49 protein-coding genes and 1 tRNA gene (1 of these 50 running past the window's edge) are annotated in these 57,671 nt (G+C 60.8%); 15 read left to right on the top strand and 35 right to left on the bottom strand.

Translation table 11 applies throughout. The features are described 5' to 3' along the window. The 4 genes from PHS32_RS15310 to PHS32_RS15295 form a co-directional block, all read right to left on the bottom strand. Positions 1–341 carry part of the coding region annotated (locus PHS32_RS15310) for a branched-chain amino acid ABC transporter permease (RefSeq protein WP_301079899.1) on the bottom strand (this coding region is incomplete at its 3' end). The annotated region extends 712 nt beyond the left edge of the window, so 341 of the 1,053 annotated nt are shown. A 3-nt stretch (positions 342–344) separates the two neighbouring features. Next, positions 345–1,379 (bottom strand): branched-chain amino acid ABC transporter permease, encoded by a 1,035-nt coding sequence (locus PHS32_RS15305; RefSeq protein ID WP_301079897.1) that lies wholly within the window; start codon positions 1,377–1,379, stop codon positions 345–347. Positions 1,380–1,466: 87 nt separating this feature from the next. Then, positions 1,467–2,699, bottom strand: a complete 1,233-nt coding sequence (locus tag PHS32_RS15300; RefSeq protein WP_301079896.1) for a branched-chain amino acid ABC transporter substrate-binding protein — start codon at positions 2,697–2,699, stop codon at positions 1,467–1,469. Between the two features lie 125 nt (positions 2,700–2,824). Further along, positions 2,825–4,453, bottom strand: a complete 1,629-nt coding sequence (locus tag PHS32_RS15295) for a 3-(methylthio)propionyl-CoA ligase (RefSeq protein ID WP_301079895.1) — start codon at positions 4,451–4,453, stop codon at positions 2,825–2,827. Between the two features lie 235 nt (positions 4,454–4,688). Between PHS32_RS15295 and PHS32_RS15290 the strand changes: the two genes are divergently transcribed. The 5 genes from PHS32_RS15290 to PHS32_RS15270 are packed head-to-tail and all read left to right on the top strand — an operon-like array spanning position 4,689 to position 8,273. Further along, positions 4,689–6,182, top strand: a complete 1,494-nt coding sequence (locus tag PHS32_RS15290; RefSeq protein WP_301079893.1) for a protein adenylyltransferase SelO — start codon at positions 4,689–4,691, stop codon at positions 6,180–6,182. Between the two features lie 8 nt (positions 6,183–6,190). Continuing rightward, on the top strand, positions 6,191–6,601 hold the full coding sequence (gene msrB, locus PHS32_RS15285) for a peptide-methionine (R)-S-oxide reductase MsrB (protein ID WP_301079892.1): 411 nt from the start codon (positions 6,191–6,193) through the stop codon (positions 6,599–6,601). Further along, positions 6,598–7,137 (top strand): septation protein A, encoded by a 540-nt coding sequence (locus PHS32_RS15280; protein ID WP_301079891.1) that lies wholly within the window; start codon positions 6,598–6,600, stop codon positions 7,135–7,137. The genes msrB and PHS32_RS15280 overlap by 4 nt, the downstream gene beginning before the upstream one ends. Positions 7,138–7,145: 8 nt before the next feature. Beyond that, positions 7,146–7,439: a BolA family protein gene (locus PHS32_RS15275; RefSeq protein ID WP_301079890.1), complete on the top strand. Its 294-nt coding sequence runs from the start codon at positions 7,146–7,148 to the stop codon at positions 7,437–7,439. A gap of 48 nt (positions 7,440–7,487) precedes the next feature. Further along, positions 7,488–8,273: a peptidylprolyl isomerase gene (locus tag PHS32_RS15270; RefSeq protein ID WP_301079889.1), complete on the top strand. Its 786-nt coding sequence runs from the start codon at positions 7,488–7,490 to the stop codon at positions 8,271–8,273. A 76-nt stretch (positions 8,274–8,349) separates the two neighbouring features. Here PHS32_RS15270 and PHS32_RS15265 read toward each other — a convergent pair whose 3' ends face one another. Then, positions 8,350–9,117: a heparan-alpha-glucosaminide N-acetyltransferase gene (locus tag PHS32_RS15265; protein WP_301079888.1), complete on the bottom strand. Its 768-nt coding sequence runs from the start codon at positions 9,115–9,117 to the stop codon at positions 8,350–8,352. Positions 9,118–9,157: 40 nt separating this feature from the next. On the opposite strand from PHS32_RS15265, the gene PHS32_RS15260 reads away from it, so the two are divergent. The 3 genes from PHS32_RS15260 to PHS32_RS15250 all read left to right on the top strand — a co-directional run bounded on the left by PHS32_RS15260 (position 9,158) and on the right by PHS32_RS15250 (position 13,730). Further along, positions 9,158–11,188, top strand: coding sequence for a U32 family peptidase (locus tag PHS32_RS15260; protein ID WP_301079886.1), 2,031 nt, complete (start codon positions 9,158–9,160; stop codon positions 11,186–11,188). A gap of 14 nt (positions 11,189–11,202) precedes the next feature. Continuing rightward, positions 11,203–12,267, top strand: coding sequence for an alpha/beta hydrolase (locus tag PHS32_RS15255; protein ID WP_301079885.1), 1,065 nt, complete (start codon positions 11,203–11,205; stop codon positions 12,265–12,267). 122 nt (positions 12,268–12,389) lie between these two features. Then, positions 12,390–13,730 carry an anaerobic C4-dicarboxylate transporter gene (locus PHS32_RS15250; RefSeq protein WP_301079884.1) on the top strand — a complete coding sequence of 447 codons (1,341 nt, stop codon included), beginning with the start codon at positions 12,390–12,392 and terminating at the stop codon, positions 13,728–13,730. On the opposite strand, the gene PHS32_RS15245 is transcribed toward PHS32_RS15250, so the two are convergent. Genes PHS32_RS15245 through PHS32_RS15210 form a run of 8 tightly spaced genes read right to left on the bottom strand, consistent with a single transcriptional unit; the run spans position 13,727 to position 22,884 of the window. Continuing rightward, entirely contained in the window at positions 13,727–15,196 is a 1,470-nt protein-coding gene (locus PHS32_RS15245) for a D-aminoacylase (RefSeq protein ID WP_301079883.1), read from the bottom strand. The genes PHS32_RS15250 and PHS32_RS15245 overlap by 4 nt on opposite strands. Position 15,197: 1 nt before the next feature. After that, positions 15,198–16,124, bottom strand: a complete 927-nt coding sequence (locus PHS32_RS15240) for a MurR/RpiR family transcriptional regulator (protein WP_301079882.1) — start codon at positions 16,122–16,124, stop codon at positions 15,198–15,200. Positions 16,125–16,144: 20 nt separating this feature from the next. Continuing rightward, the gene (locus tag PHS32_RS15235) at positions 16,145–17,416 is read right to left on the bottom strand and encodes an amino acid deaminase (RefSeq protein ID WP_301079881.1); all 1,272 of its coding nucleotides are present in this window, start codon (positions 17,414–17,416) and stop codon (positions 16,145–16,147) included. Then, positions 17,413–18,399, bottom strand: coding sequence for an oligopeptide/dipeptide ABC transporter ATP-binding protein (locus PHS32_RS15230; RefSeq protein WP_301079880.1), 987 nt, complete (start codon positions 18,397–18,399; stop codon positions 17,413–17,415). The genes PHS32_RS15235 and PHS32_RS15230 overlap by 4 nt, the downstream gene beginning before the upstream one ends. Continuing rightward, the gene (locus tag PHS32_RS15225; protein ID WP_301079879.1) at positions 18,396–19,445 is read right to left on the bottom strand and encodes an ABC transporter ATP-binding protein; all 1,050 of its coding nucleotides are present in this window, start codon (positions 19,443–19,445) and stop codon (positions 18,396–18,398) included. Before PHS32_RS15225 ends, PHS32_RS15230 begins: the two co-directional genes overlap by 4 nt. Before the next feature lie 2 nt (positions 19,446–19,447). Further along, positions 19,448–20,323, bottom strand: coding sequence for an ABC transporter permease (locus tag PHS32_RS15220; protein ID WP_301079878.1), 876 nt, complete (start codon positions 20,321–20,323; stop codon positions 19,448–19,450). After that, complete coding sequence (locus PHS32_RS15215) at positions 20,320–21,267, bottom strand: ABC transporter permease (RefSeq protein ID WP_301079877.1); 948 nt, start codon at positions 21,265–21,267, stop codon at positions 20,320–20,322. Before PHS32_RS15215 ends, PHS32_RS15220 begins: the two co-directional genes overlap by 4 nt. 12 nt (positions 21,268–21,279) lie before the next feature. Further along, positions 21,280–22,884: an ABC transporter substrate-binding protein gene (locus PHS32_RS15210; protein ID WP_301079876.1), complete on the bottom strand. Its 1,605-nt coding sequence runs from the start codon at positions 22,882–22,884 to the stop codon at positions 21,280–21,282. A gap of 111 nt (positions 22,885–22,995) precedes the next feature. Between PHS32_RS15210 and PHS32_RS15205 the strand changes: the two genes are divergently transcribed. Then, entirely contained in the window at positions 22,996–23,385 is a 390-nt protein-coding gene (locus PHS32_RS15205) for a RidA family protein (RefSeq protein WP_301079875.1), read from the top strand. A 48-nt stretch (positions 23,386–23,433) separates the two neighbouring features. Here PHS32_RS15205 and purL read toward each other — a convergent pair whose 3' ends face one another. Continuing rightward, complete coding sequence (purL, locus tag PHS32_RS15200; RefSeq protein WP_301079874.1) at positions 23,434–27,588, bottom strand: phosphoribosylformylglycinamidine synthase; 4,155 nt, start codon at positions 27,586–27,588, stop codon at positions 23,434–23,436. 160 nt (positions 27,589–27,748) lie between these two features. Here purL and map point away from each other — a divergent pair, with 160 nt between their 5' ends. From map to PHS32_RS15175, 5 genes are all read left to right on the top strand, one after another. After that, on the top strand, positions 27,749–28,588 hold the full coding sequence (gene map, locus PHS32_RS15195) for a type I methionyl aminopeptidase (RefSeq protein WP_301079873.1): 840 nt from the start codon (positions 27,749–27,751) through the stop codon (positions 28,586–28,588). Between the two features lies 1 nt (position 28,589). Then, the gene (locus PHS32_RS15190) at positions 28,590–31,193 is read left to right on the top strand and encodes a [protein-PII] uridylyltransferase (RefSeq protein WP_301079872.1); all 2,604 of its coding nucleotides are present in this window, start codon (positions 28,590–28,592) and stop codon (positions 31,191–31,193) included. An 89-nt stretch (positions 31,194–31,282) separates the two neighbouring features. Next, complete coding sequence (locus PHS32_RS15185) at positions 31,283–32,002, top strand: glutathione binding-like protein (protein ID WP_301079871.1); 720 nt, start codon at positions 31,283–31,285, stop codon at positions 32,000–32,002. Positions 32,003–32,014: 12 nt separating this feature from the next. Further along, positions 32,015–32,620 carry a 2-hydroxychromene-2-carboxylate isomerase gene (locus tag PHS32_RS15180; RefSeq protein ID WP_301079870.1) on the top strand — a complete coding sequence of 202 codons (606 nt, stop codon included), beginning with the start codon at positions 32,015–32,017 and terminating at the stop codon, positions 32,618–32,620. Between the two features lie 34 nt (positions 32,621–32,654). Continuing rightward, positions 32,655–33,347, top strand: a complete 693-nt coding sequence (locus tag PHS32_RS15175; RefSeq protein ID WP_301079869.1) for a crotonase/enoyl-CoA hydratase family protein — start codon at positions 32,655–32,657, stop codon at positions 33,345–33,347. A 56-nt stretch (positions 33,348–33,403) separates the two neighbouring features. Here PHS32_RS15175 and PHS32_RS15170 read toward each other — a convergent pair. The 21 genes from PHS32_RS15170 to PHS32_RS15070 all read right to left on the bottom strand — a co-directional run bounded on the left by PHS32_RS15170 (position 33,404) and on the right by PHS32_RS15070 (position 57,014). Further along, positions 33,404–33,480 (bottom strand) — tRNA-Pro (locus tag PHS32_RS15170). 37 nt (positions 33,481–33,517) lie between these two features. Beyond that, positions 33,518–33,970 carry a MerR family transcriptional regulator gene (locus PHS32_RS15165; protein WP_301079868.1) on the bottom strand — a complete coding sequence of 151 codons (453 nt, stop codon included), beginning with the start codon at positions 33,968–33,970 and terminating at the stop codon, positions 33,518–33,520. Between the two features lie 102 nt (positions 33,971–34,072). After that, positions 34,073–34,408 (bottom strand): integration host factor subunit alpha, encoded by a 336-nt coding sequence (locus PHS32_RS15160; RefSeq protein ID WP_301079867.1) that lies wholly within the window; start codon positions 34,406–34,408, stop codon positions 34,073–34,075. Positions 34,409–34,445: 37 nt separating this feature from the next. Continuing rightward, a complete protein-coding gene (gene pheT, locus PHS32_RS15155; protein ID WP_301079866.1) occupies positions 34,446–36,884 on the bottom strand; it encodes a phenylalanine--tRNA ligase subunit beta in 2,439 nt (812 codons plus the stop codon). Between the two features lie 65 nt (positions 36,885–36,949). Further along, positions 36,950–38,026, bottom strand: coding sequence for a phenylalanine--tRNA ligase subunit alpha (gene pheS, locus PHS32_RS15150; RefSeq protein ID WP_301079865.1), 1,077 nt, complete (start codon positions 38,024–38,026; stop codon positions 36,950–36,952). Between the two features lie 206 nt (positions 38,027–38,232). Beyond that, positions 38,233–38,592, bottom strand: a complete 360-nt coding sequence (gene rplT, locus PHS32_RS15145; protein WP_301079864.1) for a 50S ribosomal protein L20 — start codon at positions 38,590–38,592, stop codon at positions 38,233–38,235. Between the two features lie 25 nt (positions 38,593–38,617). After that, on the bottom strand, positions 38,618–38,821 hold the full coding sequence (rpmI, locus tag PHS32_RS15140) for a 50S ribosomal protein L35 (RefSeq protein WP_301079902.1): 204 nt from the start codon (positions 38,819–38,821) through the stop codon (positions 38,618–38,620). Positions 38,822–38,968: 147 nt separating this feature from the next. Further along, complete coding sequence (gene infC / locus PHS32_RS15135) at positions 38,969–39,562, bottom strand: translation initiation factor IF-3 (protein ID WP_301079901.1); 594 nt, start codon at positions 39,560–39,562, stop codon at positions 38,969–38,971. 88 nt (positions 39,563–39,650) lie between these two features. Then, positions 39,651–41,576, bottom strand: coding sequence for a threonine--tRNA ligase (gene thrS, locus PHS32_RS15130; RefSeq protein ID WP_301079863.1), 1,926 nt, complete (start codon positions 41,574–41,576; stop codon positions 39,651–39,653). Positions 41,577–41,847: 271 nt separating this feature from the next. After that, complete coding sequence (gene aceA, locus PHS32_RS15125; RefSeq protein ID WP_301079862.1) at positions 41,848–43,167, bottom strand: isocitrate lyase; 1,320 nt, start codon at positions 43,165–43,167, stop codon at positions 41,848–41,850. Positions 43,168–43,427: 260 nt separating this feature from the next. Then, positions 43,428–44,756: a type III glutamate--ammonia ligase gene (gene glnT / locus PHS32_RS15120; RefSeq protein WP_301079861.1), complete on the bottom strand. Its 1,329-nt coding sequence runs from the start codon at positions 44,754–44,756 to the stop codon at positions 43,428–43,430. Between the two features lie 9 nt (positions 44,757–44,765). Next, on the bottom strand, positions 44,766–46,043 hold the full coding sequence (gene gabT, locus PHS32_RS15115; protein ID WP_301079860.1) for a 4-aminobutyrate--2-oxoglutarate transaminase: 1,278 nt from the start codon (positions 46,041–46,043) through the stop codon (positions 44,766–44,768). A gap of 48 nt (positions 46,044–46,091) precedes the next feature. Then, on the bottom strand, positions 46,092–47,579 hold the full coding sequence (locus PHS32_RS15110; protein ID WP_301079859.1) for an aldehyde dehydrogenase: 1,488 nt from the start codon (positions 47,577–47,579) through the stop codon (positions 46,092–46,094). Between the two features lie 131 nt (positions 47,580–47,710). Next, positions 47,711–49,039, bottom strand: a complete 1,329-nt coding sequence (locus PHS32_RS15105) for a DUF3138 family protein (protein ID WP_301079858.1) — start codon at positions 49,037–49,039, stop codon at positions 47,711–47,713. A gap of 81 nt (positions 49,040–49,120) precedes the next feature. Continuing rightward, on the bottom strand, positions 49,121–49,966 hold the full coding sequence (locus tag PHS32_RS15100) for an ABC transporter permease subunit (protein ID WP_301079857.1): 846 nt from the start codon (positions 49,964–49,966) through the stop codon (positions 49,121–49,123). Then, positions 49,963–50,889 (bottom strand): ABC transporter permease subunit, encoded by a 927-nt coding sequence (locus PHS32_RS15095; protein WP_301079856.1) that lies wholly within the window; start codon positions 50,887–50,889, stop codon positions 49,963–49,965. The genes PHS32_RS15100 and PHS32_RS15095 overlap by 4 nt, the downstream gene beginning before the upstream one ends. Positions 50,890–50,896: 7 nt before the next feature. Beyond that, a complete protein-coding gene (potA, locus tag PHS32_RS15090) occupies positions 50,897–52,054 on the bottom strand; it encodes a polyamine ABC transporter ATP-binding protein (protein ID WP_301079855.1) in 1,158 nt (385 codons plus the stop codon). 33 nt (positions 52,055–52,087) lie between these two features. Next, complete coding sequence (locus tag PHS32_RS15085; RefSeq protein ID WP_301079900.1) at positions 52,088–53,179, bottom strand: polyamine ABC transporter substrate-binding protein; 1,092 nt, start codon at positions 53,177–53,179, stop codon at positions 52,088–52,090. A 125-nt stretch (positions 53,180–53,304) separates the two neighbouring features. Continuing rightward, a complete protein-coding gene (locus PHS32_RS15080) occupies positions 53,305–54,753 on the bottom strand; it encodes an aspartate aminotransferase family protein (RefSeq protein ID WP_301079854.1) in 1,449 nt (482 codons plus the stop codon). Positions 54,754–54,816: 63 nt separating this feature from the next. Further along, entirely contained in the window at positions 54,817–56,184 is a 1,368-nt protein-coding gene (locus tag PHS32_RS15075) for a glutamine synthetase family protein (RefSeq protein WP_301079853.1), read from the bottom strand. Then, complete coding sequence (locus tag PHS32_RS15070; RefSeq protein ID WP_301079852.1) at positions 56,181–57,014, bottom strand: gamma-glutamyl-gamma-aminobutyrate hydrolase family protein; 834 nt, start codon at positions 57,012–57,014, stop codon at positions 56,181–56,183. Before PHS32_RS15070 ends, PHS32_RS15075 begins: the two co-directional genes overlap by 4 nt. 135 nt (positions 57,015–57,149) lie before the next feature. On the opposite strand from PHS32_RS15070, the gene PHS32_RS15065 reads away from it, so the two are divergent. Continuing rightward, positions 57,150–57,671 (top strand): GntR family transcriptional regulator (locus tag PHS32_RS15065; protein WP_301079851.1); only part of this gene is annotated, 522 nt, incomplete at its 3' end.

Below are 57,671 nucleotides of genomic sequence, written 5' to 3'. Positions count from 1 at the left end.
CCAAACAGAACGGCGAAACCTATGCCGGCCAGACCGCCCACCAGGGGTACCAGGGAAACCGGCATCGGAATGGAGCCATCGCTGATGCTGTTCAGCGCGTGGATCGCCAGGTAGGAGCCCAAGCCGGTGTAGACCGCATGGCCGAAGCTCAGCATGCCGCCCTGCCCCAGCAACATGTTGTAGGACAGGCAGGCGATGATGGCAATGCCCATCTGCGAAAGAATGGTGTACGACAGGCTGCTGGTAAAGACCAGTGGGACCAGCGCCAGCACCAGGGCAAACAGGCTCCAGACCAGCCAGCGGCCGATGTTCAGGGGTTTGAATTCGTAAGTCGTGCTCATGGCTCAGTCCTCCCGGGTGCCCAACAAGCCCTTGGGCCGGAAGATCAGGATCAAGACCAGGAACAGGAATGGAAGAATCGGTGCAATCTGCGACAGGGTGAGCTTGACAAAGGAATTGCCCAGCACGCCGGCGCCCAGTTGCAAACCGAGTTGCGCCGCCAGGGTACCCAGCGAATAGTCAAAGGCCACGGCAAAAGTCTGTATGACGCCGATCAGCACCGAAGCCAGGAAAGCCCCCGACAGCGAGCCCATGCCACCCACCACCACCACCACAAAGATGACCGGACCGACAGCCGCCGCCATGGAAGGTTCGGTCAGGAAGGTGCTGCCGCCGATCACACCGGCCAGCCCGGCCAGCCCGGCGCCGGCGCCGAACACCAGCATGAAGACAGCCGGCACATTGTGGCCCAGAGCCTCGACCATTTCCGGGTGGGTCAGCGCCGCCTGGATCACCAGCCCGATCCGGGTACGTGTCAGCAGCAGCCAGACCGACACCAGCATGATCACGGCCATCAGCATCATGAAGGCGCGGGTCGCCGGAAACGGCGAGCACACCAGGCGCACGCTGGCGTCGGCAGCCCGGCACAACTCGGCCGGGGCGGCACCCCAGATCAGACTCAGGCCCTTGAGCGAATGATTGATCAAGGTAAAGGCTGGACCCTGCAACAAATCGGGCGGCCGGAATTCAAGGGCAATTCGACCCCAGACGAGCTGCACCAATTCCAGAATGACGTAGGTCAGACCGAAAGTAATCAGGAGTTCGGGGACATGCCCGAACTTGTAGACCTTGCGCAGAAAATGGCGTTCAAACAGTACTCCGAGGGCAGCCACCAGCAGCGGCGCCAGCACCAGTGCCGGCCAGAACCCCACCATCCTTGAGACGGTATAGCCAATATATGCGCCCAGCATGTAGAAGCTGGCGTGGGCAAAATTCAGAACACCCATCATGCTGAAAATCAGCGTCAGCCCAGAGCTCAGCATGAACAGCAACAAACCGTAGCTCACGCCATTGAGCATGGAGATGATGAAAAACTCCATTCAGACAGTCCTTCCTAACCGGCAGAAAAATAAAAGAGCCCGATACGGTGCACCCGTTCGGGCTCCAGCTTCAGGTTGCGGCGGGTATCAAGGACGTTTCATCTGGCAGCTGGTGGGCGTGCTGGAAACATAGTTGGGGTATTCCTTGAGCGGGGCCAGCGTCATGCCGGTGTTCTCCGGGCTGTAGGGATACTTGGCACTGGCCTTCTCCCACACCGCCATGTACAGCGGTTGCTGCAACTGATGATCCGCCTTGCGGATTTCGACTTCGCCATTGAAACTCTTGACCTTGATGCCTTCCAGCGCCGCCGCCACCTTCACCGGGTCGGTCGACTTGGCCTTGGCCATGGCCGCACCCAGGGTCTCGAAAATACGGATGGTGGAGCCGGTATAGAAGTCGTCGTTGTATTTGGCTTTGAACTCGTTCTGCCACTTTTGCATCTGCCCACCCATGTTGTAGTGGTTGTAGGCAATCTGGTAAACGCGGCCGGCGCCGTGGCTGCCCAAAGCAGTCGGCGTGCCGGTGACGCCGGCGTAATAGGTGAAGAACTTGCCGGTGTAGCCACCCTCATTGGCCGCTTTCACCAACAAAGACAAGTCCGAGCCCCAGTTGCCGGTGATGACGGTGTCGGCACCGGAAGCCTTGATCTTGGCGATGTAGGGCGCGAAGTCGCGCACTTGCGCGATCGGATGCAGGTCTTCGCCAACGATCTGGATATCCGGGCGCTTGCGTGCCAGCGCTTCCTTGGCGTACTTGGCCACCTGAACGCCATGCGAGTAGTTCTGATTGAGCAAATACACCTTCTTGATGTCTTTTTGCTCGGCCATGAAGCTGCTCATGGCTTCCATCTTCATGGTGGTATCGGCATCGAAACGGAAATGCCAGTAACTGCATTTGCTGTTCGTCAGATCCGGGTCCACGGCCGAGTCGTTCAGGTACAGGACTTCCTTGCCCGGATTGCGTTCGTTGTGTTTCGTCACCGCATCCGACAGCGCCAGCGCCACCGAGGAACCATTGCCCTGAATGATGTAGCGCACGCCCTGGTCGAGGGCCGCTTTCAAGGCATTCAGACTTTCAGTGGGACTGAGCTTGTTGTCGACGCCAACGACTTCAAACTTGACACCGGCCGGGTTGCCGGCGCCGCTGAATTTTTCCGCGAAGAACTGATAACCCTTGAGTTGACTCACACCAACCGGACCCAGCAGCCCGGTCAAGGGATCGATCCGGACCATCTTGACGACCTCACCCTTTTGGGCAAAGGCTGCGCTGACGCACAAAACGGCGGACGCGGCGGCAATTAATTTGAAGGCAAATTTCATATAAAAATCTCCAGAGTTTCAATCATCCAACACCCGCGCAGCGTACAAGTAATTGTGCGCTGCACCACGAGGGTTTTCCACTACGCTGAATCACCCATGCGACAGGCTGCACCGATCAAGCAGACTCAGACCCCCGGCAGCTTGTAATCCTTGAGCATTTCGCGCAACTTGGTCTTTTGCATCTTGCCCGTGCCACCCAAGGGAATTCCGTCAACAAACACAACATCGTCCGGAATTTGCCACTTGGCTGTCTTGCCCTCATAGAAGGCCAATAGTTCGTCGCGCGACACCTCGCTGCCGGGCTTCTTCACCACGGCGATGATGGGGCGCTCATCCCACTTGGGGTGTTTCATGCCGATGCAGGCCGCCATCGCCACCGCCGGATGCGCCATGGCAATGTTTTCAACGTCGATGGAGCTGATCCATTCGCCCCCCGATTTGATGACGTCCTTGCTGCGGTCGGTGATCTGCATGTAGCCGTCGGCATCGATGGTCGCCACGTCGCCGGTCGGAAACCAGCCGTCCACCAGGGGCGAGCCGCCCTCGCCCTTGAAATACGCGTCGATGACCCACGGCCCCTTGACCAGCAGGTCGCCATAGGCTTTGCCATCCCAGGGCAACTCGCTGCCATTGCCATCGACAATTTTCATGTCGACGCCAAAAATGCCGCGCCCCTGCTTGAGGCGCACCTTCATCTTGTCCGCGGCGCTCATCTCCAGATGCTTGTTCTTCAGCGTGCACAGCGTGCCCAGCGGCGACATCTCCGTCATGCCCCAGGCGTGCAGCACCTCGACGCCGTAGTCGTCATTGAAGGCGGTGATCATGGCCGGCGGGCAGGCTGAGCCACCGATCACGGTGCGCTTCAACGTGGAGAAACGCAGCTTGTTGGTCTGCATGTGCGACAGCATCATCTGCCACACCGTTGGCACGCCGGCGGCATAGCTCACTTTTTCGGCCTCGATCAGCTCGAAAATCGACTTGCCATCCATCGCCGGTCCGGGAAACACCAGTTTGGCGCCGGTCATGGCGGCGGTGTAGGGGATGCCCCAGGCGTTGACGTGGAACATCGGCACCACGGGCAGAATCGAATCCCGCGCGCTCACGCACATCACATCGGGCAAGGCCACGGCGTAGGCGTGCAGCATGGTCGAGCGATGGCTGTACAGGGCGGCCTTCGGGTTGCCCGTGGTGCCGCTGGTGTAACACATGCTGGAGGCCGAGTTTTCATCGAATGACGGCCACTGGTAGCGGCTCGACTGGGCGCCGATCCAGGCTTCGTAGCTGATCAGGCCCGGGATGCCGCTGTCGGCCGGCAACTTATCGGCATCGCACATCGCCACATAATGTTTGATGGTGGGACAGCGGCTGTGGATGGCTTTGACAATGGGCAGAAATGTCATGTCAAAACAGAGCACCGAATCTTCGGCATGGTTGACGATCCAGCTGATCTGGTCCGGGTGCAAACGCGGGTTCAGGGTGTGCAGGACGCGGCCAGTGCCGCTGACGCCAAAGTACAACTCCAGGTGACGGTAGCCGTTCCATGCCAGGGTTGCCACGCGGGCGCTGAATGGCAGCTTGAAACCATCCAGCGCATTGGCCAGCTGGCGCGAACGCGCCGCCACATCCTTGTAGGTGTAGCGGTGAATATCCCCTTCCACCCGCCGCGATACGATTTCGCCCTCGCCATGGTGGCGGTCGGCGAACTCGATCAGCGCCGAGATCAACAACTGTTGGTTTTGCATCAACCCAAGCATGAACAAGCTCCTGAAAATAGTAAATCTGAACGTTGCGGGACAGATGGCGGCCAGCAATCCAAAACCTTGCGGAACAGACCGCGGTGAGACCCAATAAACCGGCTCTGTCCCCAACTGACCATCAGATGCCGGCTGTTCACCAGCTCTGTCCGCAACTGACCAAGCGCATGTTACTGCGTTTTTTTGGATAACCCTGCAAGCATCGGGTGTCGCGCCGGCGCGAGACAATCCGGGCATGAACCGCTGCACAGACCCACTCCATCAACTTGATCTGGGCTTGACCTGGCGCAATAGTTTCAGCCAGTTGGGGGAAGACTTTTACACCCCGGTATCCCCCCAACCCTTGCCGGCGCCGTACTGGGTCGGCAGCAGCCGCGCCATGGCCCGCGAACTCGGCCTGGAGGCATCCTGGCTGGACTCGAAAGACCTGCTGGAAGCCCTCAGCGGCAACTGCGCCATCGCCGGCACACGGCCGCTGGCCAGTGTTTACAGCGGTCATCAATTCGGCGTTTGGGCCGGCCAATTGGGCGATGGTCGCGCCATCCTGCTGGGCGAGACCACTGCCGGGCTGGAACTGCAACTCAAGGGCGCCGGTTTGACGCCCTATTCGCGCATGGCCGACGGCCGGGCCGTGCTGCGTTCCAGCATCCGTGAATTCCTGTGCAGCGAAGCCATGCATGGCCTGCAAGTGCCCAGCACGCGGGCCTTGTGCGTCACCGGCTCGGACGCCCCAATCTACCGCGAGACCATGGAAACGGCGGCGGTGCTGACACGGCTGGCACCGAGCTTTGTGCGCTTCGGCCATTTCGAGCACTTTTCCTACCGCGGCCAACTTGATCAGCTCAAGGTCCTGGCCGACTACGTGATCGACCGGTTTTACCCGCAGTGTCGCGCCAGCGACAAATTTTCCGGCAACGCCTATGCTGCCCTGCTCGAGGCGGTAAACGAGCGCACCGCCCAGCTGGTAGCGCAATGGCAAGCACTGGGGTTTTGCCACGGTGTCATGAACACCGACAACATGAGCATTCTGGGGCTGACCATCGATTACGGTCCGTTTCAATTCCTGGATGCCTACCGGAGCGATCACATCTGCAACCATTCCGATACGCAGGGACGCTACGCCTTCAACCAGCAACCCAATATTGCCTACTGGAACCTGTTTTGCCTGGGACAGGCCTTGCTGCCCCTGATCGTCGAGCCGGAACTGGCGCTGGCCGCACTGGAGCCGTTCAAAGCCCTGTTTCCGCGCGAATTTGAACGGCGCATGCGCGCCAAGCTTGGACTCTCCGACAGCGACGTGCAAGACCCGGCGGGCGACCGGATGCTGATCCAGGACATCCTGCAGTTGCTGGCCAGAGACGGGGTCGACTACAGTATCTTCTGGCGGCGCCTGAGCCACTGCGTGGCCGACGCCACCAGCGAACCGGTGCGCGACTTGTTCCTGGACCGATCGGCCTTTGTCGCCTGGTGGCTGCGTTATGAAAAACGGCTCTCTTCCAGTTCACCAACTCAGGCGTCGGGTTTGATGCTCAAGACCAACCCCAAATTCGTACTGCGCAACCACCTGGCCGAACAGGCCATTCAAAGCGCCAAAATGAAGGACTTTTCCCTGGTCGACAAGTTGCTGACGGTACTTGAATCGCCGTTTGAAGAGCATCCCGCATACGCCCAATTCGCCGCCTTCCCGCCGGATTGGGCGCATAGTATCCAAATCAGTTGCAGTTCCTGAAACCCAGCATGACTTTCAAGATTCAAAAAACCGACGCACAGTGGAAAGCGCTGTTGCAAGCCAAGGGCGCCGAGCCGCTGGCCTTCGAGGTGACGCGCCACGAGGCGACCGAACGGGCCTACAGCGGCAAGCTGGAGGGCCAGCAGGCGGCCGGCATTTACCGCTGCATTTGCTGCGACAAACCGCTGTTCGACAGTGACGCGAAATTTGAATCGCACTGCGGCTGGCCCAGCTATTTTGAACCCATCGAGGCCGCGGCCGTGGCCACCAAGGTGGATAACCAGCTGTTTTCGCGCCGCACCGAGGTGCACTGTGCCGACTGCGGCGCGCACCTGGGCCATGTGTTCGAGGACGGCCCGGCGCCTACCGGTCTGCGCTACTGCATGAACTCGGCTTCGTTAAACTTCACCCCCAAATGAAAATACTGATCGACTTCTTTCCCATCCTGCTGTTCTTCGGCGCTTACAAGCTGTACGACATCTATGTAGGCACCGGCGTGCTGATGGTCGCCACGGCGCTTCAAATGAGCCTGATCTACGCGCTGGACCGAAAACTGCAAGCCATGCACAAGATCACGCTGGCACTGATTTTGATTTTCGGCAGCTTGACCCTGCTGCTGCATGACGAACGCTTCATCAAGTGGAAACCCACCGTGCTGTACGGCGCAACCGCAATTGCGCTGGCGCTGGCAGTCTGGGTCTACAAGAAGAACTTTCTCAAGATGATGCTGGGCAGCCAATTGGAATTGCCTGATCCGGTGTGGATGCGGCTCAATCTGGTCTGGGTCGTCTACAGCGCCTTCATGGCGCTCATCAATGCCTATGTGGCGGCCTTCTACAGCACCGAGGCCTGGGTCAATTTCAAACTCTGGGGCTATGCCTTTCCGCTGGTCTTCATCGTTGGCCAGGGTTTCTACATTGCGCGTTACCTGAAAACCGACGAACCCAAAACCTGATGCCCACCATGACCAGCCGCCTTGCCTCCAGCGCGCCCACCGCGCAGCAGCTCGACCAGCGCTTGCGTGAGACCCTGCAACCGGTCACGCTGGAGGTGCTCGACGAGAGTTATCGGCACCAGGGCCACGCCGGCGCCAACGGCAGCGGCTTTGGCAGTCATTTCCGCGTGCGCATCACTTCACATATATTTACCGGCAAGTCGGCGCTGGCGCGCCACCGCCTTGTGTATGATGCGCTGCAAGATTTCATGGAGCAGGGCTTGCACGCGCTGGCGATTGAAGCTGGACCCCCCTCAGTTTGAACCTTATTTGAAGCTACCGACCTAGAACTTTTTACCCAGGAAACCTGAATGAAAATGAAATTTTTAGCCACGCTTGCAAGCGCCGCCCTGCTGAGCACCTTGACCCCGCTGGCATTGGCGCAAAACGTGGCCGTCGTCAACGGCAAAGCCGTTCCGACCTCACGCGTCGACGTACTGGCCCAGCAGATTGCCCGTTCCGGCCGTCCGGTGACACCCGAGATGCAGACGCAACTCAAGGACGAAGTCATTGCCCGTGAAATTTTCATCCAGGAAGCCCAGAAGCAGGGCCTTGACACCACGGAAGACTTCAAGATCCAGGTGGAACTGGCGCGCCAGACGCTCTTGATCCGCGAACTGTTTGCCACTTACCAGAAAGCCAACCCTGTCGGCGACGCCGAGGTGAAGGCCGAGTACGACAAGTTCATCGCCGCCAACAGTGGCAAGGAATACCACGCTCGTCACATCCTGGTGGAAAAGGAAGACCAGGCCAAGGCCATCATTGCCCAATTGAAGAAAGGCGGCAAATTTGACGAGATTGCCAAGAAATCTTCCAAGGACCCCGGCTCGGCGGCCAAGGGTGGCGATCTTGACTGGGCCAACGCCGGCAACTACGTCGCCGAATTCTCGGAGGCCTTGAGCAAGCTGGCCAAGGGCAAGATCACTGAAACGCCGGTCAAGACACAATTTGGTTATCACGTGATTCGTCTGGACGACGTGCGCGATGCCCAATTGCCAAAATTCGACGACGTGAAACCGCAGATCGCGCAGCAATTGCTGCAACAGAAAATGGGCAAGTACCAGGAAGAACTGCGCGCCAAGGCCAAGATCGAATAACCGGCTCAACGAGCGGGGAGTGCCGCGCTGCGGTCTGTCTCACAAAAAATAAAAACGCGGCTTTGGCCGCGTTTTTTTATTTGGCCACCCAGCCCACCGCCATCAGGGTGCCTATCATCAGCGGCTGGTGCAGCATGTAATAAGGCAGGCTCCAGCGCCCTATTGCGGCCAGCGGCTGAAAGACACCGGGCAGGGTCTGTTGCAGACCCTTCAGACCGCTGCCAGTCAGCCAGTTGCCGGCCGCCACCCCCCACCAGACCACCCCCAGCCACGGCAGCAGCGGCACGTAGTCCTCGGTGATCGGCTTGTGCGTGATCCAACCCAGCCAGTTCAGTGTTGGCGCGTCGAAAGCCGCGGCGAAGGGGGCCAGCGTCTGCGTCTCCAGGGCCTGGGAGCCGACGAATTTCGCGGCGATGGCGAGCCCTCCCAGAAGCCACAGCCAACCGCCCCAGCGGGCCGTCAAGCGCGCCACGATCAGCATCAGGGCGATGCCGTGCAAGACGCCAAAATAAATGAAACTTTGCGGGTACATCCACCACGACCCCAGCGTCACCAGCAGCGCGCAAGCCACAATTTGCCCCCAGCGACGCCAGAAGCGCGACCAGCTTTGCCCTTGCGCAACGGCGATGGCTTGCCCCATGCCGGCGCAAAACAGGAACAGACTCAGGATCAGGGTGCGCTGCCAGGTCCAGACCGGATCGCGGTAGAAATTCTGCTGGATGTAGCCGAACTGGTTCAGGTCGAAACAGAAGTGAAACGCTGTCATCCAGAGCATGGCCAGACCGCGCAAGGCGTCCACCGCGTCAAATCGGGGTCTGGCAGTGACAGGGAATTTGGAACGCATGGTGTGACGATAACCGATCGGCGCGGGGATAATCCGCAGCATGTCACTGTTAGACCATCAGCTCGAACTCCTGGCCCCGGCGCGCGACGCCCAGATCGGCATCGAGGCCGTCAACCACGGTGCCGATGCGGTCTACATCGGCGGCCCCTCGTTTGGCGCCCGTTCCAGCGCCGACAACAGCGTGCCGGAGATTGCCCGGCTGGTGCGCCATGCGCACCGTTTCAACAGCCGCATTTTCGTCACCCTGAACACCATCCTGCGTGACGATGAGTTGGAGCCGGCCCGCCAGCTGGCCTGGCAACTGTACGACGCCGGCGTCGACGCCCTCATCATCCAGGACATGGGCCTGCTGGAAATTGACCTGCCGCCAATTCAGTTGCACGCCAGCACCCAATGCGATATCCGAACGCCCCAGAAAGCGCGTTTTCTGCAAGACGTCGGCCTGTCCCAGATTGTGCTGGCACGGGAGTTGACGCTGGCGCAAATCCAGGCGATTCGGGCACAGACCCATTGCACGCTCGAATTCTTCGTGCATGGCGCCTTGTGCGTGGCCTACAGCGGCCAGTGCTACATCAGCCAGGCCCACACCGGGCGCAGCGCCAATCGCGGCGAATGCAGCCAGGCCTGCCGCCTGCCCTACCAGGTGCTGGACGCAAAAGGACGCTTTGTGGCCCATGACAAACATGTGCTGTCGATGAAGGACAACAACCAGAGCAACAATCTGGCAGCGCTGGTGGACGCGGGTATCCGCAGTTTCAAGATCGAGGGTCGCTACAAGGATTTGGGCTACGTGAAAAACATCACCGCCCACTACCGCAAGCTGCTGGACGCGCTGATGGAACAACGCCAGGATTCGGAACTGCCGCTGGCAAGATCCTCCAGTGGCAGCACCCGCTTCAGCTTCGCGCCCGACCCACAACAAAATTTCAACCGCGAGTTCACCGACTATTTCGTGCCGGGTCGGCAACCCGACATCGGTGCTTTTGACACGCCCAAGAACCCGGGCCAGCCGATCGGTCATGTGACCCAGCTGGGCCCCAACTGGCTGGAGCTGGAAACCATCGCACCCGATACCCAACTGCACAACGGCGACGGCCTGTGCTATTACGACCTGCAAAAGGAACTGGTGGGGCTGGCCATCAACCGGGCCGAGCGCAGCAGCGGCAAGCAGGCCGCCGCCAGCTCGCGCTGGCGGGTCTTTCCGAAAGACCCGATGGCCGATTTGAAAGACCTGCGCAAGGGCACGGAAGTCAATCGCAACCGCGACCTTGAATGGGTGCGCGTACTGGACAAAAAATCCAGCGAGCGGCGCATCGGCGTCTGGGCCCAGCTGACCGACACGGCGCAGGAAATCACCCTGACGCTGACCGACGAGGACGGCCACAGTGCGACGGCGCGGGCAGCACTGCCGGACGCGACGCGCCAGTTGGCGCAGGACCGGGACGCGGCGCTGGCCCATTTGCGCCTGCACGTCGGCAAGCTGGGCAGCAGCCATTTTGCGATGCTGGACTTGCAAGTGGTCTTTTCACAAGCCTGGTTTGTCCCCGCTTCCTTACTCAACCCCTTGCGCCGCGAGGCGGTGGCGGCACTGGAGGCGGCCCGGGCCAGGGCGTTCACGCGCTTGCCCCGTGCCGCTGCGCTGACGCCGGCGGTGCCCTACCCCGAAGACAGCCTGAGCTACCTGGCCAATGTGTTCAATCAAAAAGCCCATGCTTTTTATGCCCGGCACGGTGTCAAGCTGATTGCGCCGGCCTACGAGGCCTTGCAGGAGCTGGGTGAGGTCAGCTTGATGATCAGCAAGCACTGCGTGCGCTTTTCCTTGAGCCTGTGCCCCAAACAGGCCAAGGGTGTCATGGGCGTGCAGGGCACGATCAAGGCCGAGCCGCTGCAACTGCTCAACGGCAAGGAAAAGCTGACCCTGCGCTTCGACTGCAAAGCCTGCGAAATGCACGTGCTGGGCAGTATGAAGAAATCGGTACTGCAGCAGGCGCGCCGGGCGCCGACAGTAGCGCAAAGCGATAAGCCCCTGACCTTTTACAAAAAACGGCCAGCGCAAGAATTTGGCCACTGAACCGAAAGCTGAAGATGACTTTGCTACTTTTGTCGCTGCTGGCCTTGCTGGCTGTGTTCTGGGCGATCGAGATGATCTATCTGCGCGGTGCCGACCTGAGCGCCTTCGACCAAGCCGTGGGCGAACGCCGCTCGATCGGCAAAGCCGCCAGCGCAGAGTTCAAAGCGGTGGTTGCGTCGCTGGGCGAGATTGCCGCAGTCATCCAGGGCACGCCGCGCCGCCAGCATGTAGCACTGCTGCGCAACTACATGGACAACGTGTTCCCAGTCACCGAGACAACGACCCAATTCATCCCTGTCGACGCCGCCGGGGTAGCGGCCGAATGGGTGCTGGCGCCCGGCGTCGACAGTCGCCGGCGCCTGCTCTACATCCATGGCGGCGCCTACACCATGGGCAGCCCGAAAAGCCACCGGCGCCTGACCTCCAAATTTTCCGAAATCGCCAACGCCGCGGTGCTGGCCATTGACTACCGTCTGATGCCGGAACACCCGCGCCTGGCCGGCATCGAGGATTGCCGCAACGCCTACCGCTGGCTGCTGGACCACGGACCCGGCGGTGCGGCGCCCGCCACGGCTGTTTTTGTCGCTGGCGATTCGGCCGGCGGCAATCTGACGCTGTCGCTGATTGCCTGGATTCGCGATCAGGGCTGGCGCGCGCCCAACGCCGCCGTGGCGCTGTCACCGGCGACCGATGGCTCGCTGGGCAGTCCCAGCCTGAAAAACAATCTGGCTACCGATCCGATGCTGGGCCCATTGTTCAAGGCACTGGCGAAGATTCCCCGCAGCCTGCTGCTGTGGGGCAGTTGGCTGCAAAATCGCCTGCGCCCCTGTGATCCGGTGGTCTCCCCGGTATTTGGCGACCTGGCCAACCTGCCGCCGCTGCTGGTGCAGGCCAGCGAGGCGGAAATGCTGTTCGACGACAGCCGGCGCTACGTCAACAAGGCCCTCGCCGCCGGCTCGCCGGTGACTTTTCAAACCTGGAACCACATGGTCCATGTCTGGCAGATTTACCACCCGGAATTGCCGGAAGGCCGGGAAGCGCTGGAGGAGATTGGCAAGTTTCTCCAAGCCAGGTCATAGGCGCTGGCAAGATCTTGTCCATAAATCACCAACATGAATGATTTGGATCAATAGATAAAGATTGGTCGCACCAGGGTTTACCCTTATCTGCAGTATATTCACACCCCAGAAAGGTGTTGAATATGGAAATCCTGCTACAGATAACGATCATTCTGGTGTGCCTGTTCTACGGCGCACGCAAAGGCGGTGTTGCGCTGGGCCTGCTGGGCGGCATCGGCATTGTCATCCTGACCTTCTTCTTCAAGCTGGCACCCGGCAAGCCGCCGGTGGATGTGATGCTGACCATCATCGCGGTGGTCGCCGCCTCCGCCACCTTGCAGGCCTCGGGCGGTCTGGAAGTCTTGCTGCTGGGGGCCGAAAAAGTGTTGCGGCGCAACCCGAAATACGTCTCCATACTGGCGCCCTTCGTCACCTGCACGTTGACGATGCTGTGCGGCACCGGGCACGTCGTCTACACCATGCTGCCCATCATTTACGACATCTCGATCAAGAACAACATCCGGCCCGAGCGCCCCATGGCGGCGTCCTCCATTGCCAGCCAGATGGGCATCCTGGCCAGCCCGGTGTCGGTGGCGGTGGTGTCGCTGGTCGCCTTCCTGGCCAAAGCGCCGGTCGGCGGTCAGGTGATTGACTTCATCATGCTGCTGTCGATCACCATTCCGTCCACGCTGGCCGGTGTGCTGATGATCGGCATCTTCAGCTGGTTCCGCGGCAAAGACCTGGACCAGGACGCGGAGTTTCAGCGGCGCATTGCCGACCCTGAGCAGCGCCGCATCGTTTACGGCGACAGCGCGACCCTGATGGGCAAACAGCTTTCAAAAGACCAATGGACCGCCATGTGGATATTCATTGGCGCCATCGTCGTGGTGGCGTTCCTGGGGGCGTTCCAGAACCTGCGGCCACTGATCAACGGCAAACCCCTGAACATGGTGCTGACGATCCAGATGTTCATGCTGCTGGCCGGCGCGCTGATCATCGTCTTCACCAAGACCGATCCATCGACCATCGGCAAGACCGAGGTGTTTCGCGCCGGCATGGTGGCGGTGGTGGCGGTGTTCGGTATTGCCTGGATGGCCGACACGGTGTTCGAGGCGAATCTGCCGGCACTCAAGGCGGCCCTGACGGATCTGGTCAAGACGCAGCCCTGGACCTATGCCATTGCCCTGTTGCTGGTCTCGAAGCTGGTGAACTCGCAGGCTGCGGCCATCAGCGCCATGGTGCCGGTCGGACTGGCCATCGGCGTCCCAGCGGGCTACATCGTGGCGTTTGCGGCGGCCTCTTACGGTTACTACATCCTGCCAACCTATCCCAGCGATCTGGCGGCGATCCAGTTCGACCGCTCCGGCACCACCCGCATCGGCAAGTACGTGATCAACCACAGCTTCATATTGCCGGGCCTGATCGGCGTTTCCACCTCGTGCCTGATCGGCTATCTGCTGGCCTCGGCACGCGCCTTGATCTAGTACTCGGCCCGCCCTCTGCGCACAAAACGACCGGCCCGCGCCCCGGTTGCGCGGGCGGTTTCGGTGTAGCTCAAGACTCCGTTGACCCAAACCCGCTCGATGCCGGCACTGAACTGGATGGGGTTCTCGAAGGTCGCCAAATCCTTCACCCGGTCCGGGTCAAACACCAGCACATCGGCCATATAGCCGGGCTTGAGCAAGCCGCGCCGCTCCAGCTTGAAACGTCGCGCCGACAAACCGGTCATCTTGTGCACCGCCTGCTCCAACGGCAGCAGACCTTTTTCACGCCAGTAGCAGGCCAGCACCCGCGGGAAAGTCCCCCACAGCCGGGGATGCGGCCGCTCGTCGTGCGGCAGGCCATCCGAACCTATCATCGACAGGGGATGCGCCAGCACGCGCTCCACATCGTCTTCCCGCATTTGAAAATAACAGGCACCGCCGGGTATCAAACGCCGGCAGGCCTCTTGCTGCGTCAAGCCCCACAGCTTGGCGATATCTGCCAGATAGCGCCCCGCCAACTCGGGATGCGGCTGGCTGCCGGTGATCAGAATATCGATCACACCATCCACCAGGTCTTCGCGCAACACCGTGGAGCCGGCCGTGTAGGGGTAGACGTCCATGCCGATGTCCTGCTCGCGTGACAGTTGCTCGATCAAGGGCAAGGTTTCGCGCGTGCGCCCCCAGTTGGCCGGGCCGGCGCATTTGTGGTGCGACAGGACCAGCGGCAAGCCGGCCTGGCGTGCCGTCAGAGCCGCCTCCTGCAGGGCCGGCAGAATGCCCGCCAACTCGTCCCGGATATGCGTCGCATAAACGCCGCCGGACCGCGCGGCGGCACACGCCAGCGCGCTCAACTCGGTCTGGTCCGCCGCATACGCCTCCTGATAGAAAACGCCGGACGACAAGCCCAGTGCACCGGCCGCCATGGCACTCTCCAGGTCCTTCACCATCGCCGCCAATTCGTCGTCCCGGGCCGGCTGGTCCAGGCGTTTCATGTGGCGTAGGCGCAGCGTGCTGTGGCCCACCAGTGCCGCCACATTGACGCCTGGCGTGGCCGCATCGACGGCCCGCGCATAGTCCCTCATGGCGGGAAAGCGGAACTGCCGGCGCCCCAGCAAGGCCAGGGACGCCACCGGCTCGGTCGTCACCAGAGGCACCAGGGAGATGCCGCAATTGCCCACCACCACGGTGGTCACGCCCTGCGAAAGTTTGGGCGTCATGGCCGGGGCATCCAGCACCGCGGCATCGTCATGCGTATGCACGTCGATGAAACCCGGCGCAATGACTTTTCCGGTGCAATCGATTTCTTCCAGATCCCGGCCAATGCCGGTCATCACCTCCGGCGCGATCTGGCCCGGCGCGGCCAGCGCCACGATCCGGTCGCCGGCCAGCAGCACATCGCCGCGCCAGGCCGGGCAGTTGTTGCCGTCCACGATCAAACCATTTTTCAGTAATGTTGCACGCGTCATTTCAGGTTTTGTCTTTCCGCTGGTCGCTGACGTGATCCGCCCCGCTGTCGGTAAAACCGGCGTATTCGGCGCTGTCGAAGCCATGTTTTTGCAGCAATTGCTTGAACTGCGCCAAGCCATGGGTCACCTGGGGGCCCAGTTGCTGCGCCAGACGAACCATCAAAATTTCGATCACCAGCAAATGCGCCAGATAAGCCTCGGTTCCGACACGCATCACCGCATCCGGCGGCACCGAAACCGCCAGCAGCAGATCGGCGATCTGGGCCAGTGGCGTGTCGGGCTGCGTCAAGGCCACCACTGTGGCGCCCTGCGAGCGCGCGAACCTAGCCGCCTCCAGCGTGTAAGGCATGCTGCCCACGTGCGAGATGACGAAAGCCACGCCGTCGGGTCCCAGTGTGCTGGCGGAAACCAGTTGCTGGTGCGCATCGAATATGGCGTTGGCGCTGCGGCCCATGCGGAACAGACGGCTTTGCAACTCGTTGGCCATGAAGGTGGAGGCGGCACCGACCGAATAGCAATCGATGCGCCGCGCCTGCGCCAGGCGGGTGGCGACCCGGTCAATCATGTCGGCGTCGATGCGCCGCCCCAGATCCGTGAGCGAGACCACCGCCGCGTGGATGATCTTGCTGGCCACCTGTTGCGCCGAGTCGTCGGGCGACACGCTGCGGTGCAAGTGCGAGCCCGACACCACCAGATCCTGCGCCAGGGCCAGCATGAAATCGCGCACCGAGCCGTAGCCAAAGCCGCGGCAGGTGCGTACCACCGTGGGCATGGAAACCTGCGCCGCTTGCGCCAACTGCTCCACCGTGGCACCGGCGGCGGCGCGTGGATCTTCCAGTATGCCTTGCGCCACCTTGCGCTGTGCCTGCGGCAGCTCGGACAGCCGCTCACGCAGTTGCTGCAACAAACCCTGTTTGGGAGAACTCATGGAACTCAAGGCCAGCATCCTTAAAACCGGGTGCTGACCGCGCCCGTGACGGCGTAGTCGTCTTCCACCAGGGGCAGCCAGCGCCACTTGTCAAACGTGGTGCAGGGATGGGAGATTCCCAGTCCGACGCGGTCGCCCACCGCCGGCACCAGACCGGCCGGGTCGAAGCGAAGGTAGGCATGCTGGTCGTTCAGGGCGCCGATCTTCCAGTCCGCCGGCACCGCCCTGGCTTGACGCTCGCCGCGCGCCGCGTAATGCTGGGGGATGGGTAGCTCGATGTCGTAAGAGATATCGCGGCGGCCGCAGGTCAACAAGGCCAGGCCCGGTTCCGGCACCGACTGCACCATGGCCCACACTTCCAGTGCCGCTCGCAGCGAGCCGGTCAGCCCTTCACGCTTTTCCAGTTGCAGCAAAAAGCGCGCATAGTTGCCGTGGTCGTGCGTGATGTAGCAGCCCGAGCGCAGCACCCCTTGCACAGGGCGCGACAAACCCTGCAGGCGCAGCAGCGGCAGCACCAGATCGAACACCGCCGAGCCGCCGGCACTGACCAGCACTTCTTCTCCGGCAAACAGTTTTTGTTGGTCACAGACTCGCACCACTTCGATCACGCGCCGCAGCAGGGCCGTGACTTCGCGCGCGTCGTGCTCGCTGTCACAGCGTGTGACGACACCTTCGTAGCATTCAATCCCGCCGAAGCGGACCACCGGAGACGCCGCCAGGGCCTGCGCCAGGCGCAGCGCTTGCTCCAGCGTGCGGCAACCGGTGCGTTGACCGGCTATACCCATCTCCAGCAGGACATCGAAGGGAAGGGTCGCGGAACGCCGGCTGGCCCAGTCTTCTAGCAGCGCCAGTTGCGCCAGAGAATCGACCAGGAACCAGACCCGCAAATCGGTCTGACGCGCCAGCAACATGCTCAAGCCATCCAGGTCGGCATCGCACACCACCTGGTTGGCGATGATGATGCGGCGCGCACCGGCCTCGACCCCGACCGCCACCTGGTACACGGTGGCAAAGGTCAGACCCCAGGCGCCGGCCGCCAGTTGCCGCCGGAACAGTTCCGGCGACATGCTGGTCTTGCCATGCGGTGCCAGCGCCACGCCCTTGCGCTGGGCGTAGGCCTGCATCCAGGCCAGGTTGTGCTCCAGGGCGCTGCGGCGGATCACCGCCAGCGGAAACGGCAGGTCATTGGCCAGCAGGTTCCAGCCCTTGGCCGGCAACTCGCTGGCCAGGCAGGGCGCGGCAGTGAGGGGGAAACTCTTGTAGCTGTGGTCCAGGGTGAAATCGGTGTTCATTTTGAATAGTGAATATCGGTACGCCAGCAGGCGTTCCAGTGGTCGGGCTGCACTTCACGCAAAACCGCCTCGGTACTTGCACATTCGGCTATTGCGTGGGGGCAACGGGTGCGAAAGACACAGCCCGAGGGCGGGTTGGCGGGGCTGGGCAGGTCCCCCTGCAGCAGCGCTATGGTACGGCGTTGCGTCGGGTCGGGTATGGGCGCCGCCGCCAGCAAGGCCTGGGTATAGGGGTGCCGCGGCTGCGCATACAGCGCGTCGGTGGGAGCAATCTCCATGACCCGCCCCAGGTACAGCACCACCACTCGGTCGCACAGGTATTCCACCACGTCCAGGTCGTGCGAAATGAAGAGGATGGTCAGGCCCAACTGATCCTTCAATTCTCCCAGCAGGTTCACCACCTGGGCCTGGATCGAGACGTCCAGCGCCGACAAGGGCTCGTCGGCCACGATGAAACGGGGTTCCACCGCCAGCGCGCGGGCAATGCCGATGCGCTGTCTTTGGCCACCGGAGAATTCGTGCGGAAAACGCTCCGCATGCTCGGGCCGTAAACCGACCTGTTCCAACAGGGCATGAATACGCGGCAGCCGCGCCGCTCCCTTGGCCAGACCATGCGTATCGAGCGCTTCGGCCAGCACTTGCCGGATGCGCATGCGCGGATTGAGGCTGGCGTAAGGGTCCTGAAAAATGATCTGGATTCTGGAGCGCAAGGGCCGGTACTGCGCTTGCGACAAGGTCGCCAGGTCAAGCGCAGCGCCGCTGCCCTGGTCGTCATAAAACATCTGACCGGCGGTCGGGTCCACCAGCCGGGTCAACAGGCGGCCTATGGTGCTCTTGCCGGATCCCGACTCGCCGACCAGCCCCAGCGTTTCACCGCGACGAATCGAAAAGCTGACATCGTCGACCGCCCGCACCGGATGCTTGCCGCCGCCGAAGTATTTGCTCAAGGCCCGAATATCGACCAGATTGTCGTTCGGCTTCATGCCGGCACCTCGACCTTGCCTTGCACATTGATGCATCGCACCAGGCGTTGTTCCCCCTGGGCTTGCAGCCCTGGCATCTGCCGATCGCAGTCGGCCCCGTACTGCGGGCAACGGGGCGCGAAAGCACAGCCGGGGGGCGCGGCGAAGGGGCCGGACACCTGGCCGGCAATGGCGTCCAGACGGCGCCGCTGTCCCGGCGCGCTGCCGGTAGCCTTGGCCCGCTGCCGCGCAATGCCCGGCAGGCAGGCCAGCAAGCCACGCGTGTAGGGGTGCTGGGGCTGGCCAAAAAGTGCGTGCACCGGAGCCGCCTCCACGATGCGGCCAGCGTACATCACCGCTACCGTGTCGGCATACTGCGCCACCACACCCAGGTTGTGGGTGATGAACAGCAGGCTCATGCCGGTTTCCTTTTGCAAGCGTCCCATCAAGGCCAGGATCTGCGCCTGGATGGTGACGTCCAGCGCCGTGGTCGGCTCGTCGGCGATCAGCAGTGTCGGATTGCAGGACATTGCCAGCGCAATCATGACGCGCTGGCGCATGCCACCGGAGAGTTGGTGCGGGTACTCCTTGACACGCCGCGCCGCCGCCGGAATTTCCACCAGTTCCAGCATGCGCAAGGCCTGCGCCTGGGCCGCCCGGCGATCCAGCTTCAGGTGCCAACGGACCGCCTCGGCAATCTGCTCGCCGACGGTGAGTACCGGGTTCAGACTGGTCATGGGTTCCTGAAAAATCATCGCCATCTCGTTCCCGCGCAAGGCCCGCAGACCGGCCTCCGGCAACGCCAGCAGATTCACGCGCACGCCGTCGCGGCGCACAAACCAGGCCTCGCCCTCCATGCGCGCCTGCGAGGTTTTGGCGTGCAAGCCCATCAAGGACAGGCTGGTCACCGACTTGCCGGAGCCCGACTCGCCAACCAGCGCCAGCGTTTCGCCGGGGGCAATGCTGAAAGATACGTCGGCGACGCTCTGGATACGTCCCGCATCGGTGGCAAACGAGGTGGAAAGACCACGCACCTCAAGCCGTGGAGCGACAAGCGCGGGGGTCACTTTTATACCGCCTTTTTCAGTTTGGGATCGAGCAGATCGCGCACGCCGTCACCCAGCATTTGCAGCGACACGGCGGTCAGCACAATCGCCAGGCCAGGAAACAAAATGGTCCAGAAAGCCTTGTCGGAATACTCCAGACTGCCGGCAATCATGGTGCCCCAGGTTGGAATATCCGGCGGCACGCCGACGCCAAGAAAAGACAAGCCAGCCTCGGCCAGAATCGCATAGGCGAAGATGAAGGTCACTTGCACCAGAATCGGCGACATCAGATTCGGCAAAATGTGCGACCACAAAATGCGCGCCGTCCGCACCCCCAGGGCGCGTGCCGCGTCGACGAACAACAGCTCGCGCAGCACCAGGGTGGCGGCGCGCACCACCCGCGCCACACGCGGTGTGTAGACGATGACCAGCGCCAGCATCACGTTCCACAGCGACACTCCCAGGATGGACACCAGCGCAATGCCCAGCAGGATGTCGGGGAAGGACATCATGGCATCGACCAGGCGCATCAAGGGCGCATCCAGCGGCCGGAAAAATCCTGCCAGCACCCCCATCAAGGTCCCCAACACAACGGCGCCAGCGGCGGTGACGAAACCAATCAGCAGCGAGTAACGCGCGCCGTGCACGATGCGCAGCAGCACGTCGCGCCCCAACTCGTCGGTCCCGGCCCAATGCACCCAGGATGGCGCAAACAGGCGCTCAGTGACAGCAATGGCATTCGGGTCGGCCGCCGACAGCCAGGGATAGAAGGTGGCGACGCAGACCACCAGGGCCAGCAGCAGGGCCGCCGCCAAGACGATTTTTCGGGCGAACAGGCGGCCCAGCAGCAGAGCCAGGGGGGCGCTGCGCCGCGCCATGAATGCGGCCAGGAACTTCATGACGACTCCAGCCGAATACGCGGGTCGACCAGGGTGTAAAGCAGGTCGATCACCAGGTTGATGAAAACGTAAATGCCGGCAATCACCAGCAGGGTGCCCTGAATCACCGGATAGTCGCGGCGCAGCACGGCACGCACTACCAGATTGCCGACGCCCGGCAAATTGAACACCGTCTCAGTCACCACGGTGCCGCCAATCATCAGCGCGGTGGTCAGGCCCAGCACCGTAATGATGGGCACCAGCGCGTTGCGCAGTACATGATTGACCATCACCACCCATTCCGGCAGTCCCTTGGCACGCGCCGTCCGGACAAAATCCTCACCCAGTATGTCAAGCATGGAGGCGCGGGTGAAGCGGATGATCAGGGCCGAATTCAAAAGGCCCAGCACCGCCGCCGGTAAGGCCAGGTGGTACAGGCGCTGGCCCAGGCCCATGCCGGGGTCACCGTAACCGGAGGCCGGAAACCAGCCCAGGTGCACGGCAAAAAACTGGATCAGGATCAAGCCCATCCAGAAGCTGGGAATACTGGCGCCCAGCATGGCCAGACCGCTTAAACCTTGGTCGGCGGCGCTGCCGCGCCAGATGGCCGCCGCCATGCCGCAGGGTATTCCGATGAGGGCCGCGATGGCCACCGCAAACAAGGCCAGAAACAGGGTCGGCTCGGCACGCTCCAGCAAAGCCTGCGCCACCGGGCGTTGCAGAAAAATGGACTGCCCCAGATTGCCCTGCGCCAGTTCGCCCAGCCACAGCGCGAACTGCGCCGGCAACGGCTGGTCCAGTCCATACTGCGTGCGGGCCTTGGCAATATCGGCCGCCGTGGCTTGATCGCCCAGCAGCAAGGCCATCGGGTCGCCCGACGCCAGGCGCGTCAGCAGGAAAACCAGCACCGCCACGATGACCAGCACCACGGCGGCGCCGGCCAGGCGCTTGAGCAAAAAGCGCATCGGCTTGCGTCCTTACTTCGCCAGACCGGTATTCCAGAAGAACGGCCAGATCGAAGGCGTGTAGCCTTCCAGCTTGGCCGAACGTGCCGACAAGGCATTGAATTTGCCAACCTCGATAAAAGGCACCTCGTCATAAACGGTTTGCTGGACCTTGCCCCATAGCGCTCCGCGTTTGGCGATATTGGCCTCCTGGTTGAAAGCGGCCAAGGTGGCTTTCTTGGCCGGCGTCTCCCACCAGCCGGGCGCGCCGTCACCCAGTTGCGGCGGCGACAGCATCGGTTCCGGGAACAAACCGGAATGGGTGAAGTACACATCCCACAGCTTGGCATCGTTGCGGCGCTGCACCAGCGTGGCCCAGTCGACCACTTGCAGGTCGGTCTTGAAACCGGCCTTCTTCAACTGCTCGGCCATGACCAGCGCCATGTTGTAGTGGAATTCGTACTGGCGGCTGGCCATGATGCGCACCGGCTGCCCGCTGTAGCCCGCCTTGGCTGCCAGTTCCTTGCCCAGCGCCGGATTGCGTTCGTTGTAAAGATTGCTGCCGGCCGGCGAGTAGTAAGGCGTTCCCTTGGGGAAGAAGTTGGGCTCCACCACAAAGAAGCGGTTGTCGCCAAAAGCTGCCGCCAGCATTTCGCCCTCGCCCACGGCCGCCTGCACGGCACGGCGCAAGGGCTGGGAGGTCAACAGACCTTCCTTGGTGTTGAACACGATGTAGGGGAAACCAAAATTTTTGGTCACGATGGGCACCACGGAGGCGCCGGCTTTGTCGATCCGGCCGGCAGCGTCCACCGGCAGCAAGTCGGCGTACTGGAATTGCCCGGACAAGACGCCCTCGACCCGGGTATTGGCATTGGGCACCGGCACAAAGCGCAGTTCGTCCAGCACGGCCTCGCGCCGACCGGCGTAGCCACTGGCCGGCTCCTTGCGCGCGCTGTAGCCGTCATGGCGTACCAGCACGGTGTATTGGTCGGGCTTGCGTTCCTTGAACTTGTAGGGGCCGGTACCGATGAAGTCCTTCAACTGCGGCGCAATGCTCTCCTTGGCCATGATGGCTGCCATGCCGCTGGGCAGGGCCAGTTGCGCCAGCAGGGGGGCATACGGGGCTTTGAGCTTGAGTTCCACGCTGAGTGGACCCTTGGCCTTCAGGGAGGCAACTTCCTTGCCTACGGCCTTGCCGCGCGGCGACAGTTCCATCCAGCGCGTCAGCGAAGCGACCACGTCATCGGCATTCATTTCGCGACCGTTGTGAAACTTGACGCCTTTGCGCAGGGGGATGGTGTAGCTCAGACCGTCTTTCGAGACTTGCGGCAGGCTCTCGGCCAGCATGGGCGCCATGTTCCAGTTGGCGTCAAAGGTGTAGAGCGGCTCGTAAACATGCTGCATGATGGTGCCCACCAGATCGGCGGTGCTGGTCATCGGATCCAGGCCTTGCGGCTCGCCCACCATGGCCAGATTGGCCGCGCCGCCCTTGGCTGGCGCGGCCGAGGCGGTGCCGAAAGGGACGCTCAGCGCGGCGGTCAAGGCCAGCAGGCCCAGCCAGCGCCGTCGACTTGCCAAGGGCAGCGTCTTGAGGGCCGACGCATGGGGTTTTTGGAAACCGGAGAAATAGGATTGCATGTTGACTCCTGAAGTAATAACATTACAGATGCTCATGTTAAATTAGACTTTTTAAAAAGTCAAACGTGGTTTACCCGTGTTTTATGTAAATTTTTTACAGAAAGAAATCAAATGTCCAAAGTGGAAATGTTGGGTCAAGCCCCTTTAGCTTCCGACCGTCTGGCGCGCCCGCTGTCCCCCGCCACGCGTGCCGGCGACTTTGTTTTTGTCTCCGGTCAGGTTCCCACCGACGAGTCCGGGCAAGTGATCGTGGGCGGCATCGAGGCGCAAACCCGCCAGGTTTTCCTGCGCCTGGAACAGGCTTTGGCCTTGGCCGGCTGTACCCTGGCCGACGTCGCCAAAGTGAGCGTCTGGCTGAACGATGCGCGCGACTTCGGCAGCTTCAACCGGGTCTACATGGAGTGTTTTGGCGCGCACCGTCCGGCCCGCTCGACCGTGGAGGCGCGCCTGATGATCGATGCCAAGGTGGAGATGGACGTGACGGCTTACAAACCGCGCTGAAGCGAGAAGCGCCGCACTGCGCCCATGAGCGCGCTTGAGCGCTTTGCTTTACCCCACCCACTTGCGCGCGTTGAACCACAACTGCATCCAGGGACTGAAAGCCGACGGGTCGCCATCGGTCCAGCTCATCTGGATGTTGCGGAACACGCGCTCCGGGTGCGGCATCATGGCGGTGAAACGGCCGTCCGCCGTGGTCACACCGGTCAAGCCACCCGGACTGCCATTGGGGTTGAACGGGTAGGCCTCGGTCGCGGCACCGAAGTTGTCGACAAAGCGCATGGCGGCGATGGCCTGGTCGGCATTGCCACGGTGCTTGAAGTTAGCATAGCCTTCGCCATGCGCCACCGCAATCGGCAAGCGGGTTCCGGCCATGCCTTGGAGGAACAGGGACGGGGATTCGAGTACTTCGACCATGGAGAGCCGGGCCTCGAAACGTTCGCTCAGGTTGCCGGTGAAGCGCGGCCAGTCCTGCGCGCCGGGGATGATGTCGGCCAGTTCGGCAAACATCTGGCAACCGTTGCAGACACCCAGGCCAAAGGTGTCGCCGCGGGCAAAGAAGGCCTTGAACTGGTCGGCCAGACTTTGGTTGAAAGTGATGGAACGGGCCCAGCCAATGCCGGCGCCCAGGGTGTCGCCGTAACTGAAGCCGCCGCAAGCCACCACGCCCTTGAAGTCGGCCAGATCGGCTCTGCCGGCTTGCAGATCGGTCATGTGCACATCGAAGGCTTCAAAGCCGGCCTCGGTGAAGGCGTAAGCCATCTCGACATGCGAGTTGACGCCCTGCTCGCGCAGCACCGCGACCTTGGGACGGGACAGCATAAGAGAGGGCACTTGCGCCACGGTCATTGCGGGCTCGACCCGCAATCCATGGATCCCGGGTGCTGAAACCCCGGACCCGATCCGGGGCCGGGATGACAACGGTAAGGATGTCGACTCGTTGGGCACTAAATGGATATGCAAACCGGGATCGGCCGGGGCACCGGCAGCGGCGTGCTCGGCATCAGCGCAGGCCGGGTTGTCGCGCTGCTGGCAGATTTTCCAGCTGGTGGCGTCCCAGGTCTGGTGCAGGTCCGAGAGCCTGGCATGGAACACAAGCTTGGCATCGCGCCAGACCTGAATCCCGGCGCCACCGTTGCTCGAATCGGCAACACAGGTTTTGCCGATCAGATGGCTGCATTCACTCAGGCCATGCTGACGCAGGGTTTGCATGATCGCGTCGCACTGCGCCGTGCGCACCTGCAACACAACGCCCAGCTCCTCACTGAACAAGGCTTTGAGGGTAAGTTCATCGGCCTGGCTGCCAGTGCTGCTGTTGCCCTCGGCGGCCGGCCCATTGAGATTCAGCGAAACGCCGACATGGCCGGCGAAAGCCATCTCGCAAACCGTGGCGAACAAGCCACCGTCGCTGCGGTCGTGGTAGGCCAAAATTTGTCCCTCGGCCCGCAAAGCGTTGACGGCGTTGACCAGGTTCACCAGGTCCTGCGGCCGGTCCAGATCCGGCACCTGATCGCCCAACTGGCCCAGTGTTTGCGCCAGCATGCTGCCGCCCATGCGGTTCTGGCCGCGGCCCAGGTCGATCAGCAGCAAGTTGCTGTCGTCGGTGGCGTTGAGTTGCGGCGTCAGCGTGCCGCGCACATCAGCCAGGGTGGCGAAGGCCGTCACGATCAGGGAAACCGGTGAAGTCACCTTTTTCGCGCCCTCTTGATCCTGCCACTGGGTGCGCATGGAGAGCGAATCCTTGCCCACCGGAATGGAAATCCCGAGCGCCGGGCACAGTTCCAGGCCCACCGCTTTGACGGTGGCATAGAGCGCGGCGTCTTCGCCCGGCTCGCCGCAAGCGGCCATCCAGTTGGCCGACAGCTTGACCCTTGAGAGTTCGATCGGCGCCGCCAGCAAATTGGTGATGGCCTCCGCCACCGCCATGCGTCCGGAAGCCGGCGCGTTGAGCGTGGCCAGTGGCGTGCGTTCGCCCATGCTCATGGCTTCGCCGGCAAAACCCTTGAAGTCGGCCAGGGTGACGGCGCAATCGGCCACCGGCACCTGCCAGGGTCCCACCATCTGGTCGCGGTGGCTCAAACCACCCACGGTGCGGTCGCCAATGGTGATGAGAAAGCGCTTGGAGGCCACGGTCGGGCTCTCCAGCACATCGATACATGCTTTTTGCAGATCGACGCCGCCCAGGTCAAGCGGCGCAAACGTGCGCTGGACCGCGATCACATCGCGCTGCATCTTGGGCGGCTTGCCCAGCAGCACATCCATGGGCATCTGGACTGGGACCCCCACGCTTGTCACTTCGTGTACTGCGCTGCCCCCCGAGGGGGCTGTGCTTGCTTGGGGCGGCCCGGCGCGGCGCACGCCGGTGTGCTCATCGAACACCACTAGCTCTCGCTCTTCGGTCGCCACGCCGACCACGGCGAAAGGGCAGCGCTCGCGTTCGCACAAGGCCTTGAACCGGTCCAGCGATTCGGGCGCAATCGCCAGCACGTAGCGTTCCTGGCTCTCGTTGCACCAGATTTCTTTCGGCGCCATGCCCGACTCTTCCAGGGGCACGGCGCGCAGGTCGAAGCGGGCGCCGCGTTTCGCGTCGTTGGTCAGTTCGGGGAAGGCGTTGGAGAGACCACCGGCACCGACATCGTGGATTGCCAGAATGGGATTGCCGGCGCCTTGAATCCAGCACTGGTTGATGACTTCTTGCGCCCGCCGCTCGATCTCGGGGTTGCCGCGCTGCACCGAGTCAAAGTCGAGTTCGGCGGCGTTGGCACCAGTGGCCATGGAACTGGCAGCGCCGCCGCCCATGCCGATGCGCATGCCGGGACCGCCCAACTGGATCAGCAGCGTGCCGGCCGGAAATTCGATCTTGTGGGTTTGCGTGGCGTCGATCACGCCCAGCCCACCGGCGATCATGATCGGCTTGTGGTAGCCGCGCTGCTCTTGCACTGGCGCCAACTGCCCCCTTGCATCGGCCACCGAGTAGCGCAGGCCTTGTTCGTATTCGCGGAAGTAACCGAGCAGATTGGGACGGCCGAATTCGTTGTTGAAGGCGGCGCCGCCCAGGGGACCCTCCAGCATGATCTGCAAGGGGCTGGCGATGTGCGCCGGCTTGCCGTAGCCGGAATCAATTGGCATCTGACCCCAATTGATTTTGGAGACGGTAAAGCCGGTCAAGCCGGCCTTCGGCTTGGAGCCGCGTCCGGTGGCGCCTTCGTCGCGGATCTCACCGCCGGCGCCGGTGGCGGCACCGGGGAATGGCGAAATGGCGGTCGGGTGGTTGTGCGTTTCCACCTTCATCAGGATGTGGTTGATGGCGCTCTGTTTTTCATAGTTGGCGGCACTTGCGCCAGCAACACCCGCTGTTGATTTGGCGACAAAACGTTCAACCTGGGCACCTTCCATCACCGAGGCATTGTCCGAATAGGCCACCAGCATGTGTTGCGGGTGGGTCTGATGCGTGTGGCGAATCATGCCGAACATGCTCATGTTCTGCGGCTGGCCGTCGATGCTGAACTGGGCGTTGAAGATCTTGTGCCGGCAGTGCTCGCTGTTGGCCTGCGCAAACATCATCAATTCCACATCGGTGGGGTTGCGTTGCAGTTGCGTGAAGGCCTGCTCCAGGTAATCGATCTCGTCGGCCGCCAGGGCCAGGCCGAACTGGCTGTTGGCGGCTTGCAGCGCCGCTTTGCCGCCTTTCAGAACGTCCACATGGGCCATCGCCACGGCCGGCAATTCGCTGAACAAGCCAAGCGCAACAGCGCGCTCAAACATCACGCTTTCGGTCATGCGGTCGTGCAGCAGCGCACCGATCTGCGCCAGTTGCGCCGCTGTCAGGGAGGGCTGACCCGGCAGAGCGCTGGCCAGCGAAATACGGTATTCCAGCAAGCGCTCCACGCGGCGCACCGCCAGACCGCAGTTATGGGCAATATCGGTGGCCTTGGAAGCCCAGGGCGACACGGTGCCGAAGCGCGGTGTCACCACGATCACCGGACCATCGGTGGGGCCGGCATAGGGCTCGCCATAAGTCAGCAAGGCTGCCAACTGGTCCTTCAGCGCCTCGGTCGGCGCCCGCTCGGTGCTCACCAGGTGCACAAAGCGCGCGGCCATGCCGCAGATCCTGCCGTCGATGGCTTGCAGGCGCGGCAACAGTTGCTGGATACGGAAACTGCTGAGAGCGCTACCGCCCTCGAATTGGCTGATGTGCGGGGTCACTTTAGGGGGCCTGAATGGGGTGGCTGACGGGGTTGAAAATCGACTCAAGGCGCAGGCGCTGACTGGGTCCGACCGGGAGGGTTCCGATTTTAACTGCCCGTAACCCGCAGTGTCGCGCGGGTCATCTCAAAAAGCCGCGCCCAATGGGATAATTGAGACCATGACTATCACTTACAAAGATGCCCAGGGCATTGCCGGCATGCGCCTGGCCGGCCGGCTGGCGGCGGAATTGCTGGACTACCTGACTCCCTTCGTCAAACCCGGCATCACCACCAATGAACTGGACCAACTGGCCGACCAGTACACGACCCAGGTGCAGGGCGCCATCTCGGCGCCGCTGAACTATGCGCCGTCCGGCCACAACCCCTACCCCAAGGCCATCTGCACCTCGATCAACCATCAGGTCTGCCACGGCATCCCGAATGACAAGCCGCTGAAAAAAGGCGATATCGTCAACATCGACGTCACCGTCATCAAGGATGGCTGGCATGGCGACTCCAGCCGCATGTTCATGGTCGGCGAGGTCTCGGTGGCGGCCAGGCGCTTGTGCTCGCTGACTTACCAGGCGATGTGGCATGGCATCATGAAGGTCAGGGCCGGCGCTTATCTGGGCGATATCGGTCACGCCATTCAGTCTTTTGCCGAAGGCCATGGCCTGAGTGTGGTGCGGGAGTTTTGTGGCCACGGCATTGGTCGCAACTTCCATGAGGAACCCCAGGTCCTGCATTACGGCCGGCCCGGTACGCTGGACCAGCTCAAAGCCGGCATGACGATCACGGTCGAGCCCATGCTCAACGTGGGCCGCAAGGAGATCAAGGAATTGGGCGACGGCTGGACCATCGTCACCAAGGACCGCTCGCTGTCGGCGCAATGGGAGCACACGGTGCTGGTCACCGAAACCGGTTATGAGGTCTTGACCTTGTCCAGCAACAGCCCGCCGATACCGTCTTTCGTTCCCGTCGCGGCAGCGGCTGACGAGGCTGCGTTGCCCCAGGCCTGACATGACCGATCTGCCAGCGCTGCGCAATCATTTCCGGGCGCAAAAGTCCGCCTTGCTACAGTCGCTGGGGTCCAGTGGCACCTCTTCCACCCGGGGTGTGCGGGCCACCCTGGGCGCGCTCTCCAAGCTGGCCGATGCAACACTGAAAACCCTGTGGCGGGAGGCTGGTTTTAGCGACTCTTTTGCCTTGGCGGCGGTGGGCGGTTTTGGTCGTGCCGAGTTGTTTCCCTACTCCGATGTGGATGTACTGGTTCTGTTGCCAAGTGACCAATCGCCCGAGCATGACGCGCAACTCAAGGCCCGCATTGAGCGCTTCATCGGCAATTGCTGGGACGTCGGGCTGGAGATTGGCTCCAGCGTGCGCAGCGTGACAGAGTGCCTGCATGAGGCGGCCCATGACGTCACCATCCAGACGTCCCTGCTGGAAGCGCGTTTGATCACCGGCAGCACGGACTTGTTTGCGGAATTTCAGAAGTTGTATTTTTCGGCGCTGGACCCGCACGCTTTTTTTGTTGCCAAGACGCTGGAGCTGCACCAACGGCACAGCAAGTTTGAAGACACACCTTACGCGCTGGAACCCAATTGCAAGGAATCCCCCGGTGGGTTGCGCGATCTGCAAATCATTCTGTGGGTCGCCAAGGCCGCGGGCTATGGCGACAATTGGGATGCGCTGGCCAAAAGCGGGTTGGCCACCGCTTTTGAAGTCAAGCAGATCAAACACAACGAAGCACTGCTGCGGCTGGTTCGGGCGCGCCTGCACTTGATCGCGCAACGCCGCGAGGACCGGCTCGTGTTTGACCTGCAGACCGCCGTGGCCCAGACTTTTGGCTATGGCGTCCCGGCGCCCGACATCGAAGCGGCGACCAAGCACACTTCCATCCGACCCAGTGAAGCCCTGATGCGGCGCTACTACTGGGCGGCCAAGGCGGTGACCCAACTGAACCAGATTTTGCTGCTCAACATCGAGGAGCGACTCAATCCGTCGACCCACGAACCGCGACCCATCAACGCGCGTTTCTATGACAAGGCCGGCATGGTGGAAGTCGCCAGCGACGATCTGTACCAACGCCAGCCGCATGCTGTTCTGGAAACTTTTCTGGTCTACCAGACGACGGTGGGCCTGAAAGGATTGTCGGCACGCACCCTGCGCGCCCTGTACAACGCCCGTGGCGTGATGGACGGCAAGTTTCGCAACGACCCGGTGAATCGGGATACTTTCAAGAAAATCTTGAAGCAGCACGACGGCATCACGCATGCCATGCGGCTGATGAACCAGACCTCGGTGCTGGGGCGCTACCTGTGGGTCTTCCGCAAGATCGTCGGCCAGATGCAGCACGACCTGTTTCATGTCTACACCGTCGATCAGCATGTCTTGATGGTGCTGCGCAACGTGCGGCGTTTCTTCATTGTGGAGCATGCCCACGAGTACCCGTTTTGCTCGCAGCTGGCCTCCGGCTGGGACAAGCCCTGGGTGTTGTACGTGGCGGCGCTGTTTCACGACATCGCCAAGGGCCGCGGCGGTGATCATTCGAAACTGGGTGCCGCCGAGGTGCGACGGTTTTGCAAGCAACACGCGATCGAAAAGGAAGACGGCAGCCTGATCGAGTTCATGGTGCTAGAACACTTGACCATGAGCCGCGTAGCGCAAAAATCAGACCTCAGCGACCCCAACATCATCCAGGCGTTTGCCAAGCGCGTCGGCAACGAGCGCAAGCTGACGGCCCTTTATCTGCTCACGGTGGCCGACCTGCGCGGCACCTCGCCCAAAGTTTGGAACGCCTGGAAAGGCAAGTTGCTGGAGGACCTTTACCGCATGACCTTGCGAGCGCTGGGCGGGCGCGCACCCGATCCGGATGCCGAGGTCGAGGCGCGCAAGCGCGAGGCCCTGATACTGCTGGCGCTGCACGCCCTGCCATTCGAGGCCCACAAAGCCTTGTGGGAGACGCTGGATGTGGGCTATTTCATGCGCCACGACGCCGCCGACATCGCCTGGCATACGCGCCAACTCTCGCGCCACGTAGGCTCCGGCAAATCGATCGTGCGGGCGCGCCAGTCACCGCTGGGCGAAGGGCTGCAGGTGGTGGTCTACACACCGGATCAGCCCGACCTGTTTGCCCGCATCTGCGGCTATTTCGACAAAGGCGACTTCAGCATCCTGGATGCGCGCATCCATACCGCCAACAACGGCTACGCGCTGGACACCTTCCAGGTGATCGCATCGAGCTTGCCGGACCACTACCAGGAACTCACCAGCATGGTGGAGAGCGAGTTGAGCCGCGCCATTTCCATGTCGACGCCGCTGCCGCCACCGAGCCGCGGACGGGTCTCGCGGCGCGTCAAGAGTTTTCCGATCGCACCCCGAGTCACCTTGCGGCCGGACGAAAAAGCGCAGCGCTGGCTGCTCAATATTTCGGCCAGCGACCGGGTCGGACTGCTGTACAGCGTGGCGCGCGTGCTGGCGAAACACAAGATCAATCTTCAACTGGCCAAAATTGCCACCTTGGGTGAACGGGTGGACGACACCTTCCTGATAGAAGGCGCGGAGTTGCAGCACAACCGGGCCCAGATTGCCATCGAAACCGAGTTGCTGGAAGCACTGGCCTGAAGGCCGCTGGAAAGGGCCGCTAACATCCTGTTATTGCTGCCACCGACGGTGGCGCAATATCATCCCTGCTTTCCCAAGGAGATAGACCCATGATCGACCTGCACTACTGGCCCACCCCCAACGGCTGGAAAATTTCCATCATGCTGGAGGAGTGCGGCCTGCCCTACCGGCTGCTGCCGGTGAACATTGGCAAGGGCGAGCAGTTTGCGCCGGCGTTTCTGGCGATCAGCCCGAACAACCGCATGCCAGCCATCGTTGACCAGGACCCGGCCGATGGCGGCGCGCCGATCCCGGTGTTCGAGAGCGGCGCCATCCTGATCTACCTGGCCGAGAAAACCGGGCTGTTCCTGCCCAGCGATATGCGTGATCGAAGCCAGGTCTTGCAATGGTTGATGTGGCAAATGGGCGGGCTCGGACCCATGGCTGGGCAAAACGGCCACTTCCTGCTGTATGCCCCGGAAAAAGTGCCTTACGCGATTGAGCGCTACGGCAAGGAAGTCAATCGCTTGTACGGTGTTCTGAACACGCAATTGGGGCGCACCGGCGCGTTCGTGGCCGGCCCCGAATACTCGATTGCCGACATGGCCATCTTTCCGTGGATACGCACCCATGAAGCGCAAAAGGTGTCGCTCGCGGACTTCCCCCACATAGAACGCTGGTACAACACCTTGTTCGCGCGCCCGGCCGTGAAACGCGGGCTGGAACTGGCCAAGGAATTGCGTGCCGGCACGCTCACCGAAGAAGCGCGCAAGGCGCTGTTCGGGCAGACCGCCCAGAGCGTGCGCGACGGTGTGCACAAACTCACCTGAAAGCCACCCGCCGTGATCGAATTCTTCTTTGATTGCTCCAGCCCCTGGACCTATCTCGCATTTCACAACATCCAGCGCCTGGCCGCCGAATTGCAGGAACCGATAGCCTGGCGACCGGTGCTGGTGGGTGGTATTTTCAACAGTGTGAACCCCAGCGTTTACGCCATGCGCGACAACCCGGTGCCGGCCAAGCAGGCCTACATGCTCAAAGACTTGCAGGACTGGGCGCGCGCGGCGGGCCTGAAGATCGTCATGCCGCCCAAGGTATTCCCGGTCAACAGCGTCAAAGCCATGCGTGGCTGTCTCTGGCTGGCGCCGCGGGGCCAACTGCTGCCGTTCGCGAGCGCCGTATTCGAGGCCTACTGGGCGCGCGAGGAAGATATTTCCCAGGACCCCGTGCTGTTGAAGATATGCGAGCAGATAGGCGTCAATGGAGACGAGTTTTTGGCCGGCATTGCACAACCCGCCATCAAGGAGCAGCTCAAGGCCAACACCGAGGAAGTGATCCGGCGTGGCGGCTTTGGTTCTCCCACCATCTACTTGGGCAACGACATGTATTTTGGCAACGACCGCCTGCCCCTGGTCAAGGCTGCCATTCTGCAAAGACGTGCCGCTTGATCGAATTTGATTTTCATGCCTGAAGGAATTTACCGTGTCTGAACTTGTCTCCTACCGACTCGATGAGGGCGTCGCCACCCTGACCCTCTGTAATGGCAAGGCCAATGCCATTTCCCACGATGTCCTCGCCAGCTTGAACCGCGCGCTGGACCAGGCGGCACTGGACCAGGCCATCGTCATCCTCACCGGACAAGCGGGCATGCTTTCGGGCGGCTATGACCTCAAGATCATGACCGCCTCGCCACAGGATGCGATCGCCCTGGTGACTGCCGGCAGCACGCTGGCGCGGCGCATGCTGTCGCACCCCTATCCGGTCATTGTTGCCTGCTCCGGACATGCGGTGGCCAAGGGCGCCTTTCTTCTGTTGTCGGCGGATTACCGGGTCGGCGTCGACGGCCCCTTCACGATAGGTCTGAATGAAATCCGGATCGGCATGACCATGCACCATGTCGGCATCGAACTGGCGCGTGATCGCCTGGGCAAAGCCGCCTTTCAACGCGCCGTGATCAACGCCGAGATGTTCAACCCGCAAAGCGCCAAAGAGGCCGGTTTTCTGGATCAGGTGGTTGCCCCGGAAGACTTGTCGGGGGCCGCCAATGCGATGGCGCAACAATTGAAGAAAATCAATTTGCAGGCGCATCGTCAAACCAAGCTGAAGGTCCGCAAACAACTTCTGGATACGCTCGATCGGGCGATCGAGCTGGACAAGACGACCGGGCTGTCTTGAAAGCAAAATGACAAAGGGGTTGGCAGATGCCCATCTGCCAACCCCTGTCTATTTCCTGGTCGGTGTGAAAGGATTCGAACCTTCGACCCCTTGCACCCCATGCAAGTGCGCTACCAGGCTGCGCCACACACCGATCTAGCCGGCAATTATAGTCGGTAGAACCTCAAATTTCAGTACGCCGGCGAGAGTAGATCACGAATTTCAAACAGCTCGCGCCGCACCAGCTGGAAACGGTCCGAAACACTGTTCGGTGACGCGTCGGATTGGAGCTCTTCAAAGTCGCCAAATTCTTCGCAGTCGCCTATTTCGATGACTTCCACGCCTTCCAGCAACACCTCGCCATTGCGTTTCTTTTCACGTTCGGCCTGCACAATCTCCTGCATCTTGTTGCGCGCACCGCTGATGGTGAAGCCTTGGTCGTAGAGCAAATCGCGGATGCGGCGGATCATCAGCACCTCGTGGTGCTGGTAGTAGCGGCGATTACCGCGCCGCTTCATGGGCCGCAACTGCGTGAACTCCTGCTCCCAATAGCGTAGCACGTGAGGTTTGACGCCACACAGATCACCAACCTCACCGATGGTGAAATAGCGCTTTGCAGGAATCGGAGGAAGAGCTTTCTCCATTTAAATCAATGCCCTGGGAGAGAAAGCTTTGAGATTACTCTAAGTCACCGCGGCGTGTAAAGCGGCGATTGCGTGCTGTGCCTCAAATAAATCAAATCCGGATCAACGCATGGGCGTGTTGCGGCCCTGTTGCTGAATTTGTTCCTTGAGTTTGTGGCTGGCATGAAAGGTCACGACCCGGCGTGCCTGGATCGGAATGGTCTCGCCGGTTCGCGGATTGCGTCCCGGTCGCGGCGCCTTGGTGCGAATCTGAAAATTGCCAAAGCCGGAAATTTTCACGTCCTCACCCTCCACCAGACTGTCGGATATCAAATCGAAAAACGCATCGATCATGTCCTTCGATTCGCGCTTGTTCAGACCGATTTGCTCAAACAGCAGTTCCGCCAACTGCGCCTTGGTCAGCGCCGGGGTTTCCAGACTTTCCACCGAGATGTCCATTCAATCCTCGTTTCTCATGGGGTCAGATGGTAACGGTTCAGGCGCGTGGGCGGGCACCCAGCGTGCCCAGCAGGGACGCCAGCACGGCTTGCATCGCCGCATCGATCTGCTCTTCAGTGAGCGTCGCCTCCTCGCTATTGAGTGTCAGGCGCACCGCCATGCTCTTCTCCGGATTCGGCAGCACCGAAGCAGTCGACTCCTTGGCCGGCTTGGGGCGATAGATGTCGAACAGGTTTGCATCGCGCAACAAACCGTTGGAGGGGGCGGCCCAGACGGCGGCCAACAGTGCGTCATGGGTGACCGCCTCAGGCACCATCACGGCCAGGTCGCGCTCCACCGGCTGGTATTTCGCCACGGTCTTGAACAGGGGCACCTGACGCTCTAGCACGGCGTCAAGCTCCAGCTCAAACATGACCGGTGCCTGCGCCAAATCGTAGGCCTGGCGCCACTTGGGGTGCAACTCGCCGACAAAACCTACCGCCACATCGTCAATCAGCACACGGGCACAACGCCCCGGGTGCATGGCCGGATGTTTGGCCGGCACAAAGACCGGCTTGCGTGGCGCCAGCAAGGCCTCCACATCGCCTTTGGCATCAAAAAAATCAACCACGCGCTCCTTGCCCCCCCACTGCGGCACATCCGCGCTGCCGCAGGCCATGCCGGCCACGCGCATCGGCTGATGAAAACCGGCAACGCTGGTGTCGGTATTTTGGACGCTGGCATCCCGCAGGAACACGCGGCCCAATTCGAAGACACGCACCCGCTGGGTTTTGCGATCAAGGTTGAACTTCAGGACCTGCAGCAGAGAGCCCAGCAGAGACGAGCGCATCACACTCATCTGGCTGGCGATCGGGTTGAGTAATTTGATTGGATCGGGGTTGCCCGCGAGTTCCTGCTCCCAACGCGCTTCGACAAAACTGAAGTTGATGGTTTCCTGGTAGCCCAGGCCGGCAATCGCGCGCCGAACGGCGAACGGGCTGCGCTGCGCCTCGGTCCGAATTTTGGCGGTGATGGGCGCCACCGGCGGTGTCTGCGGCAAATTGTTGTAACCCACCATGCGGGCTACTTCTTCGATCAGGTCTTCCTCGATTTGCAGGTCGAAGCGGTAGGACGGTGGCAGCACGCTGACGATGCCAGCGCCTTGCGTGACCGGCAAGCCCAGTCGCGTCAGCGCGTCGGCGCATTGTGCCTGCGTCAGCGGCATGCCAATCACCTTGCTGGCACGGGCCACGCGCAGATCGACGGCGGTGGCAACAGGCAGGTTCACCGGCAAATCGTCGATCGGTCCGCAGGCCGTGCTGGCCGTGCCGCATATGTCGATGATCAACTGCGTGATGCGCTCGATGTGCTCGACGGTCTGGCTAGGGTCCACGCCACGCTCAAACCGGTGACCGGCATCGGTGGAAAAATTGAAGCGGCGCGACCGTCCGGCAATCGCTTTGGGCCACCAGAAAGCGGCTTCCACGTAGACATGGCGGGTATCGTTTGACACGGCGGTGGCATCGCCGCCCATGATGCCGGCGAGCGACTCCACCTGCTGCTCGTCCGCAATGACGCCGACCTTCTCGTCCACGGTGACCGTATTGCCGTTGAGCAGCTTGAGTTGTTCACCGGCTTTGCCCCAGCGCACGTCCAGGCCGCCATGGATCTTGTCCAGATCAAAAATGTGCGAGGGGCGGCCCAGCTCGAACATCACGTAGTTGGAAATGTCCACCAGCGCCGTGACGCTGCGCTGACCACAACGCGCCAGCCGGTCCACCATCCACTGCGGCGTGCTGGCCTTGGTGTTGACGTTGCGAATGATGCGACCGGAAAAACGTCCGCACAAATCAGGCGCGCTGACCTTCACCGGCAACTTGTCGGCAGCGCCAACGTGAACCGCCGGGAATACGGGTTCCATCAAGGGCGCACCGGTCAGCGCGGCCACTTCACGCGCCACACCATAGACGCTCAGACAATGCGCCAGATTGGGCGTCAGTTTGAGCGTGAACAAGGTGTCATCCAGTTTCAAATGCTGGCGAATGTCCTGGCCCACAGGCGCATCGCCGACCAGTTCCAGCAAGCCGGCGTGGTCGTTCGACAGTTTCAACTCGCGGGCCGAACACAACATGCCCTGGCTCTCGACGCCGCGCAGTTTGCCGACCTTGATCAGGAACGGCTTGCCGTCATCGCCGGGCGGCAACTCGGCGCCCACCAGGGCACACGGCACCTTGATGCCGGCCCGGGCGTTGGGCGCGCCGCACACAATGTTGAGCAACTCCGGCTGCCCCACATCCACCTTGCAGACGCGCAGACGATCGGCATTGGGGTGCTGCACGGCTTCCTTGATTTCAGCCACGACGATGTTGCTGAACGGCGGAGCAACGGGCTTCAGTTCTTCAACCTCGAGGCCGGCCATGGTGAGCATCTCGGCGAGTTGCTCGGTCGACAGGGGCGGATTGCAAAATTCGCGCAACCAGGATTCGGGGAATTGCATAGTCTTTAATCAGTTGGGCACAGAGCTTGCCGTTGCGACGCGGCGAACTGTCGAGCAATTTTTCATTATTGGAATTGCGACAAAAAGCGGATATCGCCGTCAAAAAACAGACGCAGATCGTTCACGCCGTAGCGCAACATGGTGAATCGATCAACACCCATGCCAAAGGCAAAACCGATGAATTTCTCGGGCTCCAGGCCCATATTTCGGATCACATTGGGATGGACCTGGCCTGAGCCCCCCACTTCCAGCCAGCGACCTGCAAGGGCCCCGCTCTGGAACTGAATGTCGATCTCGGCGCTAGGCTCGGTGAACGGAAAAAAACTGGGGCGGAATCGCAGCACCAGGTCGTCAGACTCAAAAAGTGCACGGCAAAAATCCGTCAAGACATACTTGAGATCCTTGAAGCTGACGTTCTCGCCCACCCACAGCCCCTCGCACTGGTGGAACATGGGCGAATGCGTGGCGTCGCTGTCGACACGGTAGGTGCGACCCGGCGCAATGACGCGAATCTCGGGCATGGAACCTGAAAATAGCGCTTCACTGCTCGACCCAGCGCCAGCGGCCGCACGGTATTTCTTCACGTGCTGCACCGCATGGCGGATCTGCATCGGGCTGGTGTGGGTGCGCAGCAAATTGGGCGCGGCAGCGGAGCCGCCTTCGACGTAGAAGGTGTCGTGCATGGAGCGCGCCGGGGGATCCTCGGGCGTGTTCAAGGCGGTGAAGTTGAACCAGTCGGTCTCGATTTCCGGGCCTTGCGCCACCTCGAAACCCATGGAGCCGAAGATCGCCTCAATGCGTTCCAGCGTCAGCGACACCGGATGCAGTCCGCCCGGCCCGCGCTGACGGCCCGGCAAGGTAACGTCCAGCGCTTCGGCCCGCAGTTGCGCCTGCAATTCGGCGTCGGCGAGGGCTTGGCGACGCTGGTTCAGGGCTGCTTCAATGGCTTGCTTGGCCAGGTTGATGGCTGCGCCGCGTGACTTTTTTTCGTCCACCGACAAGGCAGCCATGCCCTTCATCAGTTCCGTGATTCGACCCGACTTGCCCAGAAACAAGGCTTTGGCGTTCTCCAGGTCAGCCGGTGTGCCGGCCTGCTCGAAGGCGGTTTTGGCACTGTCAACGACGATCTTCAACTCGTTCATAAATTCTCTTGTAGTTCCGCTATAAGGTCAGTACCAACCCGTCTTCTCCGACTACGCCATTTCATTGAAAAAGGGCTAGCGCTTTTTCAAGCTCTAGCCCTTGTTTCTGCTGCCTGGACCGCCACACTGAAAAGTCGGGGACAGGGCTGACACCGATAGTGCAGCGCTCTGTCCGCCAAGTTTCAGCCTGGCGAACCAAGGTGAACTCAAGCAGCCAGCTTGGCCTTGACCTGTTCCACAATGCCAGCAAAAGCGGCCATGTCGTGCACCGCGATATCGGACAAGACCTTGCGATCGATCTCGATGTTCGCCTTCTTCAGACCGTTGGCGAACTGGCTGTAAGTCATGCCGCACTGACGCGCAGCGGCATTGATACGGGCAATCCACAACTGACGAAAGACACGCTTCTTGGTACGACGGTCACGGTAGGCATATTGCCCGGCCTTCATCACCGCTTCTTTGGCGACGCGGAAGACATTGCCGCGGCGGCCGCGGAAACCTTTTGCAAGGGCTAAAACTTTCTTATGGCGGGCGTGAGCCGTTACACCACGTTTGACGCGAGGCATGTGATTACTCCTTGTTCGTCGTTAATTAAATACCACGGCCTGGCAGCATCTGTGCCATGCGACCGAGGTCGGCCACATGAACAGCTGTCGCACCACGCAAATGGCGTTTATTTTTGGTGGTCTTCTTGGTCAGAATGTGACGTTTGAAGGCTTGACCGCGTTTCACGGTGCCACCTGGACGGACGCGGAAGCGTTTCTTCGCCGCGCTCTTGGTCTTCATTTTGGGCATATTCATGCTCCTTCTTCATTGTGCTCGCGAGGCGTCTGCAAACTATTTGCAGCCTTGTTGGCCCCGAGCCACTTCTGGCTGGTAGGTATTACCCCACCCTCCTTCTTTACAGCGCACCGGTCATTCAAACCAATGCGCCACAAAACCTTAAGACACCGCTGCGCTGGCCGTGTCCGCGGCCGGCTTGGCCGCAACCTTCTTCTTACCAGGCGCAATCATCATGATCATCTGGCGCCCTTCGAGCTTGGGAAACTGCTCAATCAGAATCAAATCACCCAACTCGGCACGAATACGATTCAACAAGGCCATGCCAAGTTCCTGGTGCGTAATCTCGCGTCCCCGAAACCGCAAGGTGATCTTGCACTTGTCGCCCTCGGCCAAAAAGCGCTTGATGTTGCGCATCTTGATGTTGTAGTCGCCATCGTCGGTACCGGGGCGGAACTTGATTTCCTTGATTTCAATAACCGTCTGCTTGGCTTTCGCTTCCGCCGCCTTTTTCTGCTCCTGGTACTTGAACTTGCCGTAATCCATCAAACGACAGACCGGCGGTATCGCCGTGGCAGAAATCTCGACCAGATCGACATCCAGTTCGCCTGCCATGCGCAGGGCTTCCATCAAACTAACCACTCCAAGCGGCTCGTTTTCGATGCCAGACAGTCGAACTTCCGGGGCCATGATTTCCCGGTTCAGGCGATGTTTGCGTTCTTCGCGGTGACGGCGGTCACGAAATTCAGTAGCGATGGCTTAATCCTTCACAAATTCAGCTACAAAAACGTAGCAACAACCGCTTTGCACACGCAAGCAAACTGCCATCTTGCTGGATGCCAGCTCAGACAACAGACTTGTTAGTGATATCGGCTGCGACTATCTGCACGAATGCATCGAGGGACATCACACCGAGGTCTTGACCACCCCGGGCGCGCACTGCAACGGTACCCGCTGCCTTCTCCTTGTCGCCAACGACCAGGATATAGGGCAGCTTCTGCATTGAATGCTCGCGTATTTTATACGTAATTTTCTCGTTACGCAGATCAGTCACCGCCCTAAGCTCTTGATTTGGCAGTGATTTCTTCAATTTTTCGACAATTTCACGACAGTAATCGGCTTGCGCATCGGTGATATTGAGCACCGCCAGTTGCACCGGGGCCAGCCAGGTTGGCAGAGCGCCGGCACTTTCCTCGATCAAAATCCCGATAAAACGCTCCAAACTGCCAACAATCGCGCGGTGCAACATCACCGGCCGATGGCGGGCACCGTCTTCTCCCACATACTCGGCGTCCAGCCGTTCGGTCATGAAGAAATCGACCTGCATCGTTCCACACTGCCACTGGCGGCCGATGGCGTCCTTCAGTGTGTACTCGATCTTGGGACCGTAGAAGGCGCCCTCACCCGGAGTGATCTCGAATTCGCAGCCCGACATGCGCAGGCTTTCCATCAGTGCGTGCTCGGCCTTGTCCCAACTCTCGTCCGATCCGATGCGTTTTTCGGGACGCGTCGCAATCTTGTAGATGATGTTCCTGAAACCAAAATCGGCATAGACTTTTTGCAACAGGGCCGTGTAATCGACACACTCCTGCAGGATCTGATCCTCGGTGCAAAAAATGTGGCCGTCGTCCTGCGTGAAGCCACGCACCCGCATGATCCCGTGTAGCCCGCCGGAAGCCTCGTTGCGGTGGCACTGGCCGAACTCGCCGTAGCGCAGCGGCAGGTCGCGGTAGCTTTTGATGCCCTGCTTGAAAATCAGGATGTGACCGGGACAGTTCATCGGCTTCAACGCGTACTCGCGCTTTTCCGACTCGGTGATGAACATGTTCTCGCGGTACTTGTCCCAGTGACCGGTTTTCTCCCACAAGGTTTTATCGAGAAGTTGCGGGCCCTTGACCTCCTGATAGCCGTTGTTTCTATAGACCTGGCGCATGTACTGTTCAACCCCCTGCCACAGGGTCCAGCCCTTGGGGTGCCAAAACACCAGACCCGGAGCGTGGTCGTCGATATGAAACAGATCGAGTTCACGGCCCAGCTTGCGGTGATCGCGCTTTTCGGCTTCCTCCAGCATCGTCAGGTGCTGTTGCAATTCGTCCTTGGTGGCCCAGGCCGTGCCGTAAATGCGCTGCAGCATTTCATTGCGGTGATCACCGCGCCAATAGGCACCGGCGAGTTTCATCAGCTTGAAAAATCTCAGCTTGCCAGTGCTGGGCACATGCGGCCCGCGACACAGGTCTTCGAACTTGCCTTCGCGGTACAGCGACACGTCTTCGTTGGCCGGAATGCTGGCAATGATCTCGGCCTTGTAGTGCTCGCCCAGGCCCTTGAAATAGGCCACCGCCTGGTCGCGTGGCAACACGCGGCGCAGCACCGGCTCGTCCTTGGCGGCGAGTTCGCTCATCTTCTTCTCGATGGCCGTCAGATCTTCCAGCGTAAAAGGCCGCTGGAACGAGAAGTCGTAGAAAAAGCCGTGCTCAATCACCGGACCGATGGTGACCTGGGCCTGCGGGAACAGTTCCTTCACGGCATACGCCAACAGGTGGGCGGTCGAGTGGCGAATCACTTCCAGACCCTCGGCATCCTTGGCCGTAACGATGGACAGGGAACTGCTGGCCTCGATCAGATAACTGGTATCGACCACCTTGCCATCAACCTTGCCGGCCAGCGCCGCTTTGGCCAAGCCGGCACCGATGGAGGCCGCCACCTCGGCCACCGTCACCGGGCCAGCATATTCACGTTTCGAACCATCGGGCAAAGTAATGAAAATCATGATGCAACAAAATTTGAAAATAAAAAAAGCGCGGTAAAGACCGCGCTTGACTGTGCTTGCTAGCCAACTACGCCCAAGGCGCACGGACTACGACCCTGGAAGCTATGCCGAAGTGCTCCATGTAGTTCGCGGTGTCATAACCAGGTTGCCTTTCTCGCTCTTTTTGCAGGAATGAAGCGCCGAGTTTAACAAAAATGGTCTGCGTCCCCAACCACCGGGTGACGCAGACCTGTTTCTTTGGCTTCAGCAGGCAGTGCGTGCCGGGACGACTTTAGTGAAACTGCTCTTCTTCGGTGGAGCCGGTCAACGCGGTCACGCTGGACTTGCCGCCCTGGATCGCGGTGGTGACTTCGTCGAAGTAACCGGTGCCCACCTCCTGCTGGTGCGAGACAAAACTGTAGCCCCGCTCGCGTGCCGCGAATTCGGGCTCCTGCACTTTTTCCACATAGGCCGACATGCCGCGCTTGACGTAGTCCTGTGCCAGGTCAAACATGTTGAACCACATGGAATGGATGCCGGCCAGCGTGATGAACTGGTACTTGTAACCCATGGCGCCCAGTTCTTTCTGGAAGCTGGCAATGGTGGCGTCGTCCAGATTCTTCTTCCAGTTGAACGACGGCGAGCAGTTGTAGGCCAGCAGCTTGCCGGGGTGCGCCTTGCGCACGGCTTCGGCAAACTTGCGCGCGAACTCCAGGTCCGGCGTACCGGTTTCGCACCACACCAGGTCAGCGTATTCGGCGTAGGCGACAGCACGGGCGATCGCCTGGTCGAGTCCCTTGCGGGTTTTGTAAAAGCCTTCGGCGGTGCGCTCGCCGGTCAGGAAAGGCTGGTCGTTGGCGTCGTAGTCGCTGGTCAGCAAGTCCGCGGCTTCGGCATCGGTGCGGGCAATCACCAGCGTCGGCACGCCGCAGACGTCGGCGGCCATGCGCGCGGCAATCAGCTTTTGGCAGGCTTCAGCGGTTGGCACCAACACCTTGCCACCCATGTGACCGCACTTCTTCACGGCAGCCAGTTGGTCCTCCCAGTGCACGCCGGCGGCACCGGCCTTGATCATGTTCTTCATCAACTCGAAGGCGTTGAGGACACCGCCAAAACCAGCTTCGGCGTCGGCCACGATGGGGGCGAAGTTGTCAATGTAGCCGGCATCACCGGCATCAATGCCCTTGGAATGCTGGATTTCATCGGCACGACGGAAGGTGTTGTTGATGCGCTCCACCACTTTGGGCACCGAGTCCACCGCGTACAGGGACTGGTCCGGGTACATGGAGGCCGAGGAGTTGTTGTCGGCGGCGACCTGCCAGCCCGACAGGTAGATGGCCTGCACGCCGGCCTTGACCTGCTGCATGGCCTGGCCACCGGTCAGCGCCCCCAGGCAGTTGACATAGTCCTCGGTGTTCACCAGATTCCAGAGCTTTTCGGCGCCGCGGCGAGCCAGTGTGTACTCAATCGGAAAGGAACCACGCAAACGCACCACATCAGCGGCGCTGTAACCACGCTTGATACCTTTCCAGCGCGGGTTGGTCGCCCAGTCTTTTTCCAGTGCGGCGATCTGTTGTTCGCGGCTCAATTGTTCGATGATGGCTTGGGGCATGAAATCACTCCTTGGGTTGATTAAAACAGTCGGTACCAGGTGCTTGGCAAGCCCGATTCCGATGAATTAATCTTAAGTCTTGTATAAGACCAATTGTCGTCTTATGTCTTATAGAAGACATAAATTAACTTCAATTAAATCAAAGAGTTACAGATAGAAATTCGTAATATGAAATCAATTTTTCCACTTTGAGAAAATATGATGCAACGCAACAATTTCAGTTTCCATGATCCAAAATTACAGTTTTGTATTATGAAATATCAAAATGCGTCTGCGTAGCGCCGCATTTCCCAGGCGCCGACCTGTTGGCTGTATTCGTCCCATTCCTGTCTTTTGAGTTTGATGAACTCATCGCAAAACGCTTCGCCTAGCGCTGATGTCAAGGCGTGGTCGATCGCCAGGGCCTCGATGGCACAACCCAGGTCACGCGGCAAACGCGCCGGCATGGGCGCGCCGGCCGCTTGGCACTGGTACAAATCGGTATCGCAGGCAGGCGGCGGCAGCATCCCCTGATCGATGCCATTCAGGCCGGCGGCCAGGGTAGCGGCAATGGCCGCGTAGACGTTGCACGAGGGGTCCGGCAAACGCCATTCGATGCGCCCGGCGACGGTGCGCACGAGGCAAGTCCGGTTGTTCTCGCCATAGCTCTTCCAGACCGGCGACCAGGTGGTGCCGGAAGCACTGCTGCTGCAGGCCAGCCGCTTGTAACTGTTGACCGTGGGTGCGCACAACGCGCTCAAGCCATCGGCGTGGTGCAACAAGCCGGCTACGAAGCGGTAGCCCTGCACGCTCAATTGATGCGCATCCGCGTCATCGGTGAAGACCGCCAGGCCCTGCGCGTCGGTCACGCTCAAATGAAAGTGCAAACCACTGCCCGGCGCATTGGCAAAAGGCTTGGGCATGCAACTGAAGGTCATGCCGTGTTTTTCGGCGATGGCGTGCGCCGTCAGTTTGAACAGCATATAGCGGTCGGCCGCCGCCAGCGCAGCGTCAAAACGGTAATTGATTTCATACTGGCCACAGGCGTCCTCGTGGTCCATCTGCTGCAGGTCGAAACCCAATTCAGTGAGCGCCAGACGCATGTCTTCGAGAAAGCCCCGATTGCGATGGATGGACTTCAGGTCATAAGAGGGCTTGTCAAGCCGGTCTTGACCATCTGCTGCCAACCAGTGCCCCTGCTGGTCCTGCCGCAACAGGAAAAACTCGGGCTCTATGCCGACCCACAAAGTCCAACCCCGCTCTTTCAGACGCTCCAGTTGGCGCTTGAGCAGTTGGCGGGAACAGGTGGCCAGCGCTTCGCCGCCGGCATAGCCGTCGCACACGGCATGCGCCACGCCGGGCATGAATGGCAGAGGTCGCAGCGACTCCAACTGGACCCGGCCGTAGTATTCGCTGCGCTTGCCGAAGCGCCCCAGGCCAGTGCCCCAGATGCTGGGGCCGGCAAACCCGGCACCGCTGTGCACCCATTCACGCAGGTTTTGCAAGGGAACCAGTTTGCCTTTGGCAACACCATGCATGTCGGAAAACTGCGTCAAGACACTGTGTATTCCCCGCGCCGCCAAGGCCTCGATGGTGGACTCAATCGACATGCCGGACTCTCATGCGCCTAAAACCTCATCAAGAATCCGCAAGGCCTCGTCGAAGACACTGTCTTCCACCGTCAACGGAAACAGAAAGCGCAATACGTTGCCGTAGACACCACAGCTCAGTAGCAGCAAGCCCTTCTTCAGCGCGGCCTGCTGCACCCGTTTGGTCAGCTCGGCATCCGGCGCAGCGGTTTCGGGGTTGACGAATTCACAGGCGATCATGGCGCCCAGACCGCGAACATCGGCAATCGTCTTGTTATTGCGCTGCAGCCGGCTCAAGCGCTCCCGCAGGCGCGTGCCCAGCACGTTGGCGCGCTCCACCAGGTGTTCTTCCTGCATGATGTCCAGCACCGCCAGCGCCGCGGCAATCGCCAGCGGGTTGCCGGCGTAGGTTCCGCCCAGCCCGCCCGGGGCGGGAGCGTCCATGATGGCGCTCTTGCCCACCACGGCCGACAAGGTGGTGCCGCCGGCCATGCTCTTGGCCATGGTCATCAAGTCGGGAGCGACGCCAAAGTGCTCCATCGCAAACATCTTGCCGGTGCGGGCGAAACCGGTCTGCACTTCATCGGCGATCAGCACGATGCCATGCTGGTCGCACAAGGCGCGCAGCCACTGCACCGCCTCCTTCTGGATGACGTTGAAACCGCCCTCGCCTTGCACCGGCTCGAACACGATGGCAGCCACCCGCGAAGGCTCGATATCGCACTTGAACAACTGCTCCATGGCGCGCTGGCAGTCGGCCAGTGCGACGCCTTGGCTGGGGAAAGGCACATGGTAGATTTCCGGCGGAAAAGGACCAAAACCCGCCTTGTAGGGCTGCACCTTGCCGGTCAGCGAGACGGCAAACAGGCTGCGGCCATGAAAAGCGCCACCAAAGGCAATGACGCCGCCGCGCCCGGTGGAGGCGCGGGCAATCTTGACGGCGTTCTCGATGGCTTCCGCGCCGGTCGAGAAAAAAGCCGCCTTCTTGGGCCCGGCAATGGGCGTGATGGCAATGATGCGTTCGGCCAGGGCGACGTACTCGGTGTAGGGCACCACCTGGTAGCAGCTGTGCGTGAAGCGCTGCAACTGGGCCGCAATGGCGGCCTGAATCTTCGGGTGGCAATGTCCGGTATTGAGCACCGCAATGCCGCCGGCAAAATCGATAAAGCGACGTCCTTCAATATCCCACAGCTCGGCGTTCCTGGCGTGGTGGATAAAGAAGTCGCTCATGACACCGACGCCGCGCGGCGTCGCCGCCAGGCGGCGGCTGTGCCACTGGGCGTTGGAAGGAAGGTCACTGTTTTTCATAACTGCATTCATCGCAAATTCTCCAGTCAAATTTTCAGACCCCGGGGTTCACACCGGGCTGTCAATGCGTATCCAGGTGGTTTTGGTTTCGGTGTACTTGTCAAAAGCGTGCAGCGACTTGTCGCGCCCGACGCCGCTTTGTTTGTAGCCGCCAAAGGGCACCGTGATGTCGTCCTCGTCATACTGGTTTACATGCACGGTGCCGGCACGCAAGGCGCGGGCCACGCCATGCGCCTTGTTGATATCGCGCGTCCAGACCGCCGCCTGCAAGCCGTAAACGCTCTGATTGGCCTGACGCACCACATCGGCGGCATCGGTAAAGGAGAGCACCGACAGAACCGGGCCAAAAATCTCTTCCCGCGCAATCGTCATGTCATTGCGCACGCCATCGAAAATAGTCGGTTGCACATAGCAGCCACCGGTCTCGATCAGGGCCTGCTCGCCACCGGCCAGCAGCTTGGCGCCCTCGCTCTTGCCGCTTTCAATGTAGCGCAGGACGCTGTTCATCTGGGTTTTATCAACGATCGCGCCCATCACGGTGGCCTGGTCCAGCGGATTGCCCGGCGCATAGCCTGGTACCAGGGCCAGCGCCTTCTCCAGAAACCGCTCCTTGATGCCGGCCTCGACGAACAGGCGCGAGGGTGCATTGCAGCTCTCGCCCTGGTTGAAGAAAATGCTGCCCACGGCGGCGGCCACCGCTTTGTCCAGGTCCGGGCAATCGGCAAAAACGATGTTGGGCGATTTGCCGCCCAGTTCGGTCCAGGCGCGCTTGAGGTTGCTCTGCCCGGCCATCTGGTGGATTTGCTTGCCGACCCGAGTCGAGCCGGTGAACGCAATGCAGTCCACATCCATGTGCAGCGCCAGCGGTGAGCCGGCTTCCGCTCCGTAGCCGGTCACCACATTGAAGACTCCCGTCGGAATCCCCGCCTCCAGTGCCAGATCGGCCATGCGCAAAGCGGTCAGGGGCGATTTCTCACTCGGTTTGAGCACCACCGAGTTGCCTGCCGCCAACGCCGGCGCAATCTTCCAGGCAGCCATGATCATGGGGTAATTCCAGGGCACGATGACACCCACCACGCCGACCGGCTCGCGCGTGATGAGGGCCAGCGCGGTACTGGCCGTCGGCGCGATTTCGTCATAAATTTTGTCCACCGCTTCACCGTACCAGCGAATGCAATTGGCGGCGCTGTTGACGTCCACCGCGCGGGCGTACTTGACGGGCTTGCCCATGTCCAGGGTTTCGGTCAAGGCCAGTTCATCGCCGTTGGCCTGCAGCAGGTCGGCAAAACGAATCATGATGCGTTTGCGCTGCGCTGGTGCCAGGCCGCGCCAGCGGCGGTCTTCAAAGGCGGCGCGCGCGGCCGCCACGGCGGCATCGACATCGGCCTCGGCGCAGCGGGCCACCGTGGTCAGCGTTCGACCATCGACCGGTGAAATGCAGTCAAAGGTTTCGCCACTGACAGACGCCGTGCGCTGCCCGTTGATCAGTGCCCGGCCATCAAACCGGGTTTGCGGGGCGGTATTCACAGTGTTCATAAAAGTACCCAAGTGGATTGATATTCATGCTTGAAAGTGGCACCAGGGGTTGCCACAAATAACAACGGGGCGGCATTGCTGCCAGCCCCGTGGAAATATTTTGCCGGGTGCTATTGCCACCCGCGCAATCGTTAGAACGACACGACGACCGAGGTTCCCAGCAGGATGTTCCGGTTCTTGTAGATTCCAGCGGCCCCGCTCGGGTCGTTTCTGAAGTCCTGGAACACGTCTTTGGTCGCGCCATCGTAACGCAATTCCATCTTCCAGGTGGTGGTCGGATTGAGCAAATAATTCAGACCCAGAGACAGTGCGTACCGGTTGGCCCCCACCAGTTCCGAAATGGTGCCGGCGGTGTAATCCGCGATGTCCTGCTGCGAGGCGCCAAAACCGTTGCGGGAGTCGAAAGCAATGCCGGCCGCGGTGCTGTTGGCATAGCCGAACACGCCACCACCGTTTTTCGAATTATTGATGTAGTCGGCGCGTGCTATGGCCTGCAGTCTGGGCGTCAGTTTATAGCCCGCCAGACCGGACAAACCCCACCACTGGGCATCGGTTGGCCCGTTCAACTGGTCAGCTCCCATGCCAGCCCATTTGCCGGCCCCAACCTGCCCCTGAAAAGTCCAGTCGCCACGCGTGAAATAGCCGTCGACCTCGAAAATGTCAAGCCGGTTGGCGCCAAAGGTGTGGGTTCCGGCAAAGCCAAAACCGCTGAACTCGCCCTTGCTGTAGTCGACCCGGTAATTCAGCGAGGGGTCCTTGTCGCCCGATGCCCGAGCCACCTGGTTGACATTGCCAACCAGGAATTTGGCGATCCATTGGCCACGCGTGATTTCCATGCCGGCGCCGCTGTAGAAGCTGGGGATGGTGAAATCGAACAGCATGTTGTGGGTGATCAGGGGCTGCTGGTTAGCCCACAGATACTCGTAGCCGGACCAGTCCGGGACCTGGCCTGCCAACAGCCGGGTCTGCTGGTCGATCAAGGGAATGGAGACCGAGGCCTCATGAACAATGGAGCCCAGGTTATAGGCGGAACTGGCCGCTTTGTGGGGCGCCAGCGTCAGGCGCCATTTGTTGCCCCCTTCGGTCTCTTTTTGCAAATCCAGCATGGCCTGACCAAAATTTCCGTTGTCGAACGCGTACGGCGCCTCGCCGCTGCGGGCGTCGAAGTTGTTCAGGAAAATAAAACCCGACCGGTCCTGGTTCTGACTGTAGATAAAGGTCGGATCGATCAGGCCGTTGATCTTCAGGCCCTTGAGACCCGAGCTGTCCAACGCATCCTCGGTCGATTCGGCCTTGATCTTGACGCGGTTGAACTCTTGCGGATCGACCTGCGCCTGGCTGGCGGCGGGCGCCGCCGTGCTGGCTTCCATTTTTTTCATCAGCACCTGAAGCTGCTGTTTCAGCAAGTCGATTTCCTGCTTCAACTCGGCATTGGTTTGCGCATGCGCGGATTGCGCCATGGGGAATGCTGCGGCGATTGCAACAGCCAGAAAAGACAGCCTATTTTTCATTGTTACTCCAAAATAAATGACTCAAAAAATTCAAGCGCCGACACCCCGGAACGCCGCCGACATCTCTTGCGCACGCCGGCGCTCCGCACGCGAAAGCCAGATGCTCGCAAGTACCACCCCAACACTGACAACCGCCACCGTCAACGTCGCCACGGTGTTGACACTGGGACTCAGACCCAGGCGCGCGCGGCTGAAGATCGTGATCGGCATGGTGGTGGACCCGGGCCCGGAGAGAAAGGCCGACAACACCACATCGTCCAGCGACAAGGTGAAAGTCAACAGCCAGGCCGAGCCAATAGCCTGCGAGATCAACGGCAGCGTGACCAGAAAGAAAACCTGCCAGGGACGACAGCCCAGGTCCTGGGCCGCTTCTTCGAGTTGCGGACTCATCTCCTGAAGACGCGACTGCACCACCACCGTGGCATAAGCCATGCCCAGCAAGGTGTGGCCGAACCAGATCGTCATCAAACCACGATCAGGAAAGCCAAAAGCACGCTGCACCGACACCAGCATCAGCAGCAACGACAGGCCAATGATGACTTCCGGCATCACCAGCGGCGAATTCACCATCCCGGCAAACAAAGTGCGGCCCGGAAAACGCTTGAAGCGGTTCAGGGCGAGCGCCGCCAGGGTGCCCAGAACCACCGACGCACAAGCGGTCAGGAAGGCAATCTCCAGCGACAGCTTGAAACCGGTAATGATCTCGACGTCCTTCGCCAGCGCCGAATACCAGCGCAGCGACCAGCCGCCCCAACTGGTGACCATCGGGCTGGCGTTGAAACTCAGCACAATCAGCGTCAGAATCGGAAGGTAAAGGAAGACAAATACCGCAGTCATCCAGACCCTGGACGTCAGGCGGCCGGCATTGATTTTCATGTCCGACCTCCCGCTGTGTTTTCCGCCTGGTACTTGTTGAACAAGGCCAGCGGAACAATGATCAGCAACACCATCACCACGGCCACCGTGGCCGCCATGGGCCAGTCGTTGTTGCTGAAAAATTCATCCCACAAGACCCGCCCGATCATCAGGGTCTGCGGTCCGCCCAACAGTTCGGGAATCACGAACTCCCCGACACAGGGAATGAAGACCAGCATCGAACCGGCAATGATCCCGCTCTTGGACAGCGGCACCGTGACGCGCCAGAACGCCTGCCATGGCGTGGCCCCGAGATCCAGCGCAGCTTCCAGCAAACTCAAGTCCATCTTTACCAGGTTGGCATAAAGCGGCAGGATCATGAACGGAACATAGGTGTAGACCATGCCCAAGACCAGTGAAAACGGGGTATTCATCATCTTCACCGGTTCCGCCAGAAACCCCATGGCGATGGCGACGTTGTTGAAAACGCCACTGTCGGCCAGCAACATCTTCCAGGCGTAGACGCGCAGCAGGAACGAAGTCCAGAACGGCAACATCACCAGCATCAGCAAGGCCGGGCGCCGGTCGGCCGGGCTGCGCGCCATGAAGTAGGCAAAAGGATAGGCAATCAACAGGCAGATCACGGTCGTGATGCCGGCAAATTTGAGCGAACTCAGGTAAGTCTGGAAATAGAGATCGTCCAGCGCAATGAAAATGTAGTTGCCGAGCTTGATCTTGAGCTGCAGCACCCCATCGGCCCAGACAAACAAGTCCTTGAAAACCACGTTGTCCATTTCCGACACGCTGATCTTGAATACCACCAGAAACGGCAATAGAAAAAACACCAGCAAAAACACCAGCGGAACACCGATCACCGCCTTGCGACCCCAGGCGCCGGTCAGCTTGTCGTGCAGAAAGGACACCGGTTTGACAGCCGTGGTCATGACCTGTTCACCTTGTCAAAACCACAACATCGCTGCCGCACCACCAGACGTACACCCGGTCGCCCCAGGTCAGTTGGGTGGCGTCATGCCGGGCCGCATTGGTGTGCGTCACCTTGACCACGGTGCTGCCGCCGTCAAGCTGGACGTGGTAAGTGGTGAGGCTGCCCAGGTAGGCCAAATCCTTGATCACCCCCTGTGCCACATTGAAACCAATTTGTTCCGGCGACTCGCGCTCCTCGTCCCGCGGCGCTTCCAGCTGAATGCTCATTTTCTCGGGACGCACGGCAACGTGCACGGTCATGCCGCTGGTCCCGGTGATACCGTGACTCACGTAATGCCGGCATTCCGGCGAGCTGATCACGACGTGGTCCGCCTCGTCCACCTCGACCGTTCCCTTGAACAGGTTGACGCTGCCGATAAAGTCGGCGACAAAGCGGCAATTGGGTGTTTCGTAAATATCGGAAGGCCGTCCGATCTGCAGAATCTTGCCTTCGCTCATGACGCCGATCCGGGTCGCCATGACCATCGCCTCTTCCTGGTCATGCGTGACCATGACGCAGGTCACGCCGACTTGCTCGATGATGTCCACCAGCTCAAGCTGGGTTCGCTCGCGCAACTTCGCGTCCAGCGCACCCAGCGGCTCGTCCAGCAACAGCAATTGCGGGCGCTTGGCCAGGCTGCGCGCCAACGCCACCCGTTGCTGCTGGCCGCCCGACAGTTGATGCGGCTTGCGCTTGGCATAGGCCTTCAACTGCACCAATTCCAGCATCTGGCCGACACGCGCCTCGATCTCCCCTTTCGGCAGCGCATCCCGGCGCAAGCCGAAGGCGATGTTGTCCCAGACACTGAGATGCGGAAACAACGCATAGCTCTGGAACATCATGTTGATGGGACGCTCATACGGGGCCAGGCCCACGATGTCCTTGCCCGCCAGCATGATCTGCCCCGATGTCGGCACCTCAAACCCGGCCAGCATGCGCAGCAGGGTCGACTTGCCGCAGCCCGACGAGCCCAGCAGGGCAAAGATTTCACCCTGCTGGATGTCCAGCGAAACATCGTCGACCGCAAACACCTCGTCAAATTGCTTGACGATGCGTTTGATTTGCAAGAACGGCGCAGCCCCCGGTTTACCCAATGGCGCTTTGGAATTTGAGGCAGTGACCACCGGTAAATCCTTAATCAGGCACGCTCAAGGCGATCAGAAGCCGGTCTTGAAGGCCGTGTAAACACGGGTGATCTGACGCCGGATATCGTTGTTCAGGGCCTTCGGCGGCACCATCGTTTTCATTTCGGCCGAAGACGGGAACACGGACGGGTTTTGCGCCACTTCAGGCTTCACGAATTGGCGTGACGCCTTGTTCGGATTGGCATAGAAAACCTTGTTCGTCAGCGAAGCGTGCACTTCGGCCCGCATGATGTAGTTCATGAACAGGTGGGCGTTTTTGGGATGCGGCGCGTCGGCCGGAATGGCCATCATGTCAAAGAACAGCAGTCCGCCATTTTTCGGAATCAAGGCCACGATGTCCTGGCCATTTTTCGCGTCGATGGCGCGCTGGCGGGCGATGTTGATGTCCCCCGACCAGCCCAGCGCCAGACAAATGGAGCCGCCGGCCATGTCGTTGATATAACCCGACGAACTGAACAGCGTGATGTAGGGACGCACCGCTTTCAGAACCGCGCTGGCCTCCTGGTAATCGGCCGGATTCTTGCTGAACGGGTCCTTGCCGATGTAGTGCAGCGCGGCCGGCAAAACTTCAGAGGCGCTGTCAAGAACCGACACGCCACAGCTCTTCAATTTGCTGATGTATTTGGGATTGAAAAAGAGCTCCCAGACATTGGCCGGCATCGGCTCGGCACCGAGGGCGGCTTTCACCTTGGCGGTGTTGATGCCAACCGTGGTGTAACCCCACAACCAGTTGACCAGGTACTGATTGCCCGGATCGAGACTGGCGATCTGGTTCTGAATATCCGGATCCATGTTTTTCAGATTCGGCAACTGCGCCTTGTCGAGCTTGCGCAGCAGACCACCCTCCATTTGCAGCTTGGCCCAGCCCGACGATGGCACCACGATGTCGTAGCCGGTCTTGCCGGCCACCAGCTTGGCATGCAGGATCTCATTGTTGTCAAAGGTGTCGTAGCGCACCTTGATGCCGGTTTCCTTCTCGAAATTCTGGATCGTGTCCTCGGCGATGTAGTCCGACCAGTTGTAGATATTGAGAACCTTTTCCTCCTGGGCCAGCGCCGAAGAGGCGGCGAAAGTCAGCGCGCCCGCCAAAGCCAGGCCAGCCATCAGCTTGCCCATTAACGTTTTCCCAAATGTATTGCCCACTTCATTCTCCTGAAATAATCGATCGAACATGCCAAAAAAAGTTGGATGGTAAACGGCTTTACCAGCGCCTTCCATCCATGCAATCCCTATGCCAACCAGCCATTTTTCTTGACCTCCTGATAAGTCAAGTCAAGACAGCGGGTGATCAACGCCACCATTTCGTCAATTTGGGCATGCGTCATGGTCAGCGGCGGCGCAATGATCATGCGATCGCCGACGGCACGCATGATCAATCCGTTACTGAAACAGTGGCCGCGGCAAATCATGCCGACCGACAGATTTTCGGCAAAGCGTTCCAGACGCTGCTTGTTTTTCACCAGCACCAGACCGGCCGTGAAACCGCAGGTCTCGGCCGCGCCGACCAGCGGGTGCTGCCCGATCTCGACAAAGCGCTGCGCCAGATAAGGCCCAATGTCATCCCGCACCCGCTGCGGCAGTTGCTCGCGCTCCATGATCTCAAGGTTGGCCAAGGCAACGGCGCAAGCCACCGGATGGCCGCTGTAGGTGTAGCCGTGGTTGAACTCGCCGCCTTTTTCAATCAGCACCTTGGCCACCCGATCCCCCACCAGCACGCCACCCAGGGGGATATAGCCGCTGGTGACACCTTTGGCAAAAGTCACCAGATCGGGTTTGTAGCCAAATTTTTCGTAGGCGAACCAGGCGCCGAGCCGGCCAAAAGCGCAGATCACCTCGTCGCTGATCAGCAGGATTCCGTACTTGTCGACGATGCGCTGGATCTCGGGCCAATAGGTGGCCGGCGGAATGATGACGCCGCCGGCGCCCTGAATTGGTTCGGCAATGAAGGCCGCCACCTTGTCGGCACCAATTTCGAGAATTTTGGCCTCCAGCCAGCCGGCCGCGCGCACTCCAAAATCGTGCACGCTTTCACCCGGCAGAGCGTTCTCGAAGAAGTACGGTTGCTCGATGTGCGTGATGTTGGGAATCGGCAAATCGCCTTGCGCGTGCATGCCGCTCATGCCACCCAGGGAGGCGCCCGCCATGGTGCTGCCATGGTAGGCATTGATCCGGCTGATGATGACCTTGCGCTGCGGTTGACCCAGCAAATCCCAGTAGCGTCGTACCATGCGCACGTTGGAGTCGTTGCTCTCGCTGCCGCTGCTTGAGTAAAACACATGCTGGAAGCTGCGCTCGCCCACCTTCGGTGCCAGCTTGGCCAACTTGGCCGCCAGTTGCACCGCTGGCACATTGGTGGTCTGGAAAAAACTGTTGTAGTAGGGCAGCGTCATCATCTGGCGATGGGCGGCGTCGGCCAGTTCTTTGCGCCCATAGCCCACATTCACGCACCACAAACCGCTCATGGCATCGAGTATCTTGGCACCCTCGGAGTCCCAGATATAAATGCCCTCGCCTCGGGTGATAACGCGGGAACCGTGCCCCGCCAAATCCTTGAAGTCGGTGAACGGGTGCAAAAAGTGGGCGCTGTCCAGCGCTTGAATCGCCTTGGTGTCGACCGCCGGCAGGCGCTGAACCAGGGCCGGCGGCGCGATCACGGAAGACAGTGGGTTGGTGCTCATAAAAATCCAATCAAAATCGGGGGAATACCCAGCATCAGGGAATGTCAAAAAGCAGATCCGGCGTCAGACGTGCAGCAGCAGGTGCTCACGCTCCCAGGGCGAAATCACCTTCATGAACTCATCAAACTCCAACTCCTTGATCTCCGAGTACACCGTGATGAATTCCTTGCCCAGCACCTCGTGCAGATCCGACTCCTTGCGCAACCAGTCCAGCGCCTCGCCCAGACTGCGCGGCAGCGAATAAGGCGACAGATAGGCATCGCCCTTCATTTCGGCTTTCGGCTTGATCTTGTTTTTCAGACCCAGATAGCCGCAGGCCAGGGTCATGGCCAAGGCCACATAGGGATTGGCGTCGGCGCCGATCACGCGGTTTTCCACGCGCCGCGCCTCGGGCGAGGAAATCGGCGAGCGGATGCCCACGGTGCGGTTGTCATAACCCCACTCGATATTGATAGGCGCGGCGGTATTGCGCGACAGCCGGCGGTAGCTGTTGACGTAAGGCGCCACCAGCACCATGGCCGCCGGGATGTAGCGCTGCAAGCCGCCGATGTAATGCATGAAGGCTTCCGACGGCGAGCCGTCTTCGTTGCTGAAAATATTCTTGCCGGTGGCCGTGTTCAGGATGCTCTGGTGCACATGCATGGCACTGCCCGGCTCGCCGGCAATCGGTTTCGCCATGAAGGTGGCGTACATGTCGTGGCGCAGCGCCGCCTCGCGCACCGTGCGCTTGAAAAAGAACACCTCGTCGGCCAGTCCCAACGGCTCGGCATGGAAGAAATTGATCTCCATCTGCCCGGCGCCGACCTCGTGAATCAAGGTGTCGACATTGAGTTCCATCTTGTCGCAGTAATCGTAGATTTCCTCGAACAAGGGATCGAATTCATTCACCGCATCGATGCTGTAGGCCTGGCGCGAAGTCTCGGCCCGCCCGCTGCGACCGATGGGAGCACGCAGCAAAGTGTTGGGATCGGTATTGCGCGCGGTCAGGTAAAACTCAAGCTCCGGCGCCACGATCGGCTGCAAGCCTTCGCTGGCGAACAGATCGCAGACCCGGCGCAGCACCGTTCTGGGGGCGAACGGAACCAGGTTGCCTTTGTGATCGAAGCAATCGTGAATCACCTGCGCCGTCGGGTCGGCGGCCCAGGGAACAATGCGCGTCGTTGACGGGTCGGGGCGCAACTGCATGTCCTTGTCGGTCGGATCGATGACGTCGTAATAAGGACCGCTCTCCGGGAACTCTCCAGTCACCCCCATCGCCACGATGGCTTGCGGCAGCCGCATGCCGCGGTCTTCCGTGAACTTGGCGCGCGGCAGAATTTTCCCGCGCGCGACACCGGTCAAGTCGGGTACCAGGCACTCCACTTCGGTAACGCGCCGCTCGTTGAGCCATTGCTCCAGATCGTTGAAATTCATCGTTTTCTTGTCATTCATGAAATACTCCCCACTGCACATGGCAGCTTGTGTTCAGAGTCAGGCCTAGCGGCACTTTGTCGCGCGCTACAGGCCTGACCGAAAGCTTGAAAGATGCGCACGGAAAATGGATTTTGCGCCGCCTGCCACTCCGGATGCCATTGCACCGCCAGGGTGAACTGCGGCTGTTGCGGCAGGTGGACCGCTTCTATCAGCCCGTCCGGCGCATAGGCCAACGGCTGCAAGCCCCGGCCCAGCGTTCTGATGCCCTGGCCGTGCAAGGAGTTGACCTGGATTTCGCCTTGCTGCATCAGGTCGGCAAACCAGGTACCGGGCAGCAGGCGCACGCCATGGGCGTCGGCATATTGCTCCGGCACGGTGGCGGCGTAGTCCTCGCGGTGATCCAGCAGTCCGGGGATGTCGTACAGCTTCTGATGCAGGTCGCCGCCCAGCGCCACATTGAGTTCCTGCAGGCCGCGGCAAATGCCGAAAAAAGGCAAACCCATCTCCAGGGCGGCGCGGATCAGCGGCTGATCGAACTGGTCGCGTCCCTGGTCCAGTTCCTTGTCGGGCGTCAAATTCGGCTGGCCATACAGCACCGGGTCGATGTTGGTGCCGGCGCCGGTCAGGTACACGCCATCGACCATGGACAGGTATTGCGCAAGATTTTCCTGACCGAAGCAGGTCGGCACCAGCAAGGGCACACAGCCGGCGTGCTCCAACAACGGGCGGATGTACTTGCTGGTCATCACCTGGTAGTCATGGCCTTTGCGTTGCTGGGCGCCCATCGACATGAGGACCACCGGGCGGCGCTGGGCGCTTTGATTTTTACGAGAAATATTTTGGAACATTTGTCACCTGGGAGCACTGGCGTCCGTCACTGCCGATCAGGACAAGCCTCAGTCTCTGCGTATTGTTTGTGCCATTGTGCCGGTGCAATTGGTTCAAAATGGGGGCCAGTTAAACCAAGTAGATGGTGCCACTTTATGCTCTCTGAACTTTTGTTGACCGAAATTGCACGCCTGAGTCTGCAGGGCAAGCTGCCGCTGCACCGCCAGTTGTACGAGGCCTTGCGGCGCGCCATTCTGGACGGCAAGCTGACCGCCGGCGAGCGCCTGCCGTCCAGCCGCGAACTGACGCAAGACCTGAATCTGTCGCGCAATACGGTGGTGGCGGCCCTCAATCAGCTGGCCGTCGAGGGCTATCTGGTGAGCAGCATAGGCAGCGGCACCTTTGTCAACGACAGCGTGCCCAGAGCGGCCGCGCGCCGGCCGTCGGCGCAACACGGCCACGGCATGAAGCTGTCACGCCGCGGCCAGGCCCTGGCGACCAGCTTCTGCGCCACCCAACTGGAAATTCAACCGTTCACGCCCGGTATCGCGGACTTCAGCGCCTTCCCGGTGGCGCTCTGGCAGCGTCTGCAGAACAAGCACTGGCGCATGACTTACCCCGATATGCTCGACTACAGCTACTCCGGTGGCTACGCGCCGCTGCGCCGCTCGGTGGCC

The sequence above is a fragment of the Rhodoferax sp. genome (assembly GCF_028714215.1).
GTDB lineage: Bacteria > Pseudomonadota > Gammaproteobacteria > Burkholderiales > Burkholderiaceae_C > Rhodoferax.
Note: the sequence above shows the minus strand (reverse complement) of the source record. Positions and strands in the feature narration are given on the sequence as shown.

Excerpts from the sequence above, each read along its gene's own strand:
- PHS32_RS15305 (WP_301079897.1), bottom strand. The coding sequence starts at position 1,379 with ATGGAGTTTTTCATCATCTCCATGCTCAATGGCGTGAGCTACGGTTTG.
- gabT (WP_301079860.1), bottom strand. The coding sequence starts at position 46,043 with ATGAAAAACAGTGACCTTCCTTCCAACGCCCAGTGGCACAGCCGCCGC.
- PHS32_RS15275 (WP_301079890.1), top strand. The coding sequence starts at position 7,146 with ATGACCAGCCGCCTTGCCTCCAGCGCGCCCACCGCGCAGCAGCTCGAC.
- PHS32_RS15235 (WP_301079881.1), bottom strand. The coding sequence starts at position 17,416 with ATGAACACCGATTTCACCCTGGACCACAGCTACAAGAGTTTCCCCCTC.
- map (WP_301079873.1), top strand. The coding sequence starts at position 27,749 with ATGACTATCACTTACAAAGATGCCCAGGGCATTGCCGGCATGCGCCTG.
- PHS32_RS15240 (WP_301079882.1), bottom strand. The coding sequence starts at position 16,124 with ATGAGTTCTCCCAAACAGGGTTTGTTGCAGCAACTGCGTGAGCGGCTG.
- PHS32_RS15300 (WP_301079896.1), bottom strand. The coding sequence starts at position 2,699 with ATGAAATTTGCCTTCAAATTAATTGCCGCCGCGTCCGCCGTTTTGTGC.
- aceA (WP_301079862.1), bottom strand. The coding sequence starts at position 43,167 with ATGCCCCAAGCCATCATCGAACAATTGAGCCGCGAACAACAGATCGCC.
- PHS32_RS15255 (WP_301079885.1), top strand. The coding sequence starts at position 11,203 with ATGACTTTGCTACTTTTGTCGCTGCTGGCCTTGCTGGCTGTGTTCTGG.
- pheT (WP_301079866.1), bottom strand. The coding sequence starts at position 36,884 with ATGCAATTCCCCGAATCCTGGTTGCGCGAATTTTGCAATCCGCCCCTG.
- PHS32_RS15085 (WP_301079900.1), bottom strand. The coding sequence starts at position 53,179 with ATGGCTGGCCTGGCTTTGGCGGGCGCGCTGACTTTCGCCGCCTCTTCG.
- PHS32_RS15290 (WP_301079893.1), top strand. The coding sequence starts at position 4,689 with ATGAACCGCTGCACAGACCCACTCCATCAACTTGATCTGGGCTTGACC.
- pheS (WP_301079865.1), bottom strand. The coding sequence starts at position 38,026 with ATGAACGAGTTGAAGATCGTCGTTGACAGTGCCAAAACCGCCTTCGAG.
- msrB (WP_301079892.1), top strand. The coding sequence starts at position 6,191 with ATGACTTTCAAGATTCAAAAAACCGACGCACAGTGGAAAGCGCTGTTG.
- PHS32_RS15165 (WP_301079868.1), bottom strand. The coding sequence starts at position 33,970 with ATGGAGAAAGCTCTTCCTCCGATTCCTGCAAAGCGCTATTTCACCATC.
- PHS32_RS15265 (WP_301079888.1), bottom strand. The coding sequence starts at position 9,117 with ATGCGTTCCAAATTCCCTGTCACTGCCAGACCCCGATTTGACGCGGTG.
- PHS32_RS15105 (WP_301079858.1), bottom strand. The coding sequence starts at position 49,039 with ATGGCGCAATCCGCGCATGCGCAAACCAATGCCGAGTTGAAGCAGGAA.
- PHS32_RS15215 (WP_301079877.1), bottom strand. The coding sequence starts at position 21,267 with ATGCGCTTTTTGCTCAAGCGCCTGGCCGGCGCCGCCGTGGTGCTGGTC.
- rplT (WP_301079864.1), bottom strand. The coding sequence starts at position 38,592 with ATGCCTCGCGTCAAACGTGGTGTAACGGCTCACGCCCGCCATAAGAAA.
- PHS32_RS15250 (WP_301079884.1), top strand. The coding sequence starts at position 12,390 with ATGGAAATCCTGCTACAGATAACGATCATTCTGGTGTGCCTGTTCTAC.
- PHS32_RS15070 (WP_301079852.1), bottom strand. The coding sequence starts at position 57,014 with ATGTTCCAAAATATTTCTCGTAAAAATCAAAGCGCCCAGCGCCGCCCG.
- rpmI (WP_301079902.1), bottom strand. The coding sequence starts at position 38,821 with ATGCCCAAAATGAAGACCAAGAGCGCGGCGAAGAAACGCTTCCGCGTC.
- PHS32_RS15205 (WP_301079875.1), top strand. The coding sequence starts at position 22,996 with ATGTCCAAAGTGGAAATGTTGGGTCAAGCCCCTTTAGCTTCCGACCGT.
- PHS32_RS15220 (WP_301079878.1), bottom strand. The coding sequence starts at position 20,323 with ATGAAGTTCCTGGCCGCATTCATGGCGCGGCGCAGCGCCCCCCTGGCT.
- PHS32_RS15190 (WP_301079872.1), top strand. The coding sequence starts at position 28,590 with ATGACCGATCTGCCAGCGCTGCGCAATCATTTCCGGGCGCAAAAGTCC.
- PHS32_RS15160 (WP_301079867.1), bottom strand. The coding sequence starts at position 34,408 with ATGGACATCTCGGTGGAAAGTCTGGAAACCCCGGCGCTGACCAAGGCG.
- PHS32_RS15110 (WP_301079859.1), bottom strand. The coding sequence starts at position 47,579 with ATGAACACTGTGAATACCGCCCCGCAAACCCGGTTTGATGGCCGGGCA.
- PHS32_RS15185 (WP_301079871.1), top strand. The coding sequence starts at position 31,283 with ATGATCGACCTGCACTACTGGCCCACCCCCAACGGCTGGAAAATTTCC.
- PHS32_RS15075 (WP_301079853.1), bottom strand. The coding sequence starts at position 56,184 with ATGAATGACAAGAAAACGATGAATTTCAACGATCTGGAGCAATGGCTC.
- thrS (WP_301079863.1), bottom strand. The coding sequence starts at position 41,576 with ATGATTTTCATTACTTTGCCCGATGGTTCGAAACGTGAATATGCTGGC.
- PHS32_RS15095 (WP_301079856.1), bottom strand. The coding sequence starts at position 50,889 with ATGACCACGGCTGTCAAACCGGTGTCCTTTCTGCACGACAAGCTGACC.
- PHS32_RS15210 (WP_301079876.1), bottom strand. The coding sequence starts at position 22,884 with ATGCAATCCTATTTCTCCGGTTTCCAAAAACCCCATGCGTCGGCCCTC.
- glnT (WP_301079861.1), bottom strand. The coding sequence starts at position 44,756 with ATGTCGATTGAGTCCACCATCGAGGCCTTGGCGGCGCGGGGAATACAC.
- PHS32_RS15295 (WP_301079895.1), bottom strand. The coding sequence starts at position 4,453 with ATGCTTGGGTTGATGCAAAACCAACAGTTGTTGATCTCGGCGCTGATC.
- PHS32_RS15280 (WP_301079891.1), top strand. The coding sequence starts at position 6,598 with ATGAAAATACTGATCGACTTCTTTCCCATCCTGCTGTTCTTCGGCGCT.
- PHS32_RS15230 (WP_301079880.1), bottom strand. The coding sequence starts at position 18,399 with ATGAAGCCGAACGACAATCTGGTCGATATTCGGGCCTTGAGCAAATAC.
- PHS32_RS15245 (WP_301079883.1), bottom strand. The coding sequence starts at position 15,196 with ATGACGCGTGCAACATTACTGAAAAATGGTTTGATCGTGGACGGCAAC.
- PHS32_RS15100 (WP_301079857.1), bottom strand. The coding sequence starts at position 49,966 with ATGAAAATCAATGCCGGCCGCCTGACGTCCAGGGTCTGGATGACTGCG.
- PHS32_RS15260 (WP_301079886.1), top strand. The coding sequence starts at position 9,158 with ATGTCACTGTTAGACCATCAGCTCGAACTCCTGGCCCCGGCGCGCGAC.
- PHS32_RS15080 (WP_301079854.1), bottom strand. The coding sequence starts at position 54,753 with ATGAGCACCAACCCACTGTCTTCCGTGATCGCGCCGCCGGCCCTGGTT.
- PHS32_RS15270 (WP_301079889.1), top strand. The coding sequence starts at position 7,488 with ATGAAAATGAAATTTTTAGCCACGCTTGCAAGCGCCGCCCTGCTGAGC.